Here is a 55290-nt window from a genome sequence, read left to right as displayed (position 1 = left end):
GGCCTGTGTGACGGTGGCCAGCAGCAGGGGGACGTTCTCGGGGAAGAGCTGCGAGAAGGCGCGGTCGGTCAGGGCGGCAGACCAGGTGTCCGGTGCGCCGAGGACGGTGAGGTCGTTGATGCTCACGTAGCGGATGCGTGGACCAGGGCGTTCAGCGGCGATTCGCTCGGCGGCCGCAGAGAGTTCGCGCGCTGCGACGTCCCCGGCGGAGGCGAGGACGATGTCCGGGTCTTCAGCGCCGAAGGTGCTCAGGTGGGGCCAGATCGCGGCCCCGTCGGTCAGCTCGTCGCGCAGGGTGTCCGGCGGGAACGTGAGCGTGTGGTGCTTGTCGGCGACCAGGAAGTTCACCCGGTCGCGCTCGGTGAGCATGACGGCGAGGATCGCGGCCGCCCGGGTGGCGTCGGCGGGTGTGTAGACGTGGACGGCCGGGTTTTCCGTCTCCAGCATCGCGGAGACGAGCCCCGGATTCTGGTGCGTGTAGGTGTTGCGCCAGCCCAGTGAGGTGATCAGGTAGTTGACGCTCGGCAGCCCGACAGCGCTGGTGGCGGCCCGTGCGCTGCAGTGCTTGAGGTGCTGGACGAGCAGGCTGGTGTTGACTGCGGCGAACGCCTCGTAGGTGGCCAGCAGTGCGTCCCGGCCGGTCTCGGTGTAGCCCTGGAGCCAGGCGTGACAGATCTCCTCGTTGAGGATCTCGTTCGCCCATTGCGGTGTTCCACGGCCGTCGGTGGCCAGGTGCAGCCGGTTCGAGGCGGCCTCGTCGGGGCTGAACAACCGAAAGCCTCCCGCCGCCGCGCGCTCGCGGATCACGGCGCTGATCAGCGGCCATTCAGCGAAGCCCCGGACCGTGAGCGGTGCGACCGGCGGGGCCGGGCGGGATCGGGGTACCGGGTGGGGCAGGGCCTGACGGACGAGCCCGCAGGGCTGGCCGTCCTCGGTGAACAGTTCCGACGGCTTGTACGACGCAAGCCACGCCTTGAGGGCCTCGAACTCCTCCCGGTCGTGCCGGGGGTCCTTCAGCGGGGTTTTGTGAACCGCAGGAGTTCCGGCGATCCAGTGCCCGGCGATCTGCTCGGGCCCGGTTGCCCCCTTAGGCATGGTCAGGACGAGTACCGGCTGAGGACCGGCGAGCCCGAGTGGGCGCAACCGTGCGAGCGCCTCGGCGAGGACCCGCCGGAAGCCGCGCACATCGGAACCGTCGTGAAGGAACGGCTCGTACCCCAGGCCCGTGAAGTACGCACGCACCTCGTCCTCGTTGAGACCGGCCAGCACCGAGGGGGAGCCCATCCGCAGGCCGTTGGCGAGCACGACGGGCAGCACCGCGCCGTGGAGGCCCGATCCGATCAGCGCGCGCCGGGCCATCCACGCGGCTGACGCTGCGCCGGTCTCCAGCTCTCCGTCGCCGAGGAGCGGCACCACGAGCCGGTGTGGGGCATCGAGGACCATGCCTTGCGCGACAGCGAGTGCCGGCCCGAGCTGGCCACCGGTGTAGCGCACGCCGGGGATGAGCGGGGTGATCTCCCCGCCGTAGGTCCGGGTGTGCGGGAAGCCTGCGGCCAGCGCTTGCAGCTCCGCTGCCGACCAGCATGGGTCGTTGCCGGTCAGGGCGACGGTCTTGGTGAGGTAGGCGTGGGCGAGTACGGAAGGGCTGGCGTGCCCGGCACCGTGGACGGTCAGCACCTCGCTGCCGGGCGGCCGCCAGGCGGTGATCGGTCCGAGATGGGCAAGCATCCAGTTGACCGGAGGACACACACCCCAGTGTCCACTTGGGGACTCCTTCACGTCGTCCGCTCGGAGGGCGCGGACCGGCAGGACGTTGTCGCGCAGGTAGAGCTGTGCGGTACACAGGTAATTGAGTGCTCGCCAGGCGGAGTTGACGGCGTCATCCGGCACGCGGTCCGTCGCGTGCCGGACGGCGTGGCTCCAGCCGGGGAAGCCCTCGGGCCCTGCGACGGCGAGGCCGGGAGGCAGTACGGTGTCGGTCACTTCAGCGGCCCTTCCGCGCGGCGACCGTATCCACGGCAGCGGTGATCCGTCCGGCCCGGATCTCCAACGTTCCGGCCTCCTTGATCAGTTGGAGAATCTGTGCCTGTTCGTGGGCGGGGACCGCCGTCCAGTCCAGCCCTGCCCGCTCCAGCGCGGTCGCCAGGTCCAGGGGCACGCTGCGGGGCGTGCGGTCCCGTACCGCCTGCACCGTCAGCGGCACTCTTGTCACGCCGGTGGCGACGGCGGTGTACGGCACCGCGGCCTGGCCGCGCAGCGCGTAGGCGACGACGGTCTTGGACGTGCCGGTGGGGAAGGTGATGCGGAGCCGGGTACCGCGCTGGCCGATCGGCCCGCGGCAGGGCAGCAGCAGGAAGTCTCTGCCGCCGACTCGGGCCGGGCGGGCCATGACACGCATGATCTCGGTGCCGACCGGCATCGGGAGGAGCGGTGAGGGGCCGGTTCCCGTCTCCGCAGGTTCTCGATGCTGTGGCGGCCGGGTAACGGCGATGATGCCGCCGTCGTTGCCGCCTGCGCGGCGTGCCGCCTTGTGCGTGAACAACGTCCGGTCGACCGTCGCCAGCAGCACGTTGGTGAAGTGGTGATTCCAGCCGCGATCCCGCTCGGACGGCAGGTCGCTGCCGACGACGAACGCGAGGGCAAAGGAGACGGTCACCGGGAGCGCGGCACCGAGCCGGTCACGCAGCGTGCCTAGGGCCTGATGGAACTGGTCGGCGTCTTCCACAACCGCCGCGAGGATGACTTCGTCTCCGCCGAACGTCGCCGCGCACCCGGAGTTGAAGGGCTGCTCGTGGAACCATGCGCGGGTCGTGGCCCCCACGGTCGCCATGACCTCGTTGCCAGCCAGGTGCCCGTAGGAGGCGGGGTTGGTGGAGTTCGTCCGCTCCACGTGGTCCTTCAGCCCGTCGACGTCCCCGATCGCCAGGGCGACCAGGCGCCCGCTGTCGAGGGCCGCGGCCAGGCAGCGCGGGATGTGGCTGTGGAAGTCGGGGAACGCGACCAGACCGGTGACGGCGTCCTCGCGGCTGCCCTCGCACCAGGTGCGCAGCGGAAGCTGGCTCGCATCGAACAGCGGCACGGACGGCGTGAGTGGGGTGTGGACGGAAGGTGTTGCCGAACGGGGTGTACGGGACGGCTCCATCAGCCGGCCACCTCCGGTGCGATCGTGCTGCTGCCCGAATGGGTGGGCAGCAGCAGGGAGAGGGAATCGAGGGAGTGCAGGCGCGGCGTACTCGCGGCGGGCACCAGCCCTTCGGGTGCGCGGTGCCGGTCCAGCCAGGCCGTCAGCCACCCGGCCGACGAGGCTCCCCGCACGTCGGCGTCCACCGAGTCACCGACGTGCAGCAGCTCTTCCGGCCGGAGCCCGCTGGCGCGCTCGACAGCGGCGAACGCCTCACGCTCGGGCTTGATCGCGCCGGTGCGCGCCGAGTAGAAGACCCCGTCCAGCAGCGTGCGGAAGACTTCCGGCTCCTGCTCGGGCACCGATGAGCCGAGCGCGTTGGTCATGGCGAACAAGGCGAAGCCTCGCTCCCGCAAAGCGACCAGCGTGTCCGGCACCTCCGGGTAGAGCTGCGGGTCCTCGGCCCGGCACCGCGCCCGCTCCAACACCTCGGCGAGCGGGCCGGCCAACGCGCTGCGACCGAAGTGGTCCGCGAGTTCGTGCGCCAGGTCCCGCGGGCTGACCAGGCGCCGCTTGGCGCCCTTGCCCATCAGGGCGCGGGCCTCCTCCAGGGAGATGCCCAACACCTCCGCGACCTGGCCGGTCGTCGCCACCGGCTCGGGCCGCACCAGCGTGCCGCCCAGGTCGAAGCAGACCGCCCGCACCCCGGACCATGCCATCGGGCCGGTCATGACCCGACCGTCCACGCCGGAAGAGGCGACGTGGTGACCGGGGTCGGGGCGAGCCCGATCCCGGGCCCGGACGGCAGCATCCCCGCCTCGACAGCGGCCGGATCAGTGAACACCCGCTGCCGCAGCGGCTCCAGCGTCAGGTGCCACTCCACCGCAGGGACCTTGTCCCGGCAGCACGCGCCGGCCAGCGCGAGCGCCGCCCACAGCCGGTCGCCGTGTGGGAACGTCGGGATCCCCAGGTCGGCGGCGACCTCGACGGTGTGCAGGGAACGGGCCAGGCCGCCCGACCATCCCGGGTCGGTCTGCCACACGTCCACCGCACCGCCGGCCAGGAGCCGAGTCTGCTCGTGCTCATCAACCGCATGTTCGCCGGCCGCCATAGGCACCCCGGCTCCAGCCGCCCGCACCCGCGCCCAGGCGAAGCCGCCCGGCTCCAGCAGCTCCTCTGCGAAGGCGACGCGAAGGTCCGCGAGGATCGGCAGCAAAGCGAGTGCTTGGTCCAGCCGACAGCGTCTGAGCCCGTCGACCATGAACCGGCACTCGCCCGCTGCCTCCCGTAAGGTCCCGAGTACCCGCGCGACGGCCCCGGGACCCTGACGCAGCAACTCCTTGGTGAGCGGCCACTTCTGACCCCAGAACCCCTGCTCGGAGATCCACGCCGCCGCTTTCACCGCCTCGGGGTGGGCAGTGTCCAAACCGAGCGCGGACGCGTACACCGGCACGTGCGCCCGCACCGTGCCACCCAGCAGCTCCGGCACCGTACGTCCCGATACCCGGGAGGCAAGGTCCCAGCACGCCAGCTCGACGGCCGACACGGCCTGGCGCGCGTGCGCTCCCTGTTGGTGCCGGCTCGCTCGCGGCCGGTAGGCGAGCTTGCGTGGTGCCGCCGCGTCGTGCCCCACCACCCCGTCGGCGAGGGTGTCCACGACGAGCCGCGCCACGGCCTCACCCACGGGAGCGTGCCAGCCCGACGCCCCGTCGCCGACCACCTCGACCGCGAACCTGGTCCGGTGCTCCGGCCACGACGGCCCCGCCGGGGGCACCGCGACCGCGGCGATCGGATCAGGCAGCGAGTCAGGCAGCCCGGCGGTCTGTCCCGCCACCGGCCACACGCGCACCGCCCGCACGACCGAGCCGGTGCAGTTGATTGACCCGGCCATCAGATCCGTGCCCCGGTCAGCGGCTCCTGGCCGAAGGTGTAGGCCCACGGGGAGCGGTAGTTCTGCCACCACTGCGGGCGCAGGCCGGTGTCCAAGAACAGCTCCTCGACCGTGCGGCGCATCGAGAGGTTCCAGTCGATCGTGTCCGAGCCGGGCGTGCGGTAGACGTCCATGTACGGGTTGTGCGCCTGATACGTCTGGAACCGCGGGAACGTCGTGGTCACGGGTACCAGCCGCTTCAGGTTCTCCAGCGCCTCCTCGATCGGGTCCAGGCCGACGATGTAGGTGAAGTCCGTGGTGATGCCCCGCTCCTTCGCCGCCCCCAGCGTCTCGACCATCTGGTCGACGCTCAGCGCGGCCTTGGACTGCTTCAGGATGTTGGCCCTGTTGGTGAAGCACTCCACCGTCAGCGTCAGATGGAACGGTCCGACATCGGCGGCCCGGTCCAAGCCCTCGGCGGTGGTGAGGACCGACGACAGGAAGTGCAGCGTGCCCTCGCAGTCAGTGCTCCGCATGGCGGCGCGCACGCCCTCCAGGTGCTCCAGCGCCAGATGCTCGTAGAGGAAGCAGCCCGTGCACACCGTCACGGTCTCCACCCCTGACAGATCCGCCATCCCCGAGTTCGCCGCGAGCGTAGCGAAGTAGCCGGGCAGGTCGAGTTCGCGGATCGCCGGGTCCGAGGCCCCCTCCAGCGTGTTCGGGCAGAACGTGCAGCCGGTGCACTGGGAGCGCTGGTTCGAGTTCAGCGTGAGCATCTTCGTGCCGTTGCGCCAGTAGCCCAGCACGGCGTCATCGTCCTCGATGCCGCTGATCGAGCCGACCCGCTCACCGTGCAGTCGCAGCTCGTGCTCGTCGACCTCGAAGGGCGAGTCCTCGCGCCCCAGAGAGAGGATCAGGTACGACGGGTCGGCCGGCCGGGAGTCGAGTGCCAGTTGGAACCTCATGCGCGGCTTGTCCAACGGCGAGCGCGCTCCACAGCTGTTCAGCGCGATCAGCAGGACGTCCTCGGGGTTGATCGTCCACTCGCGGGCCACCTCTTCCAGGTGGCGGACGGACTTGAGCATTGAATATCTCCTAGGGAGGTGATGAATCTGCTACGGCGTCGAGGTGGTGCCCCTGCCGCCGAGGCCGAGGGAGGGATGGTCGCCCGGCGGCAGGGGGGAATGCCCGCGCGTGGCGGTGAGCTCAGCGCGGAGATCAGAGGTGGTGCTCAGCACCGCAATCAGGCTGTTTCAGGCGATGGTGTCGGCCTTCGAACGAGGGACGAACTCGTCGTTCAAGATCCGGTTGAAGCGACGGTCGAACCGGTCGAGGGCCTCGGCGTCGCGGAGCGCCCTGCACTCGTCCCAGTAGTCGCGGCCGATTGAACGGGACATCAGCCAGTGGGCCTGAACACGCAGCGTGGCCGCGTCCAGGAGGCCCACCTTGTAGCGGGCGGCGAGCGCGCAGACGAGCTGGTTGGCGCTCAGGACTCGGGCGTACTGGCCGAGGCCCATGGCGTCATCGCCTTCGGGGGCCCAGAGCTTCAGCAACTCGGGGTCGCTCTCCAGGTGGCGCCGCCACTCCTGATCCATCTGGGTCGTCGCCAGGATGTTCCGCTGCCGCTGGTGCCTCTCCGCCTGCACGAGGCGGAGAACGCCGACACCGGCGATGGCCAGACCGGCCAGCAGGATGGGCATCATGCTATTCACTATGAAATTACCTTTCGTTCAGGTTCGTTGATGGGTATCTCAGATGGGAAAGATGCAGCCTCCGGTAGCACCTCGGTCCGGACCCACCACCTGGCGGATGTACTCCCTGCGCCTCGCCAACGCGGTTGCGACTTCCTGGAGTTCGAGCACCGCGACGGCCAGGCATGCCGTCCGCCACACGCGCTCCTGGAAGTCATCCGGCAGCTCCACGAGGGCGGTGACGGCCGTGCGCCGCAGCAGCGTGTCCATGTCCTGGTACGCGGGCCGCGTCTCCAAGAGCGTGAAGAGGTGCGAGGCCGCGCCGACCAGCGTGCGGAAGGTGACCTCCAGCTGGTCGACAGGAGGCGTGATTCGGCACCGCCACCAGTTCCTCGCGCGCTGGCAGACGATCCGGACGTTCGAGGGACTGAGATCCAGGTCCCCGGCCACGAGGCCGCGTAACTTCTGCGCCAGATCTGCGATCTCCGGGGGCGGCGCAACATCGGTGGGCGGCCAGGGCTTTCTCAGCCTGCGCATGTTGGGGCGGTAGTTCAGGATCTTCTCGGTGGCGAGGATGCGCATCGCTGCTGTGACGTCTCTCGGCTGCGTGGCCAGAGCGCGCGCCAGCTGCACGCCCGTAGGAAGGTTGGAATATGGGGGATATACGCCCTCGGCTATGAGCACACGAAGCCAACCCGCGATCCGGGTCGGCTGGTCGGGTTCCTTGGCTTCTCCCACGACACGCGGCCGACTGGACGAGGGGTTGAAGGTGATGAGCCCCTCAGCCTCAAGGTCGCGGAGAGCAACGCGCGCACGCTCGACTGATACCGCCATGCACCCGGCCTCGGTGGCGATGCGACTGACATTCAGCCATGACCCAGCGGGGTACTCGCCATCCTTGATCAACTTCCGTACGCGGTCAGCGATGGCGACGACCTGCGGGCCGGGCCGCTCAGCATCCAGCAGGCAGCGCAGAAGGACACGCGCGCCGCTGAGGAAGGCCACGAAGTCCGACTCGGCCTCCGCCCCCTCGGCCTCCGCCCCCTCGGCCTCCGCCCCCTCGGCGTTCGGTTCCTCGGGGGGTGCCACGCCCTGGATGGCCTTGCGCCAGCGCGCCTGATCCGACGGCGATTCGGCGGCCTCGCGTAGACGGGTCTCGGCGAGCGGCAGCCACAAGTCCACCAGGTCCTGGGCCTGCTGCCTCTCATCCGTCGTGTCAGCAGGATCACTGGACTCGACTCCTAGTCGGGCGAGTTGAGAGAGACCGCGGCGGAGGTCCTTGTAGGTCGTGTCGATCTCGAATGTCATGACGCCTCCGACACGACGGAGGGCCTGCTGGAACTGGAGTTGACCGGACGCCCGCACAGGGTGGCGAGCGGGAGTACCCGAACCGGGTGCGCGCTCCACCGCCAACGGCCCATTCGAACCTTCACGGCGAACTCGTAGGGTCGTCCCCCCTGAAGGTGGACGATTCCGGCGTCCACGGCCCGGTGGTCTCCGAGCCACCCCCACGTCCGGTGGAACACGCGACGGTCAAAGGAGAGGAAGACGCCCCGGACGGACTCGCGGACCCAGTGGACTGCGTCCTCCGGCGTCTCCACGGTCTGGTCGTCGGGTAGCGTCTCCACGGAAGTGTCGGTGTGGCACCAGAACCGACATGGCAGCAGGCTCACCAGCCGTCCTCCTCATCGCTCAGCAGGTCGAGGAGATCGGAGGCCGCCATCGCCAATCGACGCAGATGCGCGAGATCGTCCTTGAACTCCCCTACGGGGCACAGCTGGGCGCTGCGCACGTCGTTCGCGCGCAGGATGACCAGACCGACGTCCAGACTCGGCGGCGTTCCCAGACGGCTCTTCGCGATGCCAACGAGTTGACCCAGCGTTCGATCCAGGCGGGTTACGGCGCACCCCAACTCGTGCACGGCTGCGTTGTCAGGCGGCGTCGGCATTTCGCCAGCTGCGCGGACGTGGCGGCGAAACAGGCTCTTGCGACGTGCGCGCTGACATCCGGCGCCAGCCACACCCATCGGGCCGGCGGTAGCGCCGAGGATCGCGTCGAGATCATTCTCCAGGTCCTCGTCGTGAAGGAACGAAGCACGTAACGACGCGAGTAACTGACCTGCCCCACGCGCGAACTCCTCGTCGGACGACTGGACCGGTGCCGAGTTCATGCGGCCCTGCCTTTCGGGGAGCGGCGGAACTCGCACCACGTCTCCTGCCCCCCGCTGCCCCATGCGTCGGCCAGAGCCTGAACAAGAAGGAGGCCGCGACCAGAGGTGTCGTCCGGCTCCGCCTGCCTCAGCACCGCCGGGGCCGGGTTCTTGTCGATCACCGAGACCAGGACAAGGTCCTCGGCGACGTGGATCGCCAGCTTGACGACACCCTGACCGTGCTCAATCGCGTTGGTCACGAGTTCCGACACCGCCAGGACCACGTTGCTGATGAGCCATCGCGGCAACCCAGCCCGCCGCAAGACGGCCGCCGTCGACAGCCGCATGTCCGCGACCATGGACAGGTGAGGCCGGAACACCGCTTGAAAAACGTGCTCTTCCAGCGGCACGTCCGCCTCTGCGCGTTGAGCGGCAGGACGGTGGCACACGGGCTCTGTGCGCTCCGGTTCCAGGGCGGCGGTGCTCTGGCTCATGGTGGTGGCCTCGGCTTCGTGGGGACGGCAAACCGGACCTCACCGTCTCCGGGACTCGCGGCCCGGAGACGGTGAGGGGAGATCAAGGTTTCCCCTGAGGAGCCGGTCCCGCCATGTCACGTGGGGTATCACCTGAACCGCGCCGGGTGGCGCAGGTATCACCGACATGTCATCTGGACCCCACTTGCCCCCAAGATCTCAACCCCTGGCCGAAGTTGGGCGATAGTTGGATGGCAGGGCTTATCCAGGCCGAACGGGCCTCCTTCGTTACCTCCAGCTGGAAGGAAGTCGTGGAGATGAGAGCGCGGGCGCGGACGCTGCTCCAACTGCTGGTCTGGGAACGCGGCTGGACGTACGACAGGTTCAAACGGGAGTACGAGAAGGCGGCACGGGAGCTAGCTGCCGCGGCCGGCGAACCTCCTTCCACGGCGACGGTGGAGGAACAGACATTCCGCCGGTGGACGGCAGGGCGCGTGAAGGGGTTACCCAACCACCCGGCACCGGCCGTCCTTGAGTACATGTTCGGATATACCGTCCGCGATCTGCTCAGCCCGCCGAACGAACTGCCGCCGGATGTCGCGGGGAAGTACGCACCTACGATCAATGAGAGTGATCTAGCAATGACTGCTCGGGACGCCGCCGCGCATGCTGGGGACGCCGCCTCCCTCAGCGTGCCGGACATGACCCTCGACCAGCTTGACGACGACGTCGTCGCCCTTGCGCGCGGATACAACCGAACGTCGCCCGTAGAGGTCTACCGCAGGTCGAAAGAGCTGTTGGACATCGCGCAGTCGATGCTCGAACGAACGCAGGTGCCCCGTCAGCGGGCACGGGCGTACCTGGCAGCCGGTCAGTCGGCTGCCATTCTGTCCGCCATCTCGTTTGACCTGGGGTCTCTTCCAGCGGCTGTCTCCCTGTCCCGTACCGCGGCGCTGTACGGTCAGGTGATCGAGCACGGGCCGCTCCAGGCGTACGCCCATGGTGCGCTCGCGTTCCTGGCCTTCTGGGGCGGTCGCCCGGCGGAGGCAGTCCGCCTCGTCCGGACAGCACAGCAGTTCGGTGGGCTCGGTGACACCGCCATGACGCGTCTGCTCGTGATCGAGGGGCGCGCCTACGGGCATCTGGGCAACCAGGTCGCCGCCGAGAGGGCGGTGCGGAGCGCGCTCGACCAGAGCACCGGTACGCGGGATGAGCTGCACGACGACATCGGTGGGGAGTTCGGCTTTCCGAGTGACCGCGTAGCCATGAGCAATGCCACCACCTACCTCTTGCTCGGTGATGCAGACGGCGCCGAGAAGGCCGCGGAGAGTGCCCTCCGGCTCCTCGGCGCCAAGCCCGAAGACCAGCGTCCGCTGCTCATCTCGACCCAGGCGCACGTGGACCTTGCCCGAGCGCGGCTCCTGCGGGGCGAGCTTGATGGGGTTCAAGCTGCCCTTGAGCCCGCCTTTTCCGTGCCGACCGAATGGCGTGGAGCTGGGACTCTTGAACGCATGGCCGCAATCCGAGGCAACTTGAGTCAAGCTGATTTCCGGGGTGCCCCTGAGGCCGTCCAACTCGGTGAACGCATCGAGGACTTCACCAGGGAAGCATCAGCGAACAGGCTCGGAGCAGCGGCCCCCCTGGCCATCGAAGGCTGACCTTCAGAGGCCCAAGTCGGCAAGGATCGCTGCCTCCTTCTCCGGAGAGATCCCGTGCTCGGCCCAACGCGGATGCTCGACGGGCACCCCGCCAGACTGCATCCATTCCCACGTATCGCGAACGGTCTCCGCAAGAGGTCGGCATCGGAGACCTGCCGCCTGCGCGCCAGAGGAATCGACGTTCCACACGCCCGCGTGGGTGCGCCAGAGCGGCAGCTCGGTCCATTGCTGCACGCCGTGCGCGACGAGAAGATCATCAGGCGCCCACACAAGTTCGCCGGCACCCCCCGTCGCATCGACGCAGGCGCCGAGAAAGCCGCCCATGGTGTCGTGGTCCAACGGTGCGGTCACATTGAACTCACTACCGCTTGACGAAGCAGCCTGGTCCAGCGCGAAGGCCGCCACGTCCCGCACGTCCACCGGTTGGATCGTCTTACTCGGGGCGCCAGGAGCAAGGATCGCTCCACCCTTCGAAGCCCGCTGCAGCCACCAAGGAAGGCGGCCCACGTATTCTCCGGGCCCCAGGATTACGCCAGGCCGCAGGATCGAGACACGGGGCGCTCCGAACGCCTCCTTCGCCGCGTGCTCGGCGCCAGCCTTCTGCCGACCGTAGTACCAGTCGGGCCCGTCCCAGTTCGCGGGTAGTCGCCCATAGTTCACGTCGGCATCAGCCGGTGCGTCGAGCAACTCCGAGGATTCCGTAAGCGGCTCGTTCGGCCAGCCGCGGTAGGCGTTCACGGTCGAGATATAGACATACTTCCGCGCCACGGGTTCCAACGCCCGTGCCCCCTCCAGCACGTCGCGCGGGGCAAGCTCGGAGGCCGAGGTATCGATCACGGCGTCCCAAGGTCCCTGTTGCCCCAATCGCACCAGGTCCTCGCGCACGGTGCGATCTCCGTGAATCTCGTGCGATCCGTCCGGCGCGGTGCCGGACCTTCCCCTGTTGAAGGCGTCTACAGACCACCCGCGATCGAGTGCGGCTTGGGCAACTGCCCGTCCGAGAAACCAGGTTCCGCCAAGCACCAGAATCTTCATGACGCTGATCCTGCCCTCCTGCCCACCCGCAGTGCCACCACCTCGCAAGTGACGATCGCGCGGTCGCTCGTTTCAGCTCGGCCTATCGCGCCCTACTCGACCAGCCGAAGGCGCGCCAGCATGGTGCCTTTACCGACAGCGACGGCTACGGACCGCCCGCTGATACGCCCTTCGAGTGTGGCCACAGTACCGTTCGGCCACCTTCCACGAGGCCGGGAACTACCGTGCGGAAGTCGCGTCTGCCGTCGCGTACGTCCCATTGCCCGAGGAGAGTGCTCCATGCGCTCTGCGATCACCGGCGTTGTCCTGTTGTGCACGGTCTCGTCCGTCGCGGTTGGTTCTGCTGTGCCGCCGCGGGACAGTTCGTATCGCGTGGTGCCGAAGCCTCCCGGCTGGGATTGCGACGGCTTCGATTGCCGGGCGGAAGACGGCCCTGGGGCGGCACGGGTCATCCTCTGGTTCAAAGGCGCGGGCTTTGGGGGCTCCCTGCTGCGAGAGGGGAACTCGAGGTTCGGCTACAAGCACATCTCCAAGGGCGGCAGCACCAACAACAAGACGAATCATCCTGTGGACGCTGCCGCGGTGAAGCTCTGGGAAAAAGCACACAACAATTTCAGCAAGGGCAGTAAGTCATTTCCGTATCGTGGTGGAATGGTAAGCACGTATAAATACACCTCGGGTGGCAAGAAGCGGACGATGTGCGTAGTCGAGGACGGCAATGACTTCGTCTACGGCGGCAAGAACAACGGCATCAAGGGCGTCATCACCGCGTATTGGGTGTCGGGGCACGTGGGCGCGGCCGGGTGTGCCAAGGACTGAGTCGCCCGGCGCGAACCGAGAGGTGGGCAGATGTCTCAGTGGTCCGTCGGAGACCGTGTCACGCCCGTCGGCGACAGCGACCACCCCGAAGATCCCATCGGGAAAGTGGTCATGATCACCGCGTATGGAGAGGTGATCGTCAACTTTCCCCAGGCGGGGCCCGAGGTCTACGCCCCCGACGAACTCGTACCGGCCCCACCCGAGGACGGCCCACACGAGGTTGAAAACTCCCCTGACTGACACTTGCTTGGGCTCATGCCCCGCATTGCCATCGGTAACGGCGCGCCGGACTCAGCCACACGCACTGAATCAACTCCCCGCCCTGTTCATCTTCGTTGTTACACGTGTCATCCGGGGCGGGGGCCTGCCGAACCTCCTCGATCTGCCGTTAGCTGGGACACGTCGATGCCCCGGGCACCTTCGACGCCTTCACCACGTCGTGCCGCAGGAGCGCGGTCGGTACCTGTGTCTGGCCCGGCGCGAACGGGGCCTTGGCGATCACGAAGCCGCAGGATCTGGCGTCCGCAGTGCGCGTCGGGGTCGTACGGCCCGTACGGGCCGGACTCCGCGACTCGGCCGACCGGGACGTCGGCCAGCACCCGGCCATACGAGTCGCAGCGGTCGCCGCAGACGTAGTGCGTGCCCTCGGTGAACAGGGAGAGGACGAGGGTGATGGTGTCGACGGAGTCGGTGCTGGGGGGGAAAGCCAACCACTCGCGGTTGGCGATGGTGTACTCGTACGTCGAGACGGGCTGGATGGACAGGCGCGTGTCCCCGTGGACGCTGCGGCCGGAATCCGCACACCGCCCACGGAGGCGATGTCGCCCACGAAGTTCAGGGGGCGTGGTCGCCCATAGCTGTGGCCCGGATTAGCGGGCGGAGGAGTCGCTGAACTCCAGTACCAGGCACCGGCGTCGCCCACGGCCAGCAGGCGCTCGGCGTCCACCAAGTCATCGTTTTCGGCGCCGAGCGCGACCAGCGCGGCTCGGCGAAGCGCCGCTCGTTCCCGCTCGGCTGCCTGCTCCTCCCGGCGGGCAGCCTGCAACTCCCGTAGGCCGCCGCCTGTTCTCGCCCCTCCACCTCTGACAGTGCGGCCTGCTCGGCCTCGCGCTGGGCGGCAACGAATTCCGTCAGCGCCTTCGGGGTTGTCGAACCTGAGCTGGCTCAACAGGCGCTTGATCGCGGCCCGTTCACCCTGCGCCTTTTCACGGGCGAGCATCTTGCCTAACGAGCTCGTGCATGGTTGGCGGTAGCGCGTCGAGACCTTGATCGTCGATCATGGCCTGTGTGGTGGGGAACCGGACGCGTGTAGCGATCATCCGCAGTCGGCAGATCACCGGGCTGGATCCTGAGGTGATCGCCGAACTCGTAGCGGAGATCGGTCCGTTGTGGCACGAACAGCACCAGGAAGCACTCCGCTCGCGGCCACGCTGGCGAGCAGTTGGCGCTGGCGCCAAGCACAAGCTCGTGTTCATCGACCGGCTCCTGGCCACGCTGGTCCATCTCCGTCACGGCGCCACCCACGACGTGCTGGCCTGCTGGTTCGCCGTCGACCGCTCCACGATCACGCGCGCAATCGGTGAACTACGGCCGCTACTGGCCCAGCGGGGCTGCACCGTCACGCCCGGCCTTCGACTCCATACGCTCGCCGACGTGGTCAACCACCTGGGAGAGAACGGGAAGTCGGGGATCATCGACGGTACCGAGATCCGTGTCCGTCGACCGGCGGCCGGACACAAGGACCGGGACAAGTTCATCTCGGGCAAGAACAAACAGAACGCCGTGAAGTCCATGGTCCTCACGGACGCTGATGGGCGCCTGCTCTACTGCAGTTCGGCCGAGCCCGCGAGCTGCGCGGACATCACCCACGCCCGCAAGTTGGGCCTGGTCAGACTACTGACCGATGGTCCTGCGGTAGAGATCCTCGCCGATGCCGGATACCAGGGCCTGGGCGCCCAGACCGGCGGACGTGTGGTCACCCCGCCGCACCGCAAGTTCAAGAAGAACGCCCCCGACTGGTACGAGGAGATCCACGAACAACGGCGTAAGGCCCACTCCTCACGCCGCATCCGTGTCGAGCACGGCATCGCCCACCTGAAGAACTGGAAAGCCCTCGCCCGTCACCACGGCCGCCGCGAGCACATGAGCGACACCATCCAAGCCGTCGCCGCACTGCTCTCCCACCAGCAAGCAGTCACCCACACGACCGATGTACGAGTGTGAACACCGGACCAGTTCACACCCCTCGACGCGCTACCGCCAACCATGCACGAGCTCGTAAGGGTTGTCCCGCAAACGCTGGACGGGTTGCACCCAGGTGAGACCCGGGATACCCGCGAGCCTCCAACAGGGCATCTGTGGCAGCCTGCCGACATGCCATGGGAACTCAAAGAGCACGCAGGTCGCCACTACGCCGTCCTGTTCCACTACGCCTTGCCCGACGACGCCTGGGCCGTGGAACTGAGCGAAGCTAAGCCGGCGTCGGCCGAGGGACCCGAGAACCCCGACGCCGCGGTGACCCACTTGCCTGGCGCTGCCTTCTTGGTGACACATGTCCCGGACGAGGACCCGAATCTGCAACCGACCCTCCGAGTCTGGAGCCCTGACGAGCGCGTCGTCCCCTACGAGATCATGCGCTGGTACATGGAGCAGGTGGCCGACCAGGTAGAACGCTGTCGCATTGCGTTCGAGCAGGGGGAACCTGAAGCAGTGGAATGATCACGCAGTGACTGGTGTGATCACGGCGTCGGAGCCTTCCTGGATAGCCCCGTTCTCCGGGCTGAGCCCGCGTGCCTTCGGGAAGCTGGTGACGGTGTTGCGGCGCGAGGGTGCGGACGCGGTTCGCAGGGGCCGGCCCTGGAGCCTTCCGCTGGAGGACAGGGCCCTGCTGGTCGCAGCCTACTGGCGCACGAAGCTGACCATGCGGCAGCTCACCCCGCTGTTCGGAGTCTCGAAGTCCGCGGCGGACCGGATCATCGACCACCTGGGGCCGATGCTCGCCCTTCAGCCCCGCAAGCGGTTCGCCAAGGACACCGTGCTCATCGTGGACGGCACCCTGGTCCCCACCCGTGACCACACCATCGCCGAGCGGTCGAAGAACTACCGGTACTCCACCAACCGCCAGATCGTCATCGACGCCGACACCCGCCGGGTCGTCGTGGTCGGCCGCCCGCTCGCCGGGAACCGCAACGACTGCAAGGCATGGGAGGAATCCGGCGCCAAGGCTGCCGTCGGCAACACCGTCACGATCGCCGACGGCGGCTACCGGGCACCGGACTCGTCATCCCGCACCGCCGCGGGCGCGGCCAGGCCGGACTCCCAGACTGGAAAGAGGAACACAACCAGTCCCACAAACGGGTCCGCGCCCGCGTCGAGCACGTCTTCGCCCGCATGAAGACGTGGAAGATCCTTCGCGACTGCGGCCTCAAAGGCGACGGCGTCCACCACGCCATGCTCGGCATCGCCCGGATGCACAACCTCGCCCTCGCTGGATAAGCAAGCGGGCCGCACGGCGGCCAACCATGCTTGAGACAACCGGAAGATCATTTACGGGACAGCCCCTAGCTGATCCTGAGCGAAGGTAACTTGCTGCTCCTGGCCGCCGTCCGGGCCGTCGTCGAGCTGGTCGTTCGTCTCGCCCTCCGAGGAGGCACCGAGAATGGGGTATATCGGCCGTCCGTCACGGCGAAAGCCAACATGACGGCGAGGCGGCAGGGACCGAAGCATGCATCTCCTCCAAGGCGCGCCCCCGACCGCTACGAACACCGCTTCGATCTCGGAGCAGACGAATGTGGACGCGCTCTCAAGAGCCTGATCGCTCGCGCGCCCGCTGACTGCCATCAGATGTCAGCCTGCGGCCGGGACAGATATCCCCGAGATGCGATGAACATCACACTCTGCAATATTGCACACAATTCCCCCTCTCAAAGTTGATCATGAAGCAATCTTGCGCAATTCTCTTTCGCTCACGCTCCGCTGTCGATCACGCTCGTGGTGTCAACTCCCCCACGAAGTCAACGGAGGACTAGTGGCCCTGCATCTGCTCTGCAAGGACCCGGAGAGCCCGAACAACGGGTCGCCCACCTTGTATTACGACGACGAGACGCACAGTTACCTGCTCCAGGGGTGGCGCGTGACGGACGCCGCCGCCAGGTTGGCAGGCATCACGATCCCGGACCACGAGACGATCGTCGAGTTCCCGCCGCGACTGCTTCGACTGTTCCCGGGCGCCGAAAGCGCCCCGCAAGCCGGCGCACCGAGCCCGGCGGACGAACACTAGGAAGCCAACTGAAACATCGTCAAAACTGCTGATCTCGCCGGTTGGTTCGCAGTAGAGGCGTGGCGGCACACTGTGCGTCATGCCTCAACCCGAAAGCGTCCAGCGTGCGCGCCGCGACCTCGGCAACAAGCTCCGCACCCTGCGGACGAACAAGGACTTCACCGGAAAGACCCTGGCCGCGATCTGCGGCTGGCACCCGTCCAAAGTCAGTCGCATTGAAAACGGGCAAATCTCCGCCAGTGCGGATGACATCAGGGCCTGGACCGCAGCCTGTGGCCAACCAGGAGAAGCCCCCGAGATGATCGTTGCCCTCGAAACCATCGCCACCATGCATGTGGAATGGCGTGAACTGGAGAAGAACGGCCTGGCCAAAGCGCAAGAAGTCGTAATCCCCTTGTGGGAAGAAACGAAGCGGTATAAGGCGTACGCCCTCAGTTACATCCCCGGACCATTTCAGACAGAGGACTACACCCGCGCCGTCCTTAGCGGTATCCGTACGCGTCGCGGACTCAGCGACGAAGACTTCGAAACTGCTGTTGCGATTCGAGCAGCGAAGCAGAAGTACCTTCGCAGCGGTCAGTTCCGCATCCTCCTTGAGGAAGACGTTCTCTATACCAGATACGCCGAACGCTCCGTGATGCTCAACCAGCTCACTCGCCTCATTCAAGTGGCCGACTATTCCAGCGTCAGCCTCGGCATCATCCCGCGTGACGCCGCCAGAGGAGCCGCACACAAAGCTCACGACTTCTGGATCTTCGACGACAAAACCGTCCAGGTGGAAATTGTCTCCGCCTTCCTTACCCTCAAACAGCAGCACGAGGTGAAGCGGTACCTGGACGACTTCCAGCACCTAAGCGAACTCGCCGCAACGTACGGCTCGGCAGTTCCACTACTGGCGAAAGCTATTACCGCTTACGGCTGACCGCTTCGTCTCCGACGAGAGGCCGGCGTCAGCCGTCCCTCATCGAAATGGAGACCTCCGTGAGAGAGTCGCGTCACCAACGGCCTACTCGGTGGAACTACCCGGAAACCTACACGTACACCCCCTCCACCTCCGATGACCGGCGCTACTCCCAACTCCCTCAGTCACCCATCGCTGTGGTTGCTGCCCTCGTAGCCGCCTGCATTGGCGTCTTCTTCCTTACCAAGGCCGCGGACATCCACCCCGCCACCCAGGCAAGTGACAGGGATGTCGCGGAGGCTGTTCACAAGGAGCTTCAGAAAATGTTCCTTGCCGACCTGCCATCTAAGAGCCAGACGATTCGCTCCGGGCTTACTTCTACTGGAACCCCTGAGCGTATCAATTACCCGCAAGATGTCCTGGCCTTACGCTGCTATGGAACTGGGTCACTCACTGTCACCAAAATCTTGGTGGACGGTGCGAAGAAAACACATGTAGACATCCCGTGCGGCGGAACCGCGTTGACACTCATCACCAACGATGCCGACGTGCGCGCAGTCCTCATCACGCCGAAAGGAGCCAATGCCTGGGCCTCATGGGCGCTAACGCGCCCATCATCAGTGGCATCTGACGTCTAGATTAAAATCGTGCGGCACGGCGAACGAAGACGCCTCCCATCCGCTCGCTAAACCTCGACTCGGTGCTCTCTCACGCAATCCCGTTGGCCCGACTTTTGGTACCGTCCGGCCGACCTTCCAAAATGACGGTGGGCAAACGCGGAGGCGCCACCGCATGACGGCGACTACCACCCCTTACGCGGCCGTCGGGCTGATTCCGGAGATCATCGAGATCCAGCAATGCGACGGCATCGCCACCCGCGCACTGGCGAGCTGCCGACCACCGTGCAGTTCATAGTGCAGATCCTTGCCGCCGTCGGCGAACTCCGGCGCGAGCTGACCTACGACGGGCTGCGGGCAGCCGAGGCAAAGGGCAGCAAAGACGGGCGCCGCCCGGCTATCCCGGCCGCGGCGGCCGACACCGTCCGTACCTCCTCCTGGAGGGCCGTTCGATCGCCGTCCTTGCTCGCGACCACGGCGTCAGCCGCGGCGCGATCTGCTCGGCCGTCGCCGACATCCTGCCCGACCACGTCACCAGCGAGGGGGGCGCCCCCGCCCCAGAGCTGCCGGTCGCCCTCGACAAGGTCGCCGACTTCCTCCGCACCACCGAACTGGACCCCGCTCAGCAGGCCGCGCTCGACCAGGGGATGACCGTATGGTGCGGCCAGAGCTACACCCTGTGCGCCGTCCCCGCCATGCGCTGCCAGCCTCACCGCTGCCAGTCGCTCGACGGCGCCCAGGGTGTCTCGCGGTTCCGGTCCGGCGCAAGGCCCGCCGCGCGTACGAGAACCGGGTCAGCACACTCGCACCGCCCAGACCGTGATCGTTCCCATCGACAAACCGCTGTACCGATGTTCCCCGAGGCCCTTATCCGACCGCCGCTTCGAGGTACGACATCAAGTCCTCGGCCATGGCGAGCAGGGTCCGGTCCGCGTGCGCCGGTCCCACGAGCTGTACGCCCATGGGGAGGCCGTCAGCGTTTCGGCCAACAGGTACGACGAGGCTGGGCAAGCCGATGTGGCTGGTGAGGTTGGCCCAGCCGGTCTGATCGAAGAAGCTTCGTTCGACGCCGTGGACCGTGAGAGAGCGGGTGTCGGCCGGGATCGCCGCGGTGGGAGCGGCGGGGGTGATGAGGACGTCGTACTGGGCGTTGGTGAAGAACCGGTGCCACGTCTCCCGAAGCCGCAGGCGCTCCTCGTTGGCGCGGAGCCACGCACGATGTGTCTGCGTGCGGTGGCGGAGGAAGACGGCCCGTGGGCTCGCGTCGTCCTCGTGCAGGGCACGTGCTGCGGCGAGTTCGGCCGCGCCGGCATCGTCGGCGGTGGTCGCTGTCGCGGTGGCGTGGAGGAGTTGCTCGAAGAGGCGGAGAGAGTCGGCGAAGCCGACCGGTCCGGCGGTGCGGTGGACGCCCGTGCCGGCGGAGGCCAGCGCGTGCTCGACGGCGGCGAGAGCTTTGGCGGTGTCACGATCGACTGGGCAGCTCGCGTCATCAGCCCATACCGCCACGCGGAGCTGGCCGGCTGGGCGGCGTGCCGTGGGCAGTGCGATGCTCCAGGGGTTGTTCTCGGCGGGCGCCGGTGTCGTCAGCGCGTCGAGGAGCAGGCCGAGGTCGCGGGGGTGGCGGGCCAAAGGGCCTGGGGTGACCATGTCGCTGCTGGTGATCCATCCAGGCGGGCGCGGGATGTGGCCGCGCGCTGGGATGAGTCCGTGGGTGGGCCGCAGGCCGTAGACGCCGCAGTAGTGAGCGGGTAGCCGGAGGGAGCCGGCGAGGTCACTGCCGAGGTCGGCAGGGGTCAGGTACGCGGCGACGGCTGCGGCGGGGCCGCCGGAGGAGCCGCCGACGGTGCGCTTGGGGTCGTGGGGGTTGAGTGTGCGGCCGAACAGGCTGTTCTCGGTGTGCAGGTCCTGGCAGTAAGCCGGGACGTTCGTCTTGCCCATGATGACAGCGCCTTGGTGGCGAAGCCGGGCGACTGCGTCGGCATCGCGTGCGGGTACGTAGTTCGCCAGGTCTTCCGAGCCGCTGGTGGTGCGGAGTCCGTCGGTTTCGAAGCTGTCCTTGATGGTGAGGGGAAGGCCGTCGAGGATGCCGGTGCTCGCGTTCCGGGCGCGGCGTTCGTCGGCCGCGCTCGCGGCGGCTCGGGCCGCATTGTCGTCGCGGGTGACGACCGCGTTGATATCGCCCGCGTCGATCTCGGCCAGGTGGAGGTCGAGCAGCTCGCGGCTGGAGATCTCGCGGCGGTGCAAGGCTTGGAGCTGGACGTGCGCGGGCTGGTGGGTGAGGTCGGCCGTCATGCGAAGACTCGCTCAAGGTAGGGGGCTCGTGCGGGCCGGTAGGCCAGGTGACGAGCGACGTCGAGAAGAGCGTCGATGTCGTCCATGGGTCGGCTGGGCTGACGTTCGGAGTCGGCGAATTCGGCGAGCCTGACAGGCTTCGGGCGAGTGCCTTTAGCCCGAGCAGCTATGCCGGCAAGGATCTGGTCGGCCGTCACGGCGGCCAACAGCTCTTGGCCCCGTAGCCCTCGGGCCCGGTGGTGGGCTTCGCTGGCGTCGCGGACGGCGACGTCGAGGTACTGACGGATCATGAACCGGCCATCCCGGACTTCGATGACCCGCCGATAAAGACGGATCGAGATGCGGCGGAAGCGACGCCTCTGGGCCCGGTCGACGCGGTGGATCGGCAGCTCGATCTCGGGTGCTTCGCTGTAGAACGCCTGCCATAGCGGGCGCAGGCCGTGGTAGCTGCGGTACTGCTTGATCCGGTACTGGACGCTCTGAGCCTGGTCGCTGATGGTTGGTACGAGCCAGCCGATGAGTGTGAGCATGGCGCCAATGTCGCCACAGGCCCAGGCGAACGCCTCCCAGTCGGTAAGGGAGGTGCCGAGTGCGGTGGCGATCACGTCGCCGATGCGCACCATGCTATATCCGAGAGTGACGGTCGCGCCCAGGGCTACGATACGCAGTCCGACGCGGACAGACCTGCGCGCGCTACGGCGAGCCAGACGCCAGCAGGAGCCGGCGAGGAACAGTTCTCCGATGGTGTAAGCCGTGACATACAGGGTGAGGTACGTGGCGTACCAAGCGTCGTGCGCGTAGTAGAGCGTGAAGTCGATCGGGTGCGGCGCGCTGGGCGTCAACAGGGCGAACAGCACCAGCAATCCGGCGATCACCGCGAAGCAGGCCCAGAGCCACGAATGGCTCCGGCGGCGGGCGACCTCGGGCGGTGAACCCCAATAGGTGAGGACCACCTGCTGGCAGGCCAGGAGCGCGACCACGCAGCCCTGCGCGAGGGGCACGGAGATGTTGACGGTGCCGAGCACGTGGTCGAGGTAGTTCCACATCGACGTGATGGAGAACAGGAAGGACAGCCCCGACAGCAGGAAGACGGCGGCCAGCGCGGTGGAGGCGGCATCGCGGCGCCGGGTCGGTACGTCACGCAGCAGGCAGAGGAAGCCGAGCGTCGCGACGACGAGGCTGATCGGATGGAGTAGGTCCTTCACGTCCGGGCCTCCCGTCGACGCAGAAGGGTGTGTGCGACCCGGTCCTGCACTTCGTCTCCGGACGACTCGTCGCTGCGCAACCACCGGTCGATGATCTTGCGCTGGAGCAGCGAGGCAAGGAGTTCGGTGTCCCGCTCCTCGTCCTCTTCGTACTTGGTGCGGCCCAGCATCATCTGCACAGTGGCCAAGTCGATGTTGGTGAAGATCGTTGAGGAGAGTGCGGACGTCGGGCGCCTCTCGTGATGGCCGAGCAGCAAGTGGCTGAACTCGTGGGCGATGATGTGGTCCTGGTGCAGAGAGCTGGTCCGCGGGTCGTAGAACACATGGACGGCACTCTCCGTGACGGCGCATGCCCCGCACACGGAGGGCGCCTGTTCCCGAGGCTCGAGGACCACCGTTCTTCCCGTGCGGCGTGAGACCTCGTCGCTGAGATCGCGAATATTGGTGACGTGTGGGAGCCTCAGCTCGGCCAATAGGTCAGGCCGGCGCAGCCTACGTGCAGACCACATTACGTTTCCTTGATCACTTACTGAACTACGACTGATTCACGCGTCAGTTGAGGGCGGCAACCCCTCGGACTTTCGAACGCTCTCAACGATCCCCAACACGGCGTCCCTGCCGTCCGCGGAGACATCGGATAGGCGAAGTAGAACGTTCTTGATCTTTGCGTCACGAAGCAGTGCGAGCAACTCAAGTTCTTGAACTGTCTTTTCGGCGACGGCGTCGTCGAACCAATAAGAGGGGTCTACTCCGAAAAACCCTGCGAGCGCTTCGAGGTGACGCTTCGTCGGATTATCGCGCTGCCCGGTCCGCAAGAGCCATAGATACTGTGCGGACAGCTTGCCCAGCCCGCGCTGCTCCATGAGTTCGGCTACTTCAGCATTGCTGTAGGGCCCGCGGTCGGGCGGGTGCACCGTATCGAACAGGCGGTTTAGGCGGTCCATGAGCCCCTTGGGGTTCACATGGCCTTCGGTCGACTTTTTCATGATCCTTTCCTGGGTGGACTCCGTCGCCACTGTAGCCACCCTAACTCGCGATAAACACCAGTTTGACGTGTCGATCACGCGTATGGAAGGTTTTTCCTCGTCGGTGCGCTTCCGTATGACGCGTACGTCACCTGTTTCGGGTCGGGCCCATCCTGCCTCTACTGGTGTGAGGGTGTGCCGTGTCATGTGGTGCAAGCCACATTCTCTCAAGGGGGCATGTCATATCTATGCGCAGTATTCGATCTTCGGCCGGAAAGTAGGCGAACCTGAAAACGCCTGGTCCGTGTCGCACATCCGCTGCGCTGAATGCCGGACAGCCGCTACCAATTCAGACATTTGGGCGCGCTCTCGACGTTCGAGGAAACCGCGGTACTTGTGCGCCCTGACGCGAGATTGAACGCGCGCCCCGCCCTAATGGGTCTACGGCACAGGATCGCCCGGTAACTGTCTGCAGTCAGTCCACGGTTTGGGAATCACGTCTGGATCTTGAAGCGGTTCGTGCGTATGTTCGTCGTCCCCGGGGGGCGCCCGGTAAGGGATAGAAGGAGCACCAGAGAAGAGGTGGGGCGAATGTGAGCGCGCAGCCCGTGACATGGCTCGACAACTGAAACCGGCGCCCGGGAGATACCAACTCCCAAGCGCCGGCTGGCACCTCAAGAGGTGCCAATTCACATCACGCGGGTGGCAGGGCTTCTAGCACGAGACCGCCACACCGCGCTCCTACGAACAACGGAGTATCGCATGCTCGCCATGCCGAGCGGAACCCCGGCCTGCCCGGACACCGGCCGCCAGCGCCGCCTCGCCACTCAGCTCGCCGACATGATCCCTGGCGCGGCCACCATCCGGGTCAGCCTCACCGACCCGAAGCAGGCGTGGCCCCACCTGTACGTCGTCGTGAAGGACGAGGCCGGGAAGACCATGGAGGTGAGCCGCACCACCGCCAGGGTCGCGGCCCGCTGGATCCTGCGCGTCTGGCCGGAGGTTGACTGGACGCGACCGCACACCTTCCGCCTCACCGATGCCGCCCTCACTCGCAGCGACCTGGTCGCCGTCGGCCAGGGCCGCTGACATGGCGAGGATACGAACGATCAAGCCGGAAGCTTTCACCAGCGAGTCGCTCGCCGCAGTGACGGTAGCGGCCGAGAGGACCTTCTTCGGCCTGCTCACCCAGGCCGACGACCACGGTCGCCACCGTGACAACGCGGCGATCATTGCGGGGGTTCTCTGGCCCCTGCGCGCCGAGCACACCTCGGTCCACGTCGAAGACGACCTCCACCAGCTGGCGAACGCCGGCCTGATCTGCCGGTACACGGGCTGCGACGGCCGCCGGTACCTCCACATCGTGACCTGGTCCGCGCACCAGAAGATCGACAAGCCGAGCCAGTCGCGCCTGCCCTCCTGCCCGCAGCACCAGGCCACCGACCGGTGCGCCCCGTGCAAGGGCGCCTGCACCAAGCAGACCGAGGGCACCTGTCCGGGAGGGCTCGCCGAGACCTCGCCGAACGTTCCCCGAGGGCTCGACCTGCCCGCCAAGACCGCCTCGACGCCTCCCCGGCACGGGGGTGGGGCTTCTGCCGACCGGCAGAGGACGGCCGACAAGGCGGGCGGTACTTCTAGTCCGGATGGAACGGAAAGCGCAGGTCAGGACGCATCCTCCGAGGGCTCGCCGAATGTTCCCCGAAGCCTCGGCGAGGGCTCGGCGCCTGGATCTAGGATCTTGGATCCTGGATCTTCTTTCCCTACGGGGCGCACGGCGCCCGCAGCCGGCGTCTCCACTGACCAGCTCGTCGGGGAGTACGTCGCCGTCTGCGCGGAGCGCCCACCCAACGAGGTGCTGGGGCACCTCGGGCGGATCATCAAGAAGCTCCTGGGGGAGGGCATCGCCCCGGAGTACATCCGGGCCGGGCTGGCGAACTTCGCGGTCAACCCCAAGCACCCGAGTGTGCTGGCCAGCATGGTCAACGAGGCCATGAACGGACGCCCCGGCGGTTTGGCGCGGCCGGGAAGTCGGCCTGGCGTGCCCGCTCACCGGGCGTGGACGAACCCGGTCGACGCTGCTGCGGCCTACGCCGAGGAGCTGTGATGCGCGCCCGTAACCGCGAACCGCAGACTCTTGGCAGCGCGGGCACCCTGGACCGGATGGACCGGATCCTGGCCGCTCGCAACATCGACCCGGCCGCCGTCGCGGCACTGCCTGACGAGCCGGAGCCGGTCTCCCCGCTGGAGGCCCTGTCGGCCGGTATGCCCCCGCGTTACCAGGCGGCCGTCGCCGACCACCCCAAGGTCCTGGACTGGGTCCGGGATGTCGCCGAGGCAGCCGTCGCTCCGGGCCGGGGAGCCCGGCGCCAGGTCACGACCGGGCCCAGCCTGCTGATGGCCGGGGTGGTCGGCGCGGGCAAGACCCACCAGGCGTACGGCGCGGTCCGACTGCTGGTGCAGAACGGGGTCGGTGTGCGCTGGAAGGCGACCACCGCCGCCGACCTCTATGCCGAGCTTCGGCCGGGCTCCGACACGGACAGCGAGCGCATGTTGGCCGCCTACAGCCGGGTGCCGCTGCTGATCCTGGACGATCTCGGCGCGGCCAAGGCGTCGGAGTGGGTCGAGGAAGTGACGTACCGGCTGATCAACCGCCGATACAACTACGAACTCCCCACCTTGATCACCACCAACCTGGCAATCAGGGACCTGCGGTCCTACCTCGGCGACCGCGTCACCAGCAGGCTCTCCCAGATGACCCGCCGCGTCGAGTTCGAGCCGGTCGACCGCAGACGCTATAGCGCCGCCGCCTGACCCACCGCCGGCCGCCGCGCCGGGCCGCGCGCACAGCGCGCCGCCCATGCACTTCCCCGACCCAGCGCACCCCTCCGCCGACGCCCCTGCGCGCGGAGAGCGATCGGAGCAATACCGCATGACCACCACGAAGATCAGCCCTGCCCGCCACCGGTCGCTCGGCGACCAGACCTGGCAGGACCAGGCCGTCTGCCAGAGCACCAAATACAACGACGTGGACCCCGACATTTTCTTCCCGAACCCCGACGAGACCGGGAAGATCGCCGCCGCGACGGCGCTGTGCGGCCAGTGCCCGGTCCGCCGCACCTGCCTCGACGCCGCCCTCGAAACCGGCGACTCCCACGGGATCCGTGGCGGCATGACAGAGGAAGAACGGCAGCCGCTGCAGGAGAAACTCGCCAACCGCCTCGACTACAGCCGCGTCAACGACACGCTCGCCGGGCGCGACATCCACCTCACCAAGACCGAACGCCGCGCGGTCGTCTACGCCGCCTACCGGCACGGACTGTCCGCAGAGCGCCTGGCCTGGCTGTTGAAGATCACCGAGGAACACGCCCAGAAGCTGCTCCGCAAAGCCGGCCGTGCCTTGCGCAACCGGGGCCTGGCCCAGACCCGGAAGGACGTCCCGCTCCACGCCCACGGAGAGAACCTGGGCCGCGACGACTTCGGGACGGCGGCATGACCACCGCGACTGCACCGAAGACGGCGCACATATCCGGCTGGGACCGCGTGGTCATCATCGCCCTGGGCAGCGCGGGATGCGCGCTGTCGTACGACGCCCTCCAGCAGATGGCCATCGCCATCCACATCCGCGGGTTCCTGACCTACACCTTCCCGCTGGTGATCGACGGGTTCATCGCCTACGGCGTACGAGCGCTCCTGGTCCTGCGCGACGCACCGCTGCGCGCCCGGCTCTACGTCTGGACGCTCTTCGGCACGGCCACCGCCGCCAGCATCTGGGCCAACGCGCTGCACGCGGTACGGCTCAACGAGGAGGCGGTCACCGGCACCGGCCTCCGGCTCGGCGACACGGTGGTCGCGGTGCTGTCCACCATCGCTCCGCTGGCCCTGGCCGGAGCGGTGCACCTCTACATCCTCATCGCCCGGGGGCCGGTCAAGGGCAGTGACCGCGAGGACGCCGGTCAGGCCGGTCACCCCGGTCAGACCGAGGGAGGCCACGTCGTCGAGGTCACCCGGACTGACCGGGTCGGCCAGCAGCAGTCGGCGGCCGGTCAGGTCAAGGCCGGTCACCCGGTCACTGCCCTGACCGACCGGCCGCCGCTGTCCCTGGACAAGAAGCTCTCCGCCCCCCGGTCACTGACCGGGGACACGAGCCCGGCGGACAACAGCCACCCGGTCACCGGTGACCGCGTTCGGGCGCACGAGGGCGCTGACCTGCCCGGACAGCCGGACAGCGTGCGGCCGGTCAGTGACCGCCCCGAGGACACCGCCCCGGTAACCGGCGGCCAGAGCAGCCCGACGGCGGTCACCGTCCCACCGGTCACTGACCAAGCCACCCGGACGCCCGGTGGCCGGCGGCCTGACCCGGACACCGAGGAGCTGCTGAACATCGCCCGGTCGGCGGTCAGGGCCGAGGACAAGCTGACCCGCAAGGTGGTCGCCCAGGCGATCCGCGGTCAGCAGATCCCGCTGTCCAGCGACACCCTGACCGCCCTGATGGCCCAGCTCCGCGAGCAGCACCGTCAGCCGGTCACCTCCGCCCGGAACTGACCGGACGCCACGGAGCGGGTGACCGAGCCGGACATCCCGGCCGGTCACCCGCCCCGGGCATACGCCCGCCAACCTCCCGAAGCCACCCGGAGAACCCCCACCATGCGTACGCGCCCGGCCACGCCCACCGAGGTCGACTCCTGGCTGACCGTCCTTCACCAGCGCGGTCACCTTCACCGCGCACAGTCCGGTCCCGACACCACCTGGACCGTGCAGCGAACCCCCAACAGCCGCCCCTGGACGCTCCACCATCCCGTCCTGGCCATGGACTGGATCGAGGAACTCGTCCGCGAAATCCAGGCGCAGGACCCGGAGACGAGCCGTTGACCACCGACGACCCGGCGGTGACCACCGCCGGACAGCAGCGTGACCCCGCGACGGCTCCTGGCGGAGCAAGCTATCGCGTACGACGGTCCTACGGCCCGTCGTACGCACTTGCCCCCGCCCCAGGGGGCGGGGGAGGCCCGGTTGGTCCCCGAGCGAGGGCGCTCGGGGACCAACCGGGCAACCGGCACCAGGGGGCGCCGGTCACCGGGGGAGAAGCCGACCGCGACGACCACCGCGAGCAGCCGAGCCCGAGCACGCCCGCGTTCCCCGACCGCAAGCCGCGCCGCCGCAGCCGTAACCCGAGCGAGCGCACCCGCAAGACGACCACCCGCCTGTCCGACGACGAGCACTCCGAGATCGCCGTCGCCGCCGCGCTGCGCGGCGTCACCGTCGCCCGCTTCCTTGCCGCCGCTGGCCTCGCCGTCGCCCGCGGTTCGACCGCCCTGCACACCAACGAACGACTCGACACGGCCATCGACGAGCTGGCCGCGCTGCGCACCGCCCTGGCCCGGATCGGCAACAACATCAACCAGATCGCCTACGTCCTCAACTCCGGCGGACAGCCTCGCTCCGGCGAACTCGGTCACGCTCTTGGCCTGTTGACCCGGCTCCTTGGTCGCGTGGACGACGCAGCCAACGACCTGGTGACCGGGCGGCTGTGATGGTTCCCGACATCGGACGCGGTTCGCGCACTCACGGTCTCCTCGTCTACCTCTACGGCCCCGGCCGGCGCGAGGAGCACACCGACGCGCACCTCGTCGGCTCCTGGGACGGCTTCGCCCCCGACCCCGGTCGCGACACCGACCCGAAGGTAGCCCTCGCCCGTCTCACCGCCGCGCTTGACCTTCGGGTCAAGCAGGCTGGCGACCGCGCGCCCGCCAAGCACGTGTGGCACTGCTCGGTGCGGACCGCTCCCGGCGACCGGCGGTTCTCCGACGAGGAATGGAACGCCATCGCCCAGCGCATCGTCCACGCCACCGGCATCGCCCCGGACGGCGACCCCGACGGCTGCCGGTGGATCGCGGTCCGTCACGCAGAGGACCACATCCACATCGTCGCCACCCTGGTCCGAGGCGACCTCCGAAACCCTCGCCTGAACTACGACTTCAACAAGGCCCAGGCCGAATGCCGCCGCATCGAGAAGGAGATGGGCCTGCGCCGCCTCAACGCCGGCGACGGCACCGCAGCGAAGAACCCCACGAGCGCAGAGAGGTTCAAGGCCGAACGCACCGGCCGCCCCGACACCGCCCGCGAGACGCTTCGCGAAGCCGTCCGCCAGGCAGTCGCGGGAGCGCGCGACGAGAAGGAGTTCTTCGCCCGGCTCCGCGCGGCGGGTCTGCGCGTGAAGATGCGCGACGCTCCGTCCCGCGACGCGCTCGGCTACACCGTCGCCCTGCCTGGTGACCGCAACCGCAGCGGTGAACCGGTCTGGTATTCCGGCTCCAAGCTGGCCCCCGACCTGTCCCTCCCGAAGATCCGCCGCCGGTTGGCCGACGGCACCGTCGAGCGAACGACGCCTTCGGCTGTCGGCGGGCAGGCGAGCTGGTCGCCGCCCGCCAGGGAGCGACGCAGCGCTACCGGCATCGCCGAGCACGCCGCATCCCTTCTCGACGGCGATGACGACGAAGCCGCCGCCCAGCTCGTCGGTGTCGGAGAGCTCCTGGATGCCCTCGCCCAGACCTCCCCGGCCGCCACCCGCGCCGAGCTGGCCGCCGCCGCCCGGGCCTTCGAGCGCGCGACCCGCAGCCACGTCCGAGCAGAACGTGCCGACACCCGGGCCCTCCGCTCGGCCGCTCGAGGGATCGTCCGGGCCGACCGTGCTCTCGGCTGGGGCGAGGACGGCGGCACCACCGCCATGCTCCTCTCCACGCTGGTCCTGGTCACCCTCGCCGCCGCACGCTGGCACTCCGCCCGCAGTCACGCCCAGCAGGCCCACGCCTCCCGACAGGCCGCCGAGCACCTGCGCGCCGCCTATCGCCAGGCCGCCACCACGCCGATGCGAGTGCTGAGCGAGCAAGGCCGTGCCCTCCCCGAGGCCGACCGCCGAACCCACGAGACCACCATCCGGGCAGCTCTGCCGGAGCGGGAGCTGGGAGCAGACAGCACGTCCACCAAGGACGACGCCCTGATCGCTACCCTTGCGCAGGCCGAGCAGGCGGGGTACGACCCCGAGAACCTCCTGCGGCAGGCCATCGACATGCGCGAACTCGACACCGCCGCGGACGTGAACGACGTCCTGGTCTGGCGCCTGCGCCGGATCGCCCGGCTCCCCGCCCACCCCGGCGAAGCCCCCCGTCGCCCGCAGGCGGCCACCCGCCCGACCAACACCTCGACCAACCGCATCAGCGAACGGAACGCACCCACAGCGGCGGTCCGGCCTGCCGTCCCGGAACCGCGCGGCTGCCCAACACGCCGCTGAGCAGGGTCCAGGAGACCGACCAGCCGTCCACTGGCCCCAACGAAATACCTGGACAGCCCCCTCCTCGGGCTGTTACGGATGAAATCAGAAGGCCCACGATCGGGAGATGACGCCCGTGCTCAGAACCACCGACCCGACCACCGAGCCGCCCGTCCTCCCCGACGGCACCGACCCTCTGCTGCGACTCGAATACGAGATGCAGCCGGCCACCGGTCCTGGCGCGACCCGCTGCCTCAGCCACCCACACGAGCTGGCCTTCGGCGGCATCCCCGCGACGTGCACGGCCTGCCGCGCCCGACGCGACTGGATGCTCATCAACCGCGGCCGCAACGTCTGGATCCGCTGCCGGTGCAGCAACCAGTGGCTCGAACCCGAAATCAGCCGCGCCGACTTCGACGCACTGATCGACAGCCCGGACGTCACGAACTACCCCAGCGTCGAGCGCTGCCTCGCCGCGCACGGCTTCGACGGGGCCCTGGCCGGTACCTACCTGGAGTAGGAGAGCGGAGCGCCAAACGCCGGAGGTTCGGCAGACCGGAACCTCCCCGGCGTTGCCCGCCGGATGCATGTGCTTCTTGTACGAGATCATGGCGGTCGCCGGACGCCACTCGGCCTCAGGCAGCTACAACCCCCCAGCGCCGGCGCCCTCACCGAACGCGAGGACGTCGGCGGGTGTCATGTCCTCGCGGAGCCGGGCGAACCGGACGGCGTGTCGCCACACGCCGCCGGACTGCGCGGTGTCCACGACGATCTCGGCCACGAGGTCGGGTTCGACGAGGGTGACGTCCAGCGGCGTGTGAGACTGCCACGAGGTCGTGAACCGCACCCCCTCCCAGGCGTGTCCGGGCCACGCGGCCGTGAGCCGGGCGCCGATGTGCCGGGCCTGGTCGGGATGCAGTTGCGTGCTGCGGGCGACGGTGCGCAGCACGCCCACTTGGTCGCGGCGACCGAGGACGAGGGCCTGGGGGCGTGCCAGTGTGCCGGTGATGGCGCCGATGATGGCTCGGTGGTGTTCCTGCAGCGGATCTTGTACCAGCCGCGAGCGCCGGGGAGATAGCGCTGCTTGCGGGCGCGGATGACGATGCCTTCGACGCCGGGCACGTCGGTCCAGGAGGTAAGCCAGTCCTGCGCGACGCGGATATCGTCCGTCTCCGGGCAGAGCGTCCACGGTGGTCCGACGGCGTGCGCGGCGAACAGCTCCTCCAGCAGGGCGCGCCGCCGGGCGTACGGCTCCGCGAGCAGCTCCTGGTCATCCGCCTGGAGAACGTCGAAGGCGATGAAGTGCGCAGGAAACTGCATGGCGAGCTGCGCGGCGTTCCGGGCGCCGGCGGCCGTGCGGCGCTGCACCGCCTCGAACGACAGGTTGCCCTCGACCCAGACGACCAGCTCGCCGTCGAGCACCAGGCCGTCGGGCAGGGCAGCGGCCGCGCGGACGAGGTCGGGGAAGCGGTTCTGGATCAGCGCGCCGCGCCGGGACTGGAGCAGCACCGACTCGACCGCGGCGCTCGGGGTGAACAGCAGGGTGCGGTAGCCGTCGAACTTCGGCTGGAAGCAGAGATCCCCCAGCGCGCCGCGCGGCGGCAACTGGTCGCGCGCCTACGCGAGCATCGGCTCCACCGGGGGTCGCAGCACCATGAGTCCGGTCTACGGTGACCGGGGCGCTTTCGCGACCGGGATGGTCCGCTCAAGAAGGCGGCGGCCTCGCCAGCAGCGTCACCGGCGGGGTACTCACGACGGCGCGCCGGTACTGGCGTCCGGACCAGGGAGCGTGACGCCGGCCGGGCACCAGTAGCAAGGGATGCCCGCGCCGTCGAGTTCCCGGTGCAGCCGTCCTCCAGCGGCTTTGAGCAGCAGCAGCGCCGACGTGGTCCACCAGGCGACGACGGCCACCAGTAGCGGTACACCCCGGCCCAGCGCCGCCCAGACGCCGAGCACGGCCATCGGGGCGGCGGGCAGAGCGGCATGATGCGCCAGCTACACCAGCGCGACGCGCACCCGCCAGGAGCCGATCACTACCAGGAACATCACGGACGTTCGCCTCCCACGAGGTCGACGGGTCACCGCGAGTGTGAGCGGGGGGCCGCCGGGGCGACCAGCGAATTGCGCGAAATTGCACCACCCGACGACTGGCGCGCTGCGTCATCGCACTTTGGAAGTCCCTGCCGCGGGCCATCCTCCAGTGCCAAGAACGGGTAGCCCGGCCATGACCCAAAAGAACTACGGAAGTCGACACGTGGGCGAGAGGGCAGCGCCTGGGTGCGCGAAAGAACGGCCAAAGATTGTATTTGACCAGCCGCGCCGTCAGGGCTGGTTTTCAGAATCCAGCTCTGCCCACAGATCATCTCAGGTCATTCTCCCTCAGCCCTGCATAGGAACATATTCCGATCATACTTAGGCTTTCAATGCTTGCGAGAACACCCTTTCGAGGGACAGCGATACCTGCCGATCTGGGTCTAGCATTCCATCCATTCTCACCGACCCGTGAAATTTTCACGGGCGAGTGAAAACGGGGCGCCCGGTTTGGGGTCCGGCGCGTGAGGCCAGGCGGTTTGTGCTGGTCAGGAACAGAAAGAGAGAACGAGAATGCAGCGTATCTACAGCGGGATGCCCGCCGGCGAGCTGGCCGGGGCGCAGTGGGTGAAGGCGTCCGCGAGTGACGGTAGGGACGATTGCGTGGAACTTGCCGACCTTGGTGAGAACATCGCCATGCGGCAGTCCCTTGACCCCCAGGGTCCTGCACTGATCTTCACGCGGTCCGAGTTGGCCGCGTTCGTCGACGGGACCAAGAAGGGCGAGTTCGATCCCATGACTGTCTGAAATACCACGGACACGGGTTGCGGACGGGGCTTCGCGCCCTCCATCTTCTGATTACATGGGCGGCACAAAGCGCCGCGCACGGTAAGGGAGTTGGACTTGTCCCGTCGTCATCTCGCGTCAGTGCCCAACCCTGATGGGAAAAGGCCGCAGCGGTCCGCTCATCCTCTTGAGCGGGCCGTCGCTGACATGCTCCTGAAGTACCGCGGCAACCGGTCTCAGACCGATGTCATCGCCGCGGTTCCGGAGGTCGGCTCCGTGGCGACGCTCAGCCGCCTTGAGAACGCCAACGTCGAGATGAAGCCCGAGAAGGTCCTGGCGCTGCTTCGCTATTACGAAGCACCCCAGGGGGACATCGACGAGGCGCTGGAGAACCTGGAGCGGGCCAAGGAGACGCCGGGGTGGGCGCCGCCCCGCGGTTCCTCCGAGGCGTTCCGGTCGCTGTCGGCGATCGAAACAAACGCCAAGCTCATCAGGGGCTACCACGAGACCAACGTTCCTGGGATGCTCCAGACCCGCGCCTACGCCCAGGCGCTGATGTGGGACTTCGCGCGCAAGCAGCCCGACGAGGGCCGGCGGCGGCAACTGGAGAAGGAAGTCCACGAGCGCCTTGAGTTCCGGATGCGACGCCAGAACCTCCTCGACGGGGACCGCGCCCCGCTGTACGAGGCGGTGATGGCCGAATCGTGCCTGCGCATCCAGCGGGGCGGTCGGGTCGCCATGCGGGAGCAGCTCCGGCACTTGTACAACGTGGCGGAGAATAAGCCCCGAGTACGGCTACGCGTTCTGCTGGATTCCGCCCCCAGCGCGGGTTCGGCCCTCCACAACGCGATGACCCTGCTCAAGCCGTTCGACGGGGAGAGGGGTCGGTTGGTCTATCTGGAGAACCGAAACCGCGGCGGCGAGCTGATCACTGATGAGGCAGAGATCGAAGCCTACATGGCCTCATTGGACGATCTGTGGGTCGACGCCTGCGGTAAGGAGGAGACCATGGATGTGCTCAAGCACTACATCGAGAAGCTCACCGACTGAGATCGCCATCTCGGGCTTTCTTGACGAGCGCAACTCCTCCGTACTCGATCCACTCTTTGCTCTTCTGGCGAGGCGCCAAGTCACTGTCGGGGTGCCAGAGGGAGACCTCCACCGGTTTGTTGTCCAGGGTCTCCAGTAGTTCGAAGCCCTCGAAGAAGCGGTTGACCTCTTCCAGAGAGCGGACCTCGCCCCAGTTACCGCCCGTGGCCGCGTCCATGAAGCTGGTGATCGACGCGCGGAGGTCTGGATTGTCACTGGCGAGCTGTGAGATGACCATGTAGCTGCCGTCAGGTAGCCGGTCGGCGACGCGGCGGACCAGATCCCACGGGTCGTCGGTGTCTGGGATGCAGTGAAGTACCGACACGAAGAGTGCCGCGACGGGTTGTTCTCCCCGCAAGAGGCGTTCCACCTGGGGCGATGCGAAGATTCTGTCCGTCTCCCGCATGTCCATTTCCAGGACGGCGGTGGTGGAAGGATCCTCGGCCAGGGACATGTTCCCGTGCGCGGCCACGACAGGATCATTGTCTATGTAGACGACTTCGCACGACCGGTCCACCGCCTGGGCGACCTCGTGGACATTCGGGCTGGTGGGCAACCCTGATCCGTGGTCGAGAAATCGGCGGACCCCGCGTTCCCGGGCGAGGTAGCGGACGGCACGGACAAGAAATGCCCTATTGATGAGAGCGATGTCGCGGGTGCTCGGGGCAAGTCTCAGTAATTCTTCGCAGGCTTCCCGATCTACCTGATAGTTATCGGTCCCGCCAAGAAGGTAGTCATACATGCGTGCAACGCTGGGTTTGCTGAGGTCAAGGATGGGCTACTCCCCACGCTCCCGGCCGCATGACTCGCCACAAGTTCAGCGGCTCTCCGAAGGTAGAGATCACATATTAAGAGGTCAGTCCGCTCCAGGGCTACCCATAAGCCCCAACGAGCGAAACGCGTTCGGGAGCAAAACTTGCATCACCGTGGCAGATGTGCTCCGGCGCACACCCGCAGGTCAGGCGGCATCCGACACGGGCATATGCCCCCTGTTGATGACATTTGAAAGGACCTGGTGTCGCAGCAGCTCGCAGGTAGCGGGCGGCATTCCCAGGACGCGGTCGGCCGGAGTCGCTGAGAATTCAGTCCGGTGCCGCAGCAGCGGGGCGTTCGCCTCTGCGACAGGAAGGGGCCGGTACACCACCCGAACACGCTCGAACGCTGTCTGTTCGATGCAAGGCGAAGGTCGCGGGAACCGCGCAGGGCAGAGGGCAGGCCTTTGGGCGGCCAGGTCGCCCGGAACCGTATATGCCACGCGACTTCCGGCCGATCCGCTGTTGGCGGCGACGACCGCGAACTACGAGCAGAACGCGCAGCGTTCGGGACGGATGGCCGAGGAGGCGGCTTCGGCCAGCGGCGCATGGGGCGTTCAACACCTCAACCTGCATGACCAACGATCGCGCCCGTTGTCCGTTCGCGGCAGCGGACGGCGGAAGCCCTGCTTGATCGTCCACCGGAGAGCTTCGGCACTTTCACCACGCGTCCCAGGCAACGCGCTTGCGGGGGCACGGGATTGACCGTGCCCCCGCGCGGGACCTCACCGTCGGCCACCGCGCGAACCTGCGCGATGGCCGGCGGCAGACGCCAGTCAGCGGTAGCGGCTGACCTTGTAGAACGTCAGACCGCTGCGGTCGGCGCACAGGGTGACCGAGACGGTGAGCAGAACCTTCACGGGCACCGACTCCGGCCGGACCAGGGACGCGACAGTCAATCCGACCGTGAGTGCGGCCGCGAGCCGAATCCGCAGGATAAATACACTCTTCACGGCGGTTTGCAGGGCGTGCGAAACCGGAATGGTAATGTCTGGCACCGCCGGAAGGGTGTTGGTCAACTTTCGGCGGACGTGCTGGATCATTGACTTCTCCTCAGGTCGAATGGCACTGGTCCGGCGCGGAGGAAGGGGGCTCCGAGGCGGGCACCAACCAATCTCGGAGTCCTTTTCCGTGCCTGTCTGGACAGTAGTGGCAGCAGGCGGCCTGCCGACTGGGGTGATAGCCGTGAAAGCGGAGCAGAACTCTCCTCGGGCCTAGCCCGCGTGGCGAAATCATTCACACATTCCCGCTCAGGATTTGAAGCAACTGGGCGCGCGTGAACAGAACCTGTCACCGGCAGTGCGAAAATCCGCACACCGCACTGAAAGCCACCCCAGGCACCCTCCGCCCGGTTCACTCTTTCGAGTGAACAAGTATGAGTAATCCGGCGCTCGCCCTGGCCGGGCGAGCGCCGAGTCGGCAACCCGCTCATGGCACATGGCGCCAGCGTGGTCACCCAACGGGGCCTGCGCGGCGGCGACTTCGTAAGAGGCCACCTCATGCGGCTGGGCACGCCGTCGGTTGCGGCGGGGAGCGTTGACCGGCTGACGCCGGACGCCAGCTCGACGGCGCCACGCTCGCCAGGCCGGACGCCGGAACCAGCGCGCCGCCGCGGGCACCTGCCCGAGTGCTGTGTGCAGCTCGCCGATCCCCTCGACCAGTAAGAGGGTCGTCGACGCCATCGGCGCGACGGAGACCGGCCGCAACGCCCGTCCCCGTGGAGGACGCGATCACCGAGAAGGCCGTCATCGAGACCCACTGGCTGACGCGGCGGCCCACCGCCCTCGCGCTGCGCGACGCCGCGCAGCGCTATCGCCGAGCCCTGTGACGGCCGGGTTCAGGGAGCACGTTAAATCGAACACATGCTCTAATGCGAAGTATGAGCAACCTTCCCACCGATCGCTCCGCTGTGCACGAGGAGTGGCACGACGTCTACCGCCAGCTCAGCATCCGGCCGAGCACGGCGCTGCGACGACGGCTGCTCGCCCTGTCCGCGAAGGCGCTGGTCCACGAGCACTGGCTGGGTCGCAGCACCGGAGCCTGGGCGGCGCTGCAGGGTGCTCGTCATGGCCGAGCTGCCTGAGGATGTTCCCCGTCGCCGGATGATCCTCGCGCACGTCGAGCGGCAGATCGCCGAGAACGAGACGATCAACACCTACCTGTCCCTACAGCTCGCCGAGGTGCGGCAGGCCCTCGCACGGGCGGAGCAGCGCGATCGACCGTAGCACCCGACGCGCAGAGCCAAGGGAGCTGTTGGCCCGCTCCCTGCTCCTTTTGCGCGGTCGGCTCGGGCGGGCGAGTACGTGGTCCAGCAGGCACACAGCGCAGATGATCCCGGCTTCGCGATTGTCCATCGGGCCGCCTGCAAGAGAATCGCTGAACCGTCGCGCCGAGTGCGAGCCGATGAGGCGCGAGCCGCACTCACTGACCCGGCCTTCGAGCCCTGTCTCAAATGCCGACCTGAGACCGAGCTGGGCACCGACCTGGCGTGAGCGGATGTTCGAAGTCGGCGCCGTGATCGCGTTCGGGGACGTTGACGTCGACGTCAACGTGCACCCCGTTACCCCTGACGGGGGTCAGGAGCGGTTGCTGTTCTTCGGCAGTCCACCCCGGAAGTCGCACCCAGGGCACGCGTCCTCACCCTCAACATGGCCCTCGTACCAGCCGTGGACGGCCGTGTGCAGGATCGCCTCCTCCACCGAGGCTTGGCCGCTGCGGATCGAGTCGATGGCGTTGCCGACGATCACCCGGAGCACAGCGTTGGTGGGCGAAGGAAACGGCGGGGCCGGCATCGGCGAGTCGGATGTCATGGCGGCAGCGTATGAGCGGGTGCGCGTGCTGGTCAGGCGGATGGGGTGATCTCGTGCGGGGGCGGGCCGTGCAGGTCGCTACGGAATCCTCGACCGACCGGCTTCCAGCCCCGGAGCGTGGCGGGCTTCCAGCGGGGTCGGTCCGGCACGCTGTCGTCGTCGGGCGCGGGCAGGGTGCCCCGGCTCTTGCGGCTGCGGGCGGCGCCGACGCTGATGCCCAGGTGAGCGGCGACCTCCGTGTAGCCCCAGAGCTGCTGGTCGTCGACCATCGTGTCCTCCTCGTTCATCGGGATGAGCGTACGCAACGCACGCAAGGCCGCCCCTGCCTGATCGGCGCGGGGCGGCCTTCTGCGGTGGTCGGTCAGACCTCGGCGAGGTGATTCGAGAGGTCGAGGGCGTCGGTCGCGAACGCGAGGGCGGCGCACAGGCCGATGACCTCGTGGATGGTCGGGCGGATCAGTCGCGGCCAGTCGTCCGGGGCGGCGGGCCAGGAGGCGAGGTGCACCTCGCTGGTGGCCAGGCCCAGGTGGGCGGTGACGTCCCAGCCCCCACGGGCGGCAGGTGTCCAGTGGAGGCGGATGCGGCCGAGGGGGAGTCTGGGGGTTCCGTCGGTGACCCACGTGACGTCGAGAGGACCGTCGGGCCGGGCCGAGACGCGCCGGACCAGCGCGCCGTGCACGCCGTCCGGCATGGGGTGCACGGCGAGGCCGTGCAGCGGGAGGACGGACGAAGGGCGGGATCGCGACGAGATAGGAGCCTCCTCGGCGTTGGTGTGACTGGTCAGGACCAGTCGAGGGCGTCACGTACCCCCGCCGGGAGGTAGTCCTCCTGGCCGTCGTCGGCGATGAACGCCATGCCGTTCTGGACGACGACGTTGGCCCCCACGTAGTGGGCGAAGGGGAAGTCGGGGTTGATGGCGAGGCGGACCGGCAGGCCGGGGTCAAGGTCCTGAAGCTGGCGGAGCAGGTGGCCGACGGTCAGGTACTTGGGCAAGAGGATCTCCGGGAGCGGTACGGGAGTTCGGGACCGGACTGGTGGCAGCGCGTCAGACAGCGTCGAGGCGGAGAAGGTCGACCCTCGGCCCTTCGGCGTGAGTGGCGAGATGCCGTCTGCGGCACTCGTTGACGTAGCCCTTGCCGCGTTGCTTCATCTCCCAGTTGCCGCACGAGCAGACGGCCTGCGTGTATGCGCGGCCGGGGCAGTGGGCGTGGAGCGGCTTGCCGGAGCTGGTGTGCTTGTGGTTGGCCGGGCAGAGCGTGCCATCGGCGTGGTGGTCGGTGAGCGGGGCACGGAAGGACATGGAGAGCGGCTCCTCATGGGTGGGGACAAGAAACGTCTGGACCGGCGGGTGCTCGGAGGAGGTGTCGGGGCGCACGAGCTGTCGCGGGCCGTAAGAGTGCGCGTCAGGGCAGCTGGACGGGGCCACGTATCCCGTGCGGGAGATCCGAGATGATGTCCTGCCGCCACTCGCGGGCCTCACGGGCGCGTTCACGCCCATGGTGGTAGGAATCCGGGTTGTGCCCCGAGCAGCAGTCGAAGCGCCGCTTCCCGCGCCGAGTCATCATTTTGTCCCGAGTCATGTTCTGTCGATCCTTTCCTTCAAGGTGGCAGGCGCACCTTCCGGTGCTTGAACGCCTTCTAGGGATCCGTTGGCGAGGTCGCGCTGCCACCGGCGTCGTTCGGCGTGACGGGTGGCGCGGCGGCGGAGGGTCTTGGCCCGGCGGCCGTATCGACCGGGCAGGTAGTAGCAGGTGCAGCGTCGGGCGTAGGCGCACTTTCGGCGGTAGCCGGGCCGGGAGGCCAGGAGCATGCGCATGGGTCGGAACTCCCTGGACGGGGAAGCGAGCGAGTCCCCGGAGCCGGTGGCTCCAGGGAGGCAGAGTCAGCGGGTCAGGCTGTAAGAGCGGGTGGGAGGGGTGGCGCCGCTCTCCCGTACGACCAGGCCGTCGGCGACCAGGCGCTGCAGCGAGCTGGCGACCGTTTCCTCGCTCAGCTTGGTGGCGGCGCTGATCTTGGTGAGAGGAGTGCCTGGGTTCTCGGAGAGGTAGGCGACGACCCGGGTGTCCCTGCGGCGAAGGTAGTCCTGGCCGCGACCGACGGTGTACACCACCGACACCCCGCAGGCGAGCAGGTTGAGACCGGAGGTGATGCCGGAGCCCGCGATGGAATCGTAAGCCGCGAACGCGACGGTGCTGAAGCCAACGAACTGGTGCGTGAACCTGGTGAGGTCGTCAGGGTAGATGGTCATTTGATGCCCTTCATGCAAGAGCAGGGGGATTGGTTGGTCCGCCGGGGGTGCGGATCGGCACGAGCGCCGGTGAACGGGGCGGGCCGCCACGGCCCGCCCCGGCGGTTCAGCGGTCAGCGCGGGGAGTGGGCGACGAGGGCGGCGAGGAATCCGGCGACCGCCTCGGCCGGGGTGTGGTGACCGAACTCCTGGACCCACGCCTGGCCTTCGGCGGGCTGTACGCGGACCTGCCAGACGATGCCGCGCTTCCAGGCGGTGGCGTCCTCGGGGAGCCAGCCGACGTAGACGTGGCCGTCCGGGCTGGTCGCGTGGACGTTGGCCTCCGGGGTGTCGACGACCGACCAGCCGAGGCCGCCGAGGAGGTCGAGCACCGGGGCCGCGCAGTGGTCGGTCGAGAGCCAGTGGCGGTCTTCCACGGCGGGGCGGACGACGGCGGGCAGGAGGGCGGCAGAGGCGTTCACGGTTGGACGATCCCTTCGTTGACCTGCGGGTTTTTCCCGACATCCGTACGTTGACATGCCGTATGCCGAAGTACGTAGTCGTTTCCCCGCAGATGGCGTCTGCCGTGGGCGAACTCGCCACCGTCCGCACGGTGCGACGGCCGGGGAATGGATCGGCGAACGCGGTTGTCGTACCTGGGTTGCGGCGACGGCCACACGGCATCGAAGGGGGAGCAGGGGTGGCAGAGGCGAGCAGACACTGGGACGGCGCCGGGCTGGAGCGCAAGATCCGGGCCGCCGGGCGGCCGTGGACCGTGGGCGACATTGCCATGGTCGCCGACGGCCAGTGGGGCGTCGGCGCGCAGCCGGACAGGTGGCCCGACGAGGAGACGGTCGTGGAGCGCCGGGCAGCGGAAGGCCGGCGCGTCGAGTTGACGGTGGAGGAGCTGGCCCGCGCGGTGGGCGCGCGTACCAAGGACGCCCGCCGCGACGAGGACCTCGCCTGACCCGTTCAGCGACGCGGCCCCGCAGCGGGCGCCGACGGCCCGACCGCCGCCGAAGGAGCTGGCGGGCCGGGCGCGTGGCCAGGGTGGTGCGGCGTGTGCCCGGAGCGGGCGACAGCGGCCTGGGCCAGGCGAGCCGCCGGGGCCGGGGCGGCGGGCACGGCGGCTTCGCGGGCTTCCACCACGCGCCTGATCGACTGCAGGTACGTCTGGCTCTCCGCATGGGCGACGCGAAGATCGGCCGCCGAGCTGGTGATCCGTTCCAGTTCGAAGAAGGCCGGTACGTAGCCGGGTCGGGTAAGGGCATGCAGACGGGTTTGGTGCGCGCTCACCGCGTTGTCGGTGATGGCCAGAGCCGCGCGGACATGCATGGCCGAGCGCAGGACGGGATCGTCGCTTGGGCGACGGACCGCGAGGACTTCCAGGATCTCGATGGGCTGACCCCACGTCTTCTCGATCATGGCGGTGGCCTGGTCGAGCGCGGTGGCGGTGGGCATGACGGAACTCCCGTGGGACAGGGGGCGCGGGCCGCAGGGCTGGGCCCAAGGCAGGTTCGGTGATCAGCGGTTGCGCCGCGGAGCGGCCGCGCCGGCCAGCGGCCCGGCTGCGGCGGCGGGCGTGAAGTTGCCCGGCCGGTACTGCGCCGCACCCGCGGTACGGCTCTGCGCGGCCATGACCCGGAGGTCGGCTGCGGTACGCGGGACGCGCTGGGCACGCTGGACGGCCTGGACAACAGCGGTGCGGCGCACGTCGAGTGGAGTCGGAGCGCGCGGGACGGGCGGGGGGCCGGTGACCTGGCCGACCGGAGTCAGGGTGACAAGGTGCTCCATCTCGCGGTGGATCTGGTGCCGTTCACGGATCACCGGGGCCGAATCCGCCATGACGGCTGCCGTCGCGGCGATCAGATGAGACGGGGTGCCGCGCGTGAATACCGCTTCCGCGCGCGTGCCCCACCCGGGAGGTCCGGCCCACAGCTCGACAGTTTCGGCGTCCGCACCACGGCGACGGTTGTCGATCAGAACGCCCGCTTGTCCATCGGGAGCGATGATCTCGACGGTGCCCAGCTCGGCCGCGCCGTCGCGGGTCCAGCCGGCATCGGTCAGCGGCTGGACGGCGTCGCGCCAATACAACGAGGGGCGCGCCAGGAAGCGCCCGTTGCCGTCGTAGGCGTCGGACTCGGCGTAGTCGCGGGCCAGAGCGGCGGTGAGCCCGGCGACGATCTCGGGTGGGGTGACGTGGTTGAAGGTGGCCGTCCAGCGCGGCGCGGCAATGGCCTCCTCGGCTGCGGTGATCTTCCACGGCTCGAAGTCGTCGCCGAACCAGCCGATCCGAATCCGGTGATCGGGCGATGTGACGACGAGCTGGCACGGGCCCTCGTCGAGGCGGTGGTGCGGCCAGTGGGCCACCGGGGCGAAGCTGGCGTCGGCGGTCCCGTCCATGCCGGCCAGGTACATGGGGCTGACCAGCACCTCTTGGTAGCGGTACGGGGCATCAGGGTCGTGCATGTCGAAGCTCCGGATGTGTAGGAGGGGAACGCGTCCGCGTGCGCGGCGGAACGTACGGCCGGAGCGCGCGCGGACGCAGTGGCGGTGGCGAGACGGCTCTGGCTCTGAGCCCCACTCGCCTCACCGACCCCGTCCCGGGGCCGATCGGGCGGTGACGGCCGCCGGCACCCGCGGTTGCGGTTGCGGCGCATGGCTGAACAGAGCGCTCGGCGCAGCACTGCGACGCAGGGCCGCCGCGGTCCGGGCACCTTCCGCCGCCAGCGGGACGCTGATGTTGGTCCGCGTGGCCGCCGTGACACGGGCCTTCGCCGACGACGTCCTCCGCACGGCGATCGGCTCGCTCCAGTGCTCCACGCTCGCGTAGACCGACCCCAGTGCCTGACCGGCGTCGGTCAGCACGTAGGGGTCGCCGTGGCGTGGACCCGTGCGCGTGACCAGACCGTCGGCCTGAAGCCGGAGCAGTCGGTGCCCAATGAAGCCCTGGTCCAAGTCGACCTCTTCGGCGATATGGAGGAACCGCATCGGGCCGCCCGCGTCGAGGACCTGGATCACGGCGGTGGAATGCCGAAGGTGCAGGCGGCGCAGGGCATCCTCGACCCGCTCGGCTTCGGCCATCGGGCCGAGCGACAGGTGAGCCTGGGACCAGTCCGACAAGGCGTGGTGCACGGGAGACAGCGACTCGCCGAGCGTGCTGAGCTGGTACGGGGCCCTAAAGCTGTCGTCGGTCCGGACAACCAGCCCATCCGAGTGCATCGTCGCCAACCGCTTGCCGACGAACTGCTCGCTGACAAAGGGGAGTCGGGTGGAAACGTCGCGCACTCGCATCGGGCGGCCCGCCTGGGCCAACGTCATCGCCGACCAGGTGGTCCACTTCGGCGCCATCAGGGACAACGCGTCCTCCACACGCTGGGCATCGACCGAGCCGATAGAAAAGGAGGCAGGCTGTACGGGGGCGGACATGGAGTGTTCTCTTTCAGGAAGGGGTCAGAGGGAACGGCCGTGCTTGGCCCCGGACGGCGAGGGCGGCGGGTTCGTCGGTGAACACGGTGATGCCTTTGTTGACGCACCACGACGCAGAGCTGCGGCAACGCGGAGATCTGTGGCGCATCCGGCGCGGAAAACCGCCTCGCCGAGCGCCGTGAGCGCAAGCCGCTGCCCGAGGCGCAGAGTGGTGTTGGTGTCGCGCTCGCCCCATCTCGCGTCATACATCGTCATTACCGTGGCAAGGTCGATACGCCGCGATCCCGCGTCGGTGGCGACACGAAGGCCAGCGCGCACTACGCGCTCTTTCAGCCACGCCCGACTGCGCTTTATCACTTCGAGAGCCTGTAGCTGTTCAGGGGAAGGAGTCGGCTCGGCCAGAGATGTGCCCTGCACGTCCGGAGTTGGCGCCGGCCTGCCCAGGACAACTGCTTCCGAGCGCTTAGCCGCACCCGCACCGGGCAAAAGGCGCTGGTATGCGAAAACGGACTCGACGAGCTGATCGTGGGCCCGGTCCTGCTGGGCAAGAAGGTCTCCGAGCTCTGGGACCGCAGTCTGCAGCATCGCGTACGAGACGCGTGCACCGTCGAGTTCGCCGCGCGCGAGGGGTTCGAGCAGCCTGCGAGCGTACCGGGCCGCGTGCGTCACCCGGCCGTGTCGCTCGTCAAGATTGTGCGCGGCTTGCATCACCCGTATCGCAGCCCCATACAAAGGCTCCCCACGGCGATGCGCGAGGTTGAGCGTGCCGACGTCTGAGACGCCCAGCGTCTCGGCCACGAGGTGTGGACCGGGGTGGGTGTTCGCGTCGTAGGGGTTCACACTGCCACCTCCATCCGGGCGAGCAGGGAGCGGACCAGGGTGGGCAGGCTGCCGGGGCCTTCGCCGATCCAGACGTGGTCGGTTGCCTCGTCGCGGACGTATGCGGCGTCTTCGAGCAGGCCGTTGGAGATCTCCACGCAGGCGTCGGTGATCCGGGAGGCGGCGAGCAGCGACTCGGAGAGGACCTCGACGTAGTCGTCCGGCGCGAGGTCGGCGGCCTCGGCCGCGGTACGGATCGCCGCCAGCTCCAGCGCGCTGAACGCGAAGCCGGACTCGCCGTCCCGTTCGGCGCCGTCGGGCGGGGCGACGACCGGGCCGTGCGGCTCGGTGGGGATGCCCACGCGGGTGTAGATCTGCTCGACCGAGGCGGTCAGCTCGGCGAAGGACTCGGTGAGCCACCCCAGCGCGGAGGCGTAGGAGGCCAGGGTGAACAGGCCCGCCGGCGTGGAGGGACGCGGCTCGGCCGCCACGAACTCTTCGACGCGGTCGCTCAGCTCGCCGACCACACGGGGCCCGGTGGACAGCGCGCCCAGCACGGGGTGCAGGTAGGAACGGCTGACGGCCGTCGGGTACTCGGCGGTGAGGATGCCCGAGACACTCTGCGCGGCGTCGGTGAGAAGGTCCGCCAGTTCGGTACGGGTGAGGGGAGCGCGGTGGGTGGTCATCGTTGGGGAACCTTTCGGGGCCCGGCGGCCGGGACTGGGGCTGCCGGCGGAGTTGCCGGACCTGCTGTCGGCTGGTCGACGGCGAGCGACGACCGGGACTGGGCGGCCCGTACGCGGGCGTCCGCGGTGGAGTCAGTCTCGATGTGCTGGGGCCTGGTGCGCAGGTGGGCCAAGCGGTAGACCGCGTAGTCCTTCCGGCTTCCGGCGGCGACGAGATAGATCTCGCGCGTATGCGCCGAGGTGGGCGGAGCGGGGCGGAACTGGACGACCATCCGGTAGGCGACGTCCGGGTCGACGTAGACCTTGTGGAAGCCGGCGAGGCGGCCCTTCAACGGCAGGCAGTCGTCACTTCCGTGGACCAGGTTCTGCAGCTCCAGCAGCGCCAAGTCACGGATTTCAGAGGGAAGTTCTCGCAGGTCTGCGATGGCGTCAGGGTGCGCGGCGAAGGCGAAGCGAGCGCGGCTCACAGCGGCCTCCCCTGCACTGGACGCGGGGCCGGGCCCGCCGGCGGTGCGTTAGGGGTGTCGCGGATGGCTTTCTGTATCGCGGCGGCATCGGCCGACCGGGCGAGCGCGATACGGGCGATGCGGGCCCGGACGACGGCACCGTTGTGATCGCTGTACTCCGGCGGTTCCGGCAGCGGACCGTCGCGGTCGTCCAGCCAGGAGCGGGCGGCACCGGCATCGGCGAAGGCGCCCTCGCGCATCGTGTACGTGCCGGCCTCGTGGTCCCACTCTTCGTGGAAGACGCGAACCGGCGCCTGGGCGGCACTGGAGTCACGGGTCAGCGTCCACGTCTCGCCCGGATCAAAGTCCGAGGTGTAGGTGTCGAGGACCTCGTAGCGTGTGCCCGACTCCCGGATCTGCTGTTCGACCTGGACCGTGAGGTCGTCGGCGGGCTTCACGAATTCGTCGCCGACCAGGGCGATCCGCTCGGGCGGACAGCCGCGTTCGACCAGCCAGTTCTGGGCGAAGGACGCCGCGGCGTGGTAGCTCGTCTCCAGAGTGAACGTGGACCGGCTGAGGTCCCGCGCGACCGCGATCGCAACCACCTGCGGTCCGCCGGGGATCCCCCACGTGACCGACCGGTCGTGGGCGAGGACGAAGCTGTGGGAACCGTGGGGAGCGGTGTGGTGCTGGGACAGCACCGTCAGGTCACCGGCCCAAAGCGTCTCCATCGCCTCTTCCGAGGCAGCGTCGGCGGGCGCGAGATCGCCGAGGTCGAAGTCGAGGTCGTCGTTCACGCCGCCGCCCCCGCCTGCTCGGGTGCGGGGGTGGCCAGCACGCGGTGGTTGGGGCGGTTCGCGCTCGTCGTGCACGCCGCGAAGGGCCCGTCGGGGGCACGCAGGTGCGCCAGCGTCTGATCCAGGTGGTCGCGGTGCCAGGCGGAGGGACCGGACAGGCCGGCCTCCACGTCGGTGAACTGCTGCCACGCGAGCCAGAGCGCGTGGAGCCGGGCGACGGCCTCGGGGTGCTCGTGCCACTGCGCGCACCATGGACGAGTGGTGCTGATCTCGCGGCCGTAGACCGGGAGGAAGAGGTAGTTCACCCAGTCGGTGAGGGCGGCGAGTTCGACGGCGTACGCCTCGCTGCCCAGGGCGAGGATGAATACCGAGGTGGGGCCGTCGCCCTGCTCGGCACCGGCCGCCTCGGCTCCGGTAACGCCGTCGGCCTGCTGGTCGGCAGCAGGTGCGGGATCGGGCTCGGAGCCGAGGCGGTCGAGGATGACGCCGTGCTGCCTGACCTCGGCCATGGTCTTGGCGAGGGTGCTGGCGAGGTCGTCGAGGTCCCCGTCGGGGACGCGGAACGGCTCAGGGCCGGGGGTGGTCGGGCTGGTGTCGGACATCGGGGCGTGCTCCATCTGTGAGACGGCGACATGCCCGAGAGGATCCGGAGAAACCACGGTTTGGCCCGGCCGGGAAAACCCGGTAGGGGAGCGCTACCCGCCCGCGCAGCGAGGGCAGCGCGGGAAGGGCGGAGCCAGCAACTGCAGAGCCCGTGCCGCTTGTTGGGGGACGACTCCGTTGCCGAGCGCGGTGAGCTGCGCCGGACGCCCGAGCCCGGGGGTGGCGGTGACCCAGCCGGCGTCGAGGCCCTGCATCCACTCCACGAAGTCCGGGCGGAGCCGGCCGCCAGCGTCGGTGGGCTCGGGCGCGGGACGGGTCAGCGTCTCCCATCGGGTGATGGCGGCTGCGTACGGCCCCCATCGCCGTTCCGCTCCCCGGCCTGCGGCGACTCCTCCGTCCAGAGCGGCAGGACCACCGCCGACAAGGGAGGACGGCGCCTGGGAGCACCGGTGTCGCCGGCCCTCGGGGTGGGCAGCAGCGACGCCGCCGCACTGGGCAGCGTCAAGTCCCCGTTGCCGTGCCGCTGGTTCGGCGAGCCCTTGATCCCGTCCGATGCTTTCGGCGTCGGCAGCAGCCACTCGACCTCGTCGGCCAGGTTCGGGCCGTGCCCCCCGCTCTTCCTCTTGTCCGGGTGCTGGGAGCCGCCGTTCTTGCCGATGTTGCTCGTCGGCGTCTTGAGCAGGGTGCCCGGCGGGCCAGGCGACGAGGAAAGCGCGCTCGCGACGGTGCGGGGCTCCGACGTCGGAGGCGCGAAGCACGCGCCAGCGCGTGTCGTACCCGAGGTCGGCCAGGGAGCCGAGTACGGCACCAAGTGCCCGCAGAGGAGGCTGACCTGGGGTGTCTCCCAGACACCACGGGCAGGGTTCCACGTCGCCAGGGGAACCGGCGGGGGAGGTGAGGAGGCCGCGGACATTCTCGATCACAACCAGGCAAGGGCGGAGGACCTCGACCGCACGGGCGACGTGCAGCCAAAGCCCGGAACGGGTATGGGCGTTGAGTCCGGCCCGGCGGCCGGCGACCGAGACGTCTTTGACAGGGGAAGCCCGCCGTCAGGACGCACACCCGGGCCACGGTGGACCAGTCGACGGTGGTGATGTCGCCCAGGTTGGGGACGCCCGGCCAGTGGCGGGCCAGGATGCGCGAGGCGTTCGGATCGACCTCCGCGTGCCAGGCCAGCGTGCCGCCGAGAGCGGACTGCACGCCCAGGTCGAGGCCGCCGTACCCCGAGCAGAGCGACCCGATCAGCGGAGGGTGCGGGTGCGTGGTGCGCACGTCAGCGACCCCGCGCGAGCCGGCCCGGCGGAGCTGCCGGTGAGACGGCAGGGGGCGACGGAGTGGGAGAGGGCGCCGCGGTCGTGGACCGGCTGCGAGCGGCTTCGGCGCGGGCGGTCGAGGGCGAGATCGCCGCCGCTGCGGTGCGAAGGTCCTCGGAGGTCTCGCGCAGAGCTTCGTCCGCGATACCGAGGGCGTTGCTCATCACCAGCCGGTCGTACTCCTCGGGCGCGGGCTCGTCGCCGAGGTGCTTGGCATGGTCGCGGGCGGCGAGCCGGCGCGCCGCCGCTGCGAGCGCGGAGGCTGCCTGGCACGCGGGCTTGACGGCGGCGGCGAAGCCCATGAGGGCCGGGCCGGTGTGCCCGTCCCGCCTCTGGTGGGTGGCACGGAAGAGGACCTCGTCGGCCAGCTCGGCGAGCAGCGTGCCGACGGCGGAGAGCTGGCGCCCAACGGTGACGTTGTCGAGCGGGCGGTCGGGATCCCCGGCAGTCGGAAGTTCGCCGCGCACGGCATCGAAGCTTGATGCGGTGGCGCGCAGATCCGCGGCATCGGAAAATGAGGTGTCCTTCAAGGTGAACTCCAAGCGAGGGAAGGGGACATGGCGCGAGACTGAGAGGGTTAAGAGTGGCCGCGCGCAGGCGACCGGGCCCTGATTGGCGCGGGCCCAGGGCCGGGGCTGGTCCGGGCCGGGGGCGCTGGGGCCGGGTGCGGAATGCTGCGGGCGCGGGCGGCCTGCACTCGGCCCGGAGGCGGGCCACCTGGCGCCAGGGCGGTCGGCGGCTTCGGAGCCGGACTGCCGTTCGCGGCCTGCCAGCGGGCGTGGACCTCGTCGAGCGGACCGAGCACGTGCAGGGCGTGGTTGATCAGCCGACCGGGGTCCAGGGCTTCGTCCTCGGCCAGAGCCCGGACAGCGCACGCCGAGGCGGCTGCGGTCCGGGTCAGGGAGGAGCGCATCACCCGCTCCGCAAACCATCCGGCGCTGCCCGGGACCATGCCGTCGCAGATGGCAGTGAGCTGCTCGCCGGACAGCGTGCCGTCGGCCAGAAGCCCACGCCGCTGTGCCTCCCAGAGCAGGGTGATCCGGTCGACGGGTTCGCCCCGATGACGCAGCGCGCCGAGGCACTTGTAGACCTGCCCGTGGGCCGGATCGGCGAAGTCCCCCGGCCGCAGCCAGGCCACGACCTCGTCCAGGGCCCTCCGCTGCTCGGCGAGGACGGCCAGGAGGAAGCGCTCGTCCTCGGCGACCAGGTCGGCCCGAACCGGTGGCACGGTGAGGGCGGCGGTCAGTGCAGCGGGAGGCGCGACCGGGCGGGGGTCGGTTCCCCAGCGCCGCGCAAGATCGGTGAGGACGCCGGTCAGGATGTCCGCCGACCGCAGCGAGCCTTCGACCTCTCCCTGCAGGGTGTCGGCACGGGCCACCTGGTGCAGGCGGATCGCGTGCTGGGCCACGGTGCGGTGGATCGCCCCCTCCAGCACCATGCGGCCGTACACGGGGGCGTGCTCGGGGCGGGGGCAGGCCGAGATCAGGGTGTGGGCGTACGCCGCGGTCAGCCCGCGGACATGGCGGCCGGCCTCGTCGACCGCGTCCGTCACCCACTGGCGCAGGGCCGGTGGGTTGTCGCCGAAGGCGGCGTCGTCAGGCCAGGCGCCGCACGCGGGGGACATCGGCACCGGCTTTTCGGCACCGACCGCCGGGTGGCCGTCGCTATGGAGCTTGCGAAGCGCGGCGAACAGCGCCTGGTGGATGGGCCGGTAGAAGTGATCCGGCGCGAGCCAGTCCAGGTTCGAGAGCTGGGCGGGGTCGAGGAGCACGGAGCCGAGGACCGCCTGCTCGGCACGCAGCAGCGGGGTCATCGTCCCTCTCCCGTGCCGGAGGCGCACGACCCGTTCTGCCGGGCACGAAGTCCGGCGACCGCCCGGTCGGCAGCGGCCATCGCCTGGGCGAAGTCGTCCAGCACAGCGATGAACGCGGGATCGGAAGCGGGAATCGAGCCGGTCCTGCCGACGAGCCACCACCGGCCGTCGCGCAGAACGACCGGCGAGCACGGCAGCCGCCCGGGACGCGGTGTGGGCGCGCTCACGCCGACAGCCCGAAGTCGTCGCGCCCGATGCTCTTCGCCAGGGCTCGCTCGGTGATCGCCTGCGTGGCGCGCGCGGAGGCCGGGCCGACCACCTTGGCGGAGGATTCCTTGTACCAGGGTTTGAGGTTGAGCATGGCGACACGGATGCCGGTGGCCAGCAGCAGCACCTTCCCCTTGGGGAGGGCGCGGATCGCGTCGGGCGGCAGGATCCGCTCGGTGCGCATGCTCACCGAGGTGGACTTGCCGCTCTCGCTGGTGGACACCGAGGTGGTCTGGACGTCGTGGTCACCGACCTGCCTGCTGAGCCGGTCGGCGAAGTCCGCGTCGTCGATCCCGCTTCCGATGATCTTGATGGTGGCGGCGGAGTACAGGGCGTCCATGCCGGCCTCGCCCCAGCAGCGCTGGCCCTGCCGGTAGGACTGCAGGATCGTCATGGGAATGACGCCCCGGCTGCCCAAGTGGCTGTAGAGGTCGGGCAGATCCGAGATGCGGCACACGTTGGCGGCCTCGTCGAGGACGCACAGGGCGGGCGGGTCGAGCCGTCCGCCGGAGCGCTCGGCGACGATGACGGCCGCACGCATCACGGCGTCGGCCGCCGCCGCGATGATCGCGCTCGCGCTGCCGCCGCCGTCCTTGCTCAGGAGGTAGAGCGTGTCGCGGGAGGTGGCGAAGGCGAACGGCGTGAACTCGGGAAGGTCTGCGTTCGGTGTGACCCAGGCGGCGACATCCGGGTCCAGCAAGCAGCTCGCGTACTGCCGAGCCGTCTCGTAGATGCCGTCGCGGGTCTCGGTCGCACCGGACACGGTGCCCTGAAGCTGGGCGGCGACCGCGTCGTGGCCGGCGTCGGTGAGCAGGTCCACCGGGGTCCGGTCGGCGGGAGTGGCGAGCCAGGCCAGGACATCGGTGATCGGCCGCCGGTGGCTCGCGGCGGCCAGGAACAGCGCGCCCAACGTGTTCGAGGCGGCGGTGGACCAGAAGTCGGAGCCGCTCGACTCGTCCACGCTCGCGGCGACGAAGTGCCCGGCCAAGCGTTTTGCCCCGGCCAGGTCGCGGGCGTCGGCCAGGATGTCCCACCACATCTCGCGCGGATGGTGTGCGATCTGCTGGGGGTCCAGCGTCCAGATCGTGCCGACCTCGGCGCGGGCGTCCACCGTGGCGGTGAAGGCATCGTTCGCGGCCTTGTTACTGGTGAGCAGGACCGGGCCGGGCGCCGAGAGAATCGCCGGGATCGCCAGTCCGCTCGTCTTGCCGGAACGCGGGGCCATGATCGCGACGATCACGTCCTCCCACGAAGCGCGGACCTCGGCCCGACCGGGGACGAGTGTGCCGAGCAGGATGCCGCGATCAGCGGGACTGACCTCTTTTACCCTCCCGGCCGCCCAGGGACGGGCGCAGGCTCTTCGCCTTGGCGGTGATCTCCTTGTCCAGCAGCGGCACCAGATCGGCCTTCCGCGCGAGACCCGACTGGGCGCCGGAGCGCCAGCGCATCCACAGCACCAGACCGGTAGTGATCAGGCCCAGGGTGAGTAGGCCGGGAACGACGCGGGCCCCGGCCAGCAACGCGGTGGCGCTCAGGGACGGCCACAGCACCCCGGGATGCAGCAGGGCGTCGCTGGCACGGAACGCGGCCCACGATCCGCTGCCGACAAGGACGTTGGTGAGGTTACCGGTCAGCCAGGCGAGAGAGCCGAAGACCATCGCGGCGCCGAGGACGCCGAACAGGAGATAGAGGAGCGCGTCCGACCCGGTGGTGGTCGACGGCGCGCTGGTACGCGGAGAAGGCACGGCGGTTCCTTGGGTGAGCGGGCGGGAGCGGGGCGCGCTCGGCTCTCGTACAGCTCACGGGCTCACTCCTCGTGGATCGAGCGGAACGTTTCAGCGGGGACGGCCGGCGGGACGTGCCGCAGGCGGGGGTGGCGCGTCGGGCACCAGGGCGCTGGTGGCGGTGCCCGCCTTGGCCGCGACTGGCGAGACTTGGCGAGCGGCGGCCAGACGCCGGGGCTCGGGTTCGACGACCTCGCCAACGGAGCCGACGGCCCGCCGGCGTGGATCGTCGGCGTCCGGATCCCGGGCGGGAGGTGCTGCAGCAACCGGGCCCGCACCGAAGACGTCGTCGAGCAGCTCATGGGTCCGCAGGATGTGGACCTTGTCGTGGTGCCGGGGGTCTGAACGCTGGGCCGGGCACGCGGCGACCCCGTCCTCGGCGACCTCCAACTGCTCCTGAACGTCCCCGAGCATCGCGTGGGCGGCGGCCAGTCGAGTCCAGGTCTCCCAGGTGGGGGTGTGGTACGGCTCGTCGAACGTCAGACGGACACGAGTCCAGTCGGCGGCAGCGGCGACCAGTTCGGTCAGCTGCGGAAGAGCACCGACGAGCGCACCGTTGACTTCCTCGAGGATCCCCGCCACCTCGTCGGGCGTCGCTTCCTCGGTGAGGCGGGCGATCATCCCGCGGACGGAGTACGGGTCGGCGGCAGCGCTGGGCAGGTGACGGACCTGCAGCGGCTCGTCGGGGCCGTGGGCTAGCCGGATGTTGTGCTGCATCGCGGCACCGACGGCGTCACCGATGCTCGGATAGAACTCGGGCACGAGTGCTCCTGGTGGGCTGTCTGGGTGGTCAGGCCGGATGAGCACCCGGATTACCGCCGAGGACCCGGAGCGCTCGGCGGGCGCACGGCCGCGCTCGAACGGGCCGCTTCGCCGCCGAGGACCGGGGTGACCTTGGCCTTCGCCGCAGCCGGCGACGTGGCCAAAGCAGCGCCCCGATGCTCGGTCAGCTTCGGGGAGCGCGTCCCGGGCCGGCCCTGCTGCGCGTCACCAACACGGCGCAGCTCGGCCTCGGCGCCGATGAGTTCCGACTGTGCCGAGCTGACGAACTCCGAGGCGAAGCCGAACCGGTCGGCGAGCGCGTACAACTCGTCGTCGAGGTCGTTGATCTGCTCGCCCGCTGCCTCCAGCGCTTCCCGTACACGCTCAAGAGCACCGTGCTCAGGGTGAAGGAGGTGGTCGACCGCTCGCTGGAGGTCGGAGCCGTTCTCGGCAGCCCTGATCCGGTCCGTGATCTGTAGGAGTTCCGCTCCAGCGGTGTAGGGCCCAAGGGGGTGTGCCGGAGGGCTCATCCGGGCCGTGTCCAGCGCGGGGGAAAGGTCGACGCTGTAGCGGGCGGCGCGAAGCATCTCGGCCGCGTGGCTGGCGATGGCGACCTTGTCGGCGACGGGGGTGGTGGTGGGCAGGCGATGGCGTCGGCCGTACCAGTCGTCGATCTGCTGGAACCCGGCGTGCTTCAGGAGCGAGGCGGAGAGATCGTCGGTGGCTCCCTTGGCCACGACGCTGCCGCTGAACTCGGCAGTGATGGTGATCGGAGGAACAGGCACGTGGGCCTCCCAAACGCAGCGGATCGGATCGTCAGGGAGAGAGGGTTCACCGCATCCACGATTTGGCCCGGCCGGAAAACGCTGGTACGTGCTCCGTTTCACCAGGGTTGTGAGGAGTTCGAGCGGGATTGCCACGAGGCCGAGCTACCGGGGCTGGGATGACGGGGATCAGCGGGTACGGCCCGCACCCCTCGGGGGCGCTGTGGTGGGAGGTGCTGGGGGTGGAGGATTTGACGGTGCGGCTGCGGGGAGTTGCGGCGAGGCGGCCCTTGCCGCGCGGGCCCGAGTGCGCTCCTCGGGCGTGCTGTCAGGCTGTGCGGCGCGCGTCGGCGCAGCGGCCGAGGGCTGGATGGGGTCGAGGACCGTGTGCATGGAGACAGCCGGGGCGACGTCCACCATCCAACCGGAGTGCTTCAGTTCCCAGGTGAGGGCTGCCACCATGCGAACGGCCTTGCTGTGCGGGACTTCGCTGGGGACCACGGAGAGGTCAAGGGATGCGTCGTATTTGAAGCCGTACTCGTCCAGCACCGCCAGCAGGTACTGGTTGTCGTCCGCGACAGCGGCGATGACGCCGAGGTCGGGGTGGAGGCCGAAGGCCACGTCGGGTTCGTGCTGCAGCACGGGGAAGTCCTACCTCTCGGGCGGGGTTATCGGGTGCGGGCGGACCGGGGGAACGCTGACGGAGGCTGGGGGGCTACTTCGGTGGCCGGTATCAGCGGTTGTGGTCCGGGCACGGGCCGGGTAGATCGTGGTGGCCGCCCGGAGGACCCTTCCGCTGAGCCACCGTTGCTGCCGGTCGGCGCTGACAGCGCCCGGCCATTCCGCAGATACGGATAGCCCGGCTTACCAACAACGGCCATACGAAAGCCTCCTTACTGATCTTTTCGTAAGTTCGGTGGGTGTGGTGGCCGTGTGGGTGGAAGGCTGTCGGGGTGGCTTATGAACCTTCTCCCTGTGCGGTCGGTTCCTCTCTTCCTCCGTTGTCGCGGCCGCAGTTGGCGGAAGCGCGGCGAGTTCGGGCGGTCGAGTTGTTCGGGGACGGCGTCTCGAATGCGGAGATCGCGCGGGCGGTGGGTGTGTGTGCCGAGAGCGTGCGACGGTGGCGGCGGGTATGGGAAGAAGGCGGTGCTGATGCACTGCGACGCCGTGCGGCAACCGGTCGCCCGCCCAAGCTGGATGACGCCCAGGCCGAGACGGTCCGGGTCGCGTTGGAACGGGGAGCCCAGGTTCATGGTTTCGAAGCCGACCTGTGGACCCTGGAGCGGGTCGGCATCGTCGTGGAGCGGGTGACGGGCGTGTCGTTGTCGAGGGCGTCGGTGTGGCGGCTGCTGACCGGCCGGCTCGGATGGAGTCTGCAGCGACCTGAGCGGCGGGCCGTCGAGAGGGACGAATCCGAGATCGCCCGTTGGATCGCCCACGAGTGGCCGCGCATCAAAAAGGGGCGGTGAACACACGTGCCTGGATCGTGTTCCTCGACGAATCAGGCGTCTCCCTGCTGCCCCAGATCCGCCGCACCTACGCACCCCGAGGTCGAACCCCGCTCCTGCGACACCGGCTGAACTGGAAACGGGCCTCGATGGCCGGGGCCCTGGGATACCACTCCACCGACCCCGAACGCGGGGCCCGCCTATGCTTCCATCTCAAGCCCGGCAGCTATGACACCGCCGCCCTCATCGAGGTCCTGGAACA

Annotated in this window: 63 protein-coding genes and 6 pseudogenes (1 of these 69 only partly in view); 25 read left to right on the top strand and 44 right to left on the bottom strand. The window is 68.9% G+C overall.

Annotated features, from left to right (window positions below; all coding sequences use genetic code 11):
- From GTW40_RS27605 to GTW40_RS27565, 9 genes are all read right to left on the bottom strand, one after another.
- On the bottom strand, positions 1-1983 hold the 5' portion of the coding sequence (locus tag GTW40_RS27605; protein ID WP_161182849.1) for a phosphoketolase. 171 nt of this gene lie to the left of the window's left edge; only the first 1983 of its 2154 coding nucleotides appear in the window; the start codon lies at positions 1981-1983; its stop codon lies beyond the left edge, outside the window.
- Between the two features lies 1 nt (position 1984).
- Positions 1985-3079 carry a hypothetical protein gene (locus tag GTW40_RS27600; RefSeq protein WP_343245802.1) on the bottom strand — a complete coding sequence of 365 codons (1095 nt, stop codon included), beginning with the start codon at positions 3077-3079 and terminating at the stop codon, positions 1985-1987.
- A 62-nt stretch (positions 3080-3141) separates the two neighbouring features.
- Positions 3142-3852 (bottom strand): HAD family hydrolase, encoded by a 711-nt coding sequence (locus GTW40_RS27595; RefSeq protein ID WP_202486489.1) that lies wholly within the window; start codon positions 3850-3852, stop codon positions 3142-3144.
- The gene (locus GTW40_RS27590) at positions 3849-4955 is read right to left on the bottom strand and encodes an enolase C-terminal domain-like protein (protein ID WP_343245801.1); all 1107 of its coding nucleotides are present in this window, start codon (positions 4953-4955) and stop codon (positions 3849-3851) included. Before GTW40_RS27590 ends, GTW40_RS27595 begins: the two co-directional genes overlap by 4 nt.
- 56 nt (positions 4956-5011) lie before the next feature.
- A complete protein-coding gene (locus GTW40_RS27585; protein WP_161182846.1) occupies positions 5012-6076 on the bottom strand; it encodes a radical SAM protein in 1065 nt (354 codons plus the stop codon).
- 168 nt (positions 6077-6244) lie between these two features.
- Positions 6245-6694 carry a DUF6082 family protein gene (locus GTW40_RS27580; protein ID WP_161182845.1) on the bottom strand — a complete coding sequence of 150 codons (450 nt, stop codon included), beginning with the start codon at positions 6692-6694 and terminating at the stop codon, positions 6245-6247.
- Positions 6695-6742: 48 nt separating this feature from the next.
- Positions 6743-7990: a GntR family transcriptional regulator gene (locus tag GTW40_RS27575; RefSeq protein WP_161182844.1), complete on the bottom strand. Its 1248-nt coding sequence runs from the start codon at positions 7988-7990 to the stop codon at positions 6743-6745.
- Between the two features lie 361 nt (positions 7991-8351).
- Positions 8352-8852 (bottom strand): hypothetical protein, encoded by a 501-nt coding sequence (locus GTW40_RS27570; protein ID WP_161182843.1) that lies wholly within the window; start codon positions 8850-8852, stop codon positions 8352-8354.
- Complete coding sequence (locus tag GTW40_RS27565; protein WP_161182842.1) at positions 8849-9325, bottom strand: ATP-binding protein; 477 nt, start codon at positions 9323-9325, stop codon at positions 8849-8851. The genes GTW40_RS27570 and GTW40_RS27565 overlap by 4 nt, the downstream gene beginning before the upstream one ends.
- Positions 9326-9555: 230 nt before the next feature.
- Here GTW40_RS27565 and GTW40_RS27560 point away from each other — a divergent pair, with 230 nt between their 5' ends.
- Entirely contained in the window at positions 9556-10962 is a 1407-nt protein-coding gene (locus tag GTW40_RS27560) for a hypothetical protein (protein ID WP_161182841.1), read from the top strand.
- Positions 10963-10965: 3 nt separating this feature from the next.
- On the opposite strand, the gene GTW40_RS27555 is transcribed toward GTW40_RS27560, so the two are convergent.
- Positions 10966-11997 (bottom strand): NAD-dependent epimerase/dehydratase family protein, encoded by a 1032-nt coding sequence (locus tag GTW40_RS27555; protein WP_161182840.1) that lies wholly within the window; start codon positions 11995-11997, stop codon positions 10966-10968.
- A gap of 279 nt (positions 11998-12276) precedes the next feature.
- Here GTW40_RS27555 and GTW40_RS27550 point away from each other — a divergent pair, with 279 nt between their 5' ends.
- From GTW40_RS27550 to GTW40_RS33630, 8 genes and pseudogenes are all read left to right on the top strand, one after another.
- On the top strand, positions 12277-12816 hold the full coding sequence (locus GTW40_RS27550; protein ID WP_161182839.1) for a hypothetical protein: 540 nt from the start codon (positions 12277-12279) through the stop codon (positions 12814-12816).
- A 30-nt stretch (positions 12817-12846) separates the two neighbouring features.
- Positions 12847-13056, top strand: a complete 210-nt coding sequence (locus GTW40_RS27545; protein WP_161182838.1) for a hypothetical protein — start codon at positions 12847-12849, stop codon at positions 13054-13056.
- 1113 nt (positions 13057-14169) lie between these two features.
- Positions 14170-15039: a transposase family protein gene (locus GTW40_RS27540; protein WP_343245800.1), complete on the top strand. Its 870-nt coding sequence runs from the start codon at positions 14170-14172 to the stop codon at positions 15037-15039.
- A gap of 150 nt (positions 15040-15189) precedes the next feature.
- Positions 15190-15534 (top strand): hypothetical protein, encoded by a 345-nt coding sequence (locus tag GTW40_RS27535; protein ID WP_161182837.1) that lies wholly within the window; start codon positions 15190-15192, stop codon positions 15532-15534.
- 7 nt (positions 15535-15541) lie between these two features.
- Positions 15542-16311: pseudogene (locus tag GTW40_RS27530) on the top strand (transposase).
- A gap of 532 nt (positions 16312-16843) precedes the next feature.
- Positions 16844-17095 (top strand): hypothetical protein, encoded by a 252-nt coding sequence (locus GTW40_RS27525; protein WP_161182836.1) that lies wholly within the window; start codon positions 16844-16846, stop codon positions 17093-17095.
- A 79-nt stretch (positions 17096-17174) separates the two neighbouring features.
- Entirely contained in the window at positions 17175-18017 is an 843-nt protein-coding gene (locus tag GTW40_RS27520) for a helix-turn-helix transcriptional regulator (protein WP_161182835.1), read from the top strand.
- Positions 18018-18788: 771 nt separating this feature from the next.
- Positions 18789-18911 carry a hypothetical protein gene (locus GTW40_RS33630; RefSeq protein ID WP_272919044.1) on the top strand — a complete coding sequence of 41 codons (123 nt, stop codon included), beginning with the start codon at positions 18789-18791 and terminating at the stop codon, positions 18909-18911.
- A gap of 569 nt (positions 18912-19480) precedes the next feature.
- Here GTW40_RS33630 and GTW40_RS27515 read toward each other — a convergent pair.
- The 4 genes from GTW40_RS27515 to GTW40_RS27500 form a co-directional block, all read right to left on the bottom strand.
- Entirely contained in the window at positions 19481-20905 is a 1425-nt protein-coding gene (locus GTW40_RS27515) for an amidase family protein (protein WP_161182834.1), read from the bottom strand.
- A complete protein-coding gene (locus GTW40_RS27510) occupies positions 20902-22110 on the bottom strand; it encodes an MAB_1171c family putative transporter (RefSeq protein ID WP_161182833.1) in 1209 nt (402 codons plus the stop codon). The genes GTW40_RS27515 and GTW40_RS27510 overlap by 4 nt, the downstream gene beginning before the upstream one ends.
- Positions 22107-22505, bottom strand: a complete 399-nt coding sequence (locus GTW40_RS27505) for a secondary metabolite protein (RefSeq protein WP_343245799.1) — start codon at positions 22503-22505, stop codon at positions 22107-22109. The genes GTW40_RS27510 and GTW40_RS27505 overlap by 4 nt, the downstream gene beginning before the upstream one ends.
- 150 nt (positions 22506-22655) lie before the next feature.
- Positions 22656-23126 carry an XRE family transcriptional regulator gene (locus tag GTW40_RS27500; protein ID WP_343245798.1) on the bottom strand — a complete coding sequence of 157 codons (471 nt, stop codon included), beginning with the start codon at positions 23124-23126 and terminating at the stop codon, positions 22656-22658.
- 711 nt (positions 23127-23837) lie between these two features.
- On the opposite strand from GTW40_RS27500, the gene GTW40_RS27495 reads away from it, so the two are divergent.
- From GTW40_RS27495 to GTW40_RS27455, 9 genes are all read left to right on the top strand, one after another.
- Positions 23838-24164, top strand: coding sequence for a transcriptional regulator (locus tag GTW40_RS27495; protein WP_161182831.1), 327 nt, complete (start codon positions 23838-23840; stop codon positions 24162-24164).
- 1 nt (position 24165) lies between these two features.
- Positions 24166-25179 carry a hypothetical protein gene (locus GTW40_RS27490; RefSeq protein WP_161182830.1) on the top strand — a complete coding sequence of 338 codons (1014 nt, stop codon included), beginning with the start codon at positions 24166-24168 and terminating at the stop codon, positions 25177-25179.
- Positions 25179-25886 carry an ATP-binding protein gene (locus GTW40_RS27485; protein WP_161182829.1) on the top strand — a complete coding sequence of 236 codons (708 nt, stop codon included), beginning with the start codon at positions 25179-25181 and terminating at the stop codon, positions 25884-25886. The genes GTW40_RS27490 and GTW40_RS27485 overlap by 1 nt, the downstream gene beginning before the upstream one ends.
- A 118-nt stretch (positions 25887-26004) precedes the next feature.
- On the top strand, positions 26005-26568 hold the full coding sequence (locus tag GTW40_RS27480; RefSeq protein ID WP_161182828.1) for a WhiB family transcriptional regulator: 564 nt from the start codon (positions 26005-26007) through the stop codon (positions 26566-26568).
- Entirely contained in the window at positions 26565-27617 is a 1053-nt protein-coding gene (locus tag GTW40_RS27475; RefSeq protein WP_161182827.1) for a DUF2637 domain-containing protein, read from the top strand. The genes GTW40_RS27480 and GTW40_RS27475 overlap by 4 nt, the downstream gene beginning before the upstream one ends.
- Positions 27618-27719: 102 nt before the next feature.
- The gene (locus GTW40_RS27470) at positions 27720-27944 is read left to right on the top strand and encodes a hypothetical protein (protein ID WP_161182826.1); all 225 of its coding nucleotides are present in this window, start codon (positions 27720-27722) and stop codon (positions 27942-27944) included.
- On the top strand, positions 27941-28606 hold the full coding sequence (mobC, locus tag GTW40_RS27465) for a plasmid mobilization relaxosome protein MobC (RefSeq protein ID WP_161182825.1): 666 nt from the start codon (positions 27941-27943) through the stop codon (positions 28604-28606). Before GTW40_RS27470 ends, mobC begins: the two co-directional genes overlap by 4 nt.
- Complete coding sequence (locus GTW40_RS27460) at positions 28606-30363, top strand: relaxase/mobilization nuclease domain-containing protein (RefSeq protein WP_161182824.1); 1758 nt, start codon at positions 28606-28608, stop codon at positions 30361-30363. The genes mobC and GTW40_RS27460 overlap by 1 nt, the downstream gene beginning before the upstream one ends.
- A 106-nt stretch (positions 30364-30469) precedes the next feature.
- The gene (locus tag GTW40_RS27455) at positions 30470-30862 is read left to right on the top strand and encodes a hypothetical protein (RefSeq protein WP_161182823.1); all 393 of its coding nucleotides are present in this window, start codon (positions 30470-30472) and stop codon (positions 30860-30862) included.
- A 123-nt stretch (positions 30863-30985) separates the two neighbouring features.
- On the opposite strand, the gene GTW40_RS33365 is transcribed toward GTW40_RS27455, so the two are convergent.
- The 3 genes and pseudogenes from GTW40_RS33365 to GTW40_RS27445 all read right to left on the bottom strand — a co-directional run bounded on the left by GTW40_RS33365 (position 30986) and on the right by GTW40_RS27445 (position 32304).
- Entirely contained in the window at positions 30986-31291 is a 306-nt protein-coding gene (locus GTW40_RS33365; RefSeq protein WP_237525753.1) for a hypothetical protein, read from the bottom strand.
- A gap of 155 nt (positions 31292-31446) precedes the next feature.
- Positions 31447-31947: pseudogene (locus tag GTW40_RS33360) on the bottom strand (ATP-dependent DNA ligase); the annotation flags it as partial.
- 144 nt (positions 31948-32091) lie between these two features.
- Positions 32092-32304 (bottom strand): hypothetical protein, encoded by a 213-nt coding sequence (locus GTW40_RS27445; protein WP_161182822.1) that lies wholly within the window; start codon positions 32302-32304, stop codon positions 32092-32094.
- A 642-nt stretch (positions 32305-32946) separates the two neighbouring features.
- Here GTW40_RS27445 and GTW40_RS27440 point away from each other — a divergent pair.
- The gene (locus tag GTW40_RS27440; RefSeq protein WP_161182821.1) at positions 32947-33180 is read left to right on the top strand and encodes a DUF397 domain-containing protein; all 234 of its coding nucleotides are present in this window, start codon (positions 32947-32949) and stop codon (positions 33178-33180) included.
- 186 nt (positions 33181-33366) lie between these two features.
- A complete protein-coding gene (locus tag GTW40_RS27435; RefSeq protein ID WP_161182820.1) occupies positions 33367-34209 on the top strand; it encodes a DUF5753 domain-containing protein in 843 nt (280 codons plus the stop codon).
- Here GTW40_RS27435 and GTW40_RS27430 read toward each other — a convergent pair.
- Positions 34199-35023 (bottom strand): SAM-dependent methyltransferase, encoded by an 825-nt coding sequence (locus GTW40_RS27430; protein ID WP_343245803.1) that lies wholly within the window; start codon positions 35021-35023, stop codon positions 34199-34201. The genes GTW40_RS27435 and GTW40_RS27430 overlap by 11 nt on opposite strands.
- Before the next feature lie 813 nt (positions 35024-35836).
- Positions 35837-36103, bottom strand: a complete 267-nt coding sequence (locus GTW40_RS27425) for a hypothetical protein (RefSeq protein WP_161182818.1) — start codon at positions 36101-36103, stop codon at positions 35837-35839.
- An 836-nt stretch (positions 36104-36939) separates the two neighbouring features.
- On the opposite strand from GTW40_RS27425, the gene GTW40_RS27420 reads away from it, so the two are divergent.
- Positions 36940-37143 carry a hypothetical protein gene (locus GTW40_RS27420; protein ID WP_161182817.1) on the top strand — a complete coding sequence of 68 codons (204 nt, stop codon included), beginning with the start codon at positions 36940-36942 and terminating at the stop codon, positions 37141-37143.
- Complete coding sequence (locus GTW40_RS27415; RefSeq protein ID WP_161182816.1) at positions 37127-37285, top strand: hypothetical protein; 159 nt, start codon at positions 37127-37129, stop codon at positions 37283-37285. Before GTW40_RS27420 ends, GTW40_RS27415 begins: the two co-directional genes overlap by 17 nt.
- Positions 37286-37636: 351 nt before the next feature.
- Here GTW40_RS27415 and GTW40_RS27410 read toward each other — a convergent pair whose 3' ends face one another.
- The 8 genes from GTW40_RS27410 to GTW40_RS27380 form a co-directional block, all read right to left on the bottom strand.
- Positions 37637-37870 carry a hypothetical protein gene (locus GTW40_RS27410; protein ID WP_161182815.1) on the bottom strand — a complete coding sequence of 78 codons (234 nt, stop codon included), beginning with the start codon at positions 37868-37870 and terminating at the stop codon, positions 37637-37639.
- A gap of 32 nt (positions 37871-37902) precedes the next feature.
- Positions 37903-38157 carry a MarR family transcriptional regulator gene (locus GTW40_RS27405; protein ID WP_237525748.1) on the bottom strand — a complete coding sequence of 85 codons (255 nt, stop codon included), beginning with the start codon at positions 38155-38157 and terminating at the stop codon, positions 37903-37905.
- A gap of 74 nt (positions 38158-38231) precedes the next feature.
- Positions 38232-38561: an esterase gene (locus tag GTW40_RS27400; RefSeq protein WP_161182861.1), complete on the bottom strand. Its 330-nt coding sequence runs from the start codon at positions 38559-38561 to the stop codon at positions 38232-38234.
- Positions 38562-38650: 89 nt separating this feature from the next.
- Positions 38651-38863 (bottom strand): hypothetical protein, encoded by a 213-nt coding sequence (locus GTW40_RS27395; protein ID WP_161182814.1) that lies wholly within the window; start codon positions 38861-38863, stop codon positions 38651-38653.
- Between the two features lie 52 nt (positions 38864-38915).
- Positions 38916-39170 (bottom strand): hypothetical protein, encoded by a 255-nt coding sequence (locus GTW40_RS27390; RefSeq protein WP_161182813.1) that lies wholly within the window; start codon positions 39168-39170, stop codon positions 38916-38918.
- Positions 39171-39273: 103 nt separating this feature from the next.
- The gene (locus GTW40_RS32815) at positions 39274-39450 is read right to left on the bottom strand and encodes a hypothetical protein (RefSeq protein WP_202486487.1); all 177 of its coding nucleotides are present in this window, start codon (positions 39448-39450) and stop codon (positions 39274-39276) included.
- Positions 39451-39752: 302 nt separating this feature from the next.
- A complete protein-coding gene (locus GTW40_RS27385) occupies positions 39753-40118 on the bottom strand; it encodes a winged helix-turn-helix domain-containing protein (protein WP_161182812.1) in 366 nt (121 codons plus the stop codon).
- Positions 40119-40231: 113 nt separating this feature from the next.
- Positions 40232-40579 (bottom strand): DUF317 domain-containing protein, encoded by a 348-nt coding sequence (locus GTW40_RS27380; RefSeq protein WP_161182811.1) that lies wholly within the window; start codon positions 40577-40579, stop codon positions 40232-40234.
- A gap of 218 nt (positions 40580-40797) precedes the next feature.
- On the opposite strand from GTW40_RS27380, the gene GTW40_RS27375 reads away from it, so the two are divergent.
- Complete coding sequence (locus GTW40_RS27375) at positions 40798-41064, top strand: hypothetical protein (RefSeq protein WP_161182810.1); 267 nt, start codon at positions 40798-40800, stop codon at positions 41062-41064.
- Positions 41065-41069: 5 nt separating this feature from the next.
- Here GTW40_RS27375 and GTW40_RS27370 read toward each other — a convergent pair whose 3' ends face one another.
- The 17 genes and pseudogenes from GTW40_RS27370 to GTW40_RS27290 all read right to left on the bottom strand — a co-directional run bounded on the left by GTW40_RS27370 (position 41070) and on the right by GTW40_RS27290 (position 54222).
- On the bottom strand, positions 41070-41558 hold the full coding sequence (locus GTW40_RS27370) for a hypothetical protein (protein WP_161182809.1): 489 nt from the start codon (positions 41556-41558) through the stop codon (positions 41070-41072).
- Positions 41559-41621: 63 nt separating this feature from the next.
- The gene (locus GTW40_RS27365) at positions 41622-42566 is read right to left on the bottom strand and encodes a DUF317 domain-containing protein (protein ID WP_161182808.1); all 945 of its coding nucleotides are present in this window, start codon (positions 42564-42566) and stop codon (positions 41622-41624) included.
- Positions 42567-42686: 120 nt separating this feature from the next.
- Positions 42687-43526: a winged helix-turn-helix transcriptional regulator gene (locus GTW40_RS27360; protein WP_161182807.1), complete on the bottom strand. Its 840-nt coding sequence runs from the start codon at positions 43524-43526 to the stop codon at positions 42687-42689.
- Positions 43527-43550: 24 nt separating this feature from the next.
- A complete protein-coding gene (locus GTW40_RS27355) occupies positions 43551-44366 on the bottom strand; it encodes a large ATP-binding protein (protein ID WP_161182806.1) in 816 nt (271 codons plus the stop codon).
- On the bottom strand, positions 44363-45031 hold the full coding sequence (locus GTW40_RS27350) for a hypothetical protein (RefSeq protein ID WP_161182805.1): 669 nt from the start codon (positions 45029-45031) through the stop codon (positions 44363-44365). Before GTW40_RS27350 ends, GTW40_RS27355 begins: the two co-directional genes overlap by 4 nt.
- Positions 45028-45498, bottom strand: coding sequence for a hypothetical protein (locus GTW40_RS27345; protein WP_161182804.1), 471 nt, complete (start codon positions 45496-45498; stop codon positions 45028-45030). Before GTW40_RS27345 ends, GTW40_RS27350 begins: the two co-directional genes overlap by 4 nt.
- Positions 45495-46274, bottom strand: a complete 780-nt coding sequence (locus tag GTW40_RS27340; RefSeq protein WP_161182803.1) for a glycosyl hydrolase — start codon at positions 46272-46274, stop codon at positions 45495-45497. The genes GTW40_RS27345 and GTW40_RS27340 overlap by 4 nt, the downstream gene beginning before the upstream one ends.
- A complete protein-coding gene (locus GTW40_RS27335) occupies positions 46271-46876 on the bottom strand; it encodes a DUF4913 domain-containing protein (RefSeq protein ID WP_161182802.1) in 606 nt (201 codons plus the stop codon). Before GTW40_RS27335 ends, GTW40_RS27340 begins: the two co-directional genes overlap by 4 nt.
- 93 nt (positions 46877-46969) lie before the next feature.
- Positions 46970-47854: pseudogene (locus GTW40_RS27330) on the bottom strand (DNA cytosine methyltransferase); the annotation flags it as partial.
- Between the two features lie 121 nt (positions 47855-47975).
- Positions 47976-48077, bottom strand: a pseudogene (locus tag GTW40_RS33625) (DNA methyltransferase); the annotation flags it as partial.
- Positions 48078-48150: 73 nt separating this feature from the next.
- On the bottom strand, positions 48151-48657 hold the full coding sequence (locus GTW40_RS27325; RefSeq protein WP_343245797.1) for a hypothetical protein: 507 nt from the start codon (positions 48655-48657) through the stop codon (positions 48151-48153).
- A gap of 110 nt (positions 48658-48767) precedes the next feature.
- On the bottom strand, positions 48768-50003 hold the full coding sequence (locus GTW40_RS27320; protein ID WP_161182801.1) for a DnaB-like helicase N-terminal domain-containing protein: 1236 nt from the start codon (positions 50001-50003) through the stop codon (positions 48768-48770).
- Positions 50000-50230 (bottom strand): hypothetical protein, encoded by a 231-nt coding sequence (locus GTW40_RS27315; RefSeq protein ID WP_161182800.1) that lies wholly within the window; start codon positions 50228-50230, stop codon positions 50000-50002. The genes GTW40_RS27320 and GTW40_RS27315 overlap by 4 nt, the downstream gene beginning before the upstream one ends.
- Positions 50227-52015: pseudogene (locus GTW40_RS27310) on the bottom strand (TraM recognition domain-containing protein). The gene GTW40_RS27315 and the pseudogene GTW40_RS27310 overlap by 4 nt, the downstream one beginning before the upstream one ends.
- A 90-nt stretch (positions 52016-52105) precedes the next feature.
- Positions 52106-52816 carry a hypothetical protein gene (locus GTW40_RS27300; RefSeq protein WP_161182797.1) on the bottom strand — a complete coding sequence of 237 codons (711 nt, stop codon included), beginning with the start codon at positions 52814-52816 and terminating at the stop codon, positions 52106-52108.
- A gap of 50 nt (positions 52817-52866) precedes the next feature.
- Positions 52867-53601: a hypothetical protein gene (locus GTW40_RS27295; RefSeq protein ID WP_161182796.1), complete on the bottom strand. Its 735-nt coding sequence runs from the start codon at positions 53599-53601 to the stop codon at positions 52867-52869.
- Positions 53602-53769: 168 nt separating this feature from the next.
- Positions 53770-54222: a hypothetical protein gene (locus tag GTW40_RS27290; protein ID WP_161182795.1), complete on the bottom strand. Its 453-nt coding sequence runs from the start codon at positions 54220-54222 to the stop codon at positions 53770-53772.
- A 359-nt stretch (positions 54223-54581) separates the two neighbouring features.
- Between GTW40_RS27290 and GTW40_RS27285 the strand changes: the two genes are divergently transcribed.
- Positions 54582-55049, top strand: coding sequence for a winged helix-turn-helix domain-containing protein (locus tag GTW40_RS27285; RefSeq protein WP_161181797.1), 468 nt, complete (start codon positions 54582-54584; stop codon positions 55047-55049).
- Positions 55046-55290 (top strand): annotated as a pseudogene (locus GTW40_RS27280) (hypothetical protein); the annotation flags it as partial. The gene GTW40_RS27285 and the pseudogene GTW40_RS27280, both read left to right, overlap by 4 nt.

Source organism: Streptomyces sp. SID4985, assembly GCF_009863025.1.
Classification (GTDB): Bacteria; Actinomycetota; Actinomycetes; order Streptomycetales; family Streptomycetaceae; genus Streptomyces.
The sequence above is the reverse complement of the archived record's forward strand: the minus strand, read 5'-3'. Positions and strand labels throughout refer to the sequence as shown.

Coding starts and splice junctions, on each gene's coding strand:
- GTW40_RS27545 (WP_161182838.1), top strand. CDS start 12,847: ATGTCTCAGTGGTCCGTCGGAGACCGTGTCACGCCCGTCGGCGACAGC.
- GTW40_RS27520 (WP_161182835.1), top strand. CDS start 17,175: ATGCCTCAACCCGAAAGCGTCCAGCGTGCGCGCCGCGACCTCGGCAAC.
- GTW40_RS27425 (WP_161182818.1), bottom strand. CDS start 36,103: ATGATCCAGCACGTCCGCCGAAAGTTGACCAACACCCTTCCGGCGGTG.
- GTW40_RS27515 (WP_161182834.1), bottom strand. CDS start 20,905: ATGACGGCCGACCTCACCCACCAGCCCGCGCACGTCCAGCTCCAAGCC.
- GTW40_RS27480 (WP_161182828.1), top strand. CDS start 26,005: ATGACCACCACGAAGATCAGCCCTGCCCGCCACCGGTCGCTCGGCGAC.
- GTW40_RS27405 (WP_237525748.1), bottom strand. CDS start 38,157: ATGAACGAGGAGGACACGATGGTCGACGACCAGCAGCTCTGGGGCTAC.
- GTW40_RS27485 (WP_161182829.1), top strand. CDS start 25,179: ATGCGCGCCCGTAACCGCGAACCGCAGACTCTTGGCAGCGCGGGCACC.
- GTW40_RS27575 (WP_161182844.1), bottom strand. CDS start 7,990: ATGACATTCGAGATCGACACGACCTACAAGGACCTCCGCCGCGGTCTC.
- GTW40_RS27550 (WP_161182839.1), top strand. CDS start 12,277: ATGCGCTCTGCGATCACCGGCGTTGTCCTGTTGTGCACGGTCTCGTCC.
- GTW40_RS27495 (WP_161182831.1), top strand. CDS start 23,838: ATGCTCGCCATGCCGAGCGGAACCCCGGCCTGCCCGGACACCGGCCGC.
- GTW40_RS27475 (WP_161182827.1), top strand. CDS start 26,565: ATGACCACCGCGACTGCACCGAAGACGGCGCACATATCCGGCTGGGAC.
- GTW40_RS27365 (WP_161182808.1), bottom strand. CDS start 42,566: ATGCACGACCCTGATGCCCCGTACCGCTACCAAGAGGTGCTGGTCAGC.
- GTW40_RS27470 (WP_161182826.1), top strand. CDS start 27,720: ATGCGTACGCGCCCGGCCACGCCCACCGAGGTCGACTCCTGGCTGACC.
- GTW40_RS27490 (WP_161182830.1), top strand. CDS start 24,166: ATGGCGAGGATACGAACGATCAAGCCGGAAGCTTTCACCAGCGAGTCG.
- GTW40_RS27420 (WP_161182817.1), top strand. CDS start 36,940: ATGAGCAACCTTCCCACCGATCGCTCCGCTGTGCACGAGGAGTGGCAC.
- GTW40_RS27335 (WP_161182802.1), bottom strand. CDS start 46,876: ATGTCCGACACCAGCCCGACCACCCCCGGCCCTGAGCCGTTCCGCGTC.
- GTW40_RS27555 (WP_161182840.1), bottom strand. CDS start 11,997: ATGAAGATTCTGGTGCTTGGCGGAACCTGGTTTCTCGGACGGGCAGTT.
- GTW40_RS27350 (WP_161182805.1), bottom strand. CDS start 45,031: ATGACCACCCACCGCGCTCCCCTCACCCGTACCGAACTGGCGGACCTT.
- GTW40_RS27360 (WP_161182807.1), bottom strand. CDS start 43,526: ATGTCCGCCCCCGTACAGCCTGCCTCCTTTTCTATCGGCTCGGTCGAT.
- GTW40_RS27570 (WP_161182843.1), bottom strand. CDS start 8,852: ATGAACTCGGCACCGGTCCAGTCGTCCGACGAGGAGTTCGCGCGTGGG.
- GTW40_RS27440 (WP_161182821.1), top strand. CDS start 32,947: ATGCAGCGTATCTACAGCGGGATGCCCGCCGGCGAGCTGGCCGGGGCG.
- GTW40_RS27320 (WP_161182801.1), bottom strand. CDS start 50,003: ATGACCCCGCTGCTGCGTGCCGAGCAGGCGGTCCTCGGCTCCGTGCTC.
- GTW40_RS27390 (WP_161182813.1), bottom strand. CDS start 39,170: ATGTCCTTCCGTGCCCCGCTCACCGACCACCACGCCGATGGCACGCTC.
- GTW40_RS27415 (WP_161182816.1), top strand. CDS start 37,127: ATGGCCGAGCTGCCTGAGGATGTTCCCCGTCGCCGGATGATCCTCGCG.
- GTW40_RS27580 (WP_161182845.1), bottom strand. CDS start 6,694: ATGATGCCCATCCTGCTGGCCGGTCTGGCCATCGCCGGTGTCGGCGTT.
- GTW40_RS27585 (WP_161182846.1), bottom strand. CDS start 6,076: ATGCTCAAGTCCGTCCGCCACCTGGAAGAGGTGGCCCGCGAGTGGACG.
- GTW40_RS27445 (WP_161182822.1), bottom strand. CDS start 32,304: ATGGCCGTGCTCGGCGTCTGGGCGGCGCTGGGCCGGGGTGTACCGCTA.
- GTW40_RS27455 (WP_161182823.1), top strand. CDS start 30,470: ATGACGCCCGTGCTCAGAACCACCGACCCGACCACCGAGCCGCCCGTC.
- GTW40_RS27370 (WP_161182809.1), bottom strand. CDS start 41,558: ATGCCCACCGCCACCGCGCTCGACCAGGCCACCGCCATGATCGAGAAG.
- GTW40_RS27435 (WP_161182820.1), top strand. CDS start 33,367: ATGCTCCTGAAGTACCGCGGCAACCGGTCTCAGACCGATGTCATCGCC.
- GTW40_RS27410 (WP_161182815.1), bottom strand. CDS start 37,870: ATGACATCCGACTCGCCGATGCCGGCCCCGCCGTTTCCTTCGCCCACC.
- GTW40_RS27385 (WP_161182812.1), bottom strand. CDS start 40,118: ATGACCATCTACCCTGACGACCTCACCAGGTTCACGCACCAGTTCGTT.
- GTW40_RS32815 (WP_202486487.1), bottom strand. CDS start 39,450: ATGACTCGGGACAAAATGATGACTCGGCGCGGGAAGCGGCGCTTCGAC.
- GTW40_RS27565 (WP_161182842.1), bottom strand. CDS start 9,325: ATGAGCCAGAGCACCGCCGCCCTGGAACCGGAGCGCACAGAGCCCGTG.
- GTW40_RS27400 (WP_161182861.1), bottom strand. CDS start 38,561: ATGCCGGACGGCGTGCACGGCGCGCTGGTCCGGCGCGTCTCGGCCCGG.
- GTW40_RS27460 (WP_161182824.1), top strand. CDS start 28,606: ATGGTTCCCGACATCGGACGCGGTTCGCGCACTCACGGTCTCCTCGTC.
- GTW40_RS27595 (WP_202486489.1), bottom strand. CDS start 3,852: ATGACCGGCCCGATGGCATGGTCCGGGGTGCGGGCGGTCTGCTTCGAC.
- GTW40_RS27560 (WP_161182841.1), top strand. CDS start 9,556: ATGGCAGGGCTTATCCAGGCCGAACGGGCCTCCTTCGTTACCTCCAGC.
- GTW40_RS27535 (WP_161182837.1), top strand. CDS start 15,190: ATGCCATGGGAACTCAAAGAGCACGCAGGTCGCCACTACGCCGTCCTG.
- GTW40_RS33630 (WP_272919044.1), top strand. CDS start 18,789: ATGACGGCGACTACCACCCCTTACGCGGCCGTCGGGCTGATTCCGGAG.